The organism is Blautia sp. KLE_1732_HM_1032 (assembly GCF_025147905.1).
In the GTDB taxonomy this organism is placed as follows: Bacteria; Bacillota; Clostridia; order Lachnospirales; family Lachnospiraceae; genus Blautia_A; species Blautia_A fusiformis.
This window is the reverse complement of record NZ_CP102266.1, coordinates 1300873-1358543: the sequence shown is the minus strand read 5'-3', so window position 1 is coordinate 1358543 and position 57671 is coordinate 1300873. Positions and strand designations below refer to the sequence as shown.

The following is a 57671-nucleotide window of genomic DNA, read 5'->3' as shown; positions in this document are numbered from 1 at the left end:
CGTACAATCCCAGGACATAATCATACATTACACGTCCCTGATCCTTGGTCATTACGGAAAATACATCCATCAGGCTTCGATTCATGTCCCATTTAACGTACTCAATATTGGCATTATCCAATACCGCACTGATCTGTCCGAAGATTCCGTCTACAACTTCTTTTCTGGAAAAATCAAGTACCAGCTGATTTCTGGATCTCACTGGTTTTCTTCCCGGAATCGTAAGTGCCCAGTCCGGATGCTCACGGTAAAGATCACTGTCCTCAGAGATCATCTCAGGCTCGATCCAGATACCGAATTTCACTCCAAGGTCATTGACTCTTTTTACCAGTCCGCCGAGAGTCTCTCCAAGCTTCTTCTCATTGACATACCAGTCCCCAAGACCACTGTTGTCATCGTCACGTTTTCCAAACCAGCCGTCATCCAGAACCAGCATATCGATACCAAGGCTCCTTGCCTCTTTTGCCAGATTATATAAAGTCTCCCCTGTAAAATCAAAATATGCTGCCTCCCAGCTGTTTACCAGCACCGGACGGACCTCTGTCTTATATTTACCACGGCAGATATGATGACGGATGCAACTGTGCAGATTCTGGGAAAGACGGTTCATTCCCTGATCTGTGTAGCTTAAGATCACCTCAGGTGCATAGAAGGTCTCCCCGGCTTCCAGCGGATACCGGAAGCACTCCTCCTGTACACCAAGGAGCATTCTTGTCTGATTGTACTGATCTTTAAGAACCTCACCCTGGAAATTTCCACTATATACAAAGGACATAGCATAGCAGCCTCCATGATCCTCTGTTGTGTCCTTCTCTGCCAGGATCATCATCGGATTATACTGATGGCTGGATGTGCCACGGACACTGCCGATCATCTGACTTCCATGAGCCACCGGTACTCTCTGCAGATTCCGCTCCATGGCATGTCTTCCGTAAAAAGTAAGCAGGTCATAATCTCCGTAAAGAAAATCCAGTTCTGCGGACATCACCTTGTTCACATAGATCTTCTCACTGCTCTGATTGCGGATATAGACGCTTCTTGTAATGATATCCAGTTCCGGAAGTACACCGTAAAGAAGCATGGCCTCCACGCCGGTAGCCGGATCCTCCAGTACGATCTCCAGAGTCTGTGCCTCATCATTATCTGCATAAACCGCCGGAAGCCCCGGAAGGCTGTATTTGCCGTCACGGATAGTATAGTTCTTGTAACGCATATCACAGCTCATGCTTCCGTCACCGTTTTCCAGCATCAGTGATGCACTGCGGAAATCTCCGTTTCCGTAGCAGGAAAGCTCCTGCGGAAGAGAGTCCATGGAATAGGTTCTGTCTGTTCCCACATCATAGGGATTTCCGGAAAATCCTCTGTCATAGTAAGTCAGAAGATAATCCATGCAGCCTTCTGCCTTTTTACCATAATAGAGATGAAGAAGAAATCCGTACTGATCCACCTGCATCTGATATGTAGTTTCTTTTGTCTGCAGGGTAAACGTTCTGTCTTTCTCGCAGTAGATGATTCCCATATGTGAATCCTCCTTTTTCTTGTGTTTTTATTTTACGGCACCGTTTACAACACCATTTAAAATGTGCTTCTGGCAGATCAGATAAAACAGAAGGATCGGAAGCAGTGCCAGCAGATAAGAGGCAAACGCAAGGTTATAGTTTGTTCCGAACTGAGTCTGGAAATTCAGCTGTGCCAGAGGCAATGTGGTTCCACCCGTAGATCCGGACATGATAACCAATGGAGTCATAACATCATTCCAGGTTCCAAGTGCTGTCAGAACTGCCACTGTGGCATGCATCGGCTTCATGATCGGAAAGATGATCTTCCAATATGTTTTCCAGGTGCTGGCTCCATCCACACAGGCAGCCTCCTCAAGGGCCATTGGAATGTTTGTCAGATATCCGGAATAAAGAAGCACGTTCATAGGCATATAAAATACCGTATAAAGAATGATCACACCGACTTTGTTATCAAGGCCCATCTCAGCAGTCTGCTTTACAAGTGGCATCATCAGGATAGCAAACGGAACAAACATACCGCTCACTACATAGAGATAGATAAATTTATAAAATTTACTTCTCTTGTTTCTGGCTATAGCATAACCTAAAAGTGAATGAATTACAATAGCAAGAACCACTGTGATCACAGTGATCAATACACTGTTTCCAAGAGAATGCCAGAAGTCTGTTACCTCCATAGCTTCCCTGAAATTGGCAAGACTGAATTTCTCTGGCAGAGACAGGATCCCGGCTACACTGTTGGTCATCTCTGTCGGCTGCTTGAATGCGATCACAATTGTCATATAAAGCGGAAATACCACTGTGATAAGGCCAAGGATCAGAAGGATCGTTATCGGCCAGTTCGCTTTTTCTCTTACTTTCGTTTTCATTACAGCTGCTCCTCCTTTTTCCCTGTGATAGTCAACTGCATTGCAGAAATGATCACGATCACAATAAAGAATATAACCGCATTGGCACTCTGGAATCCAAACTGTCCTCCACTCATACCATTGTTATAGATCAGGTAAGAAATCGATTCTGTACTCTGTGCAGGACCACCCTTTGTCAAAGCCATGATCTGATCAAATACCATCAGGAAGTTTTTCACACAGAGAACCATGTTGATGCTGAAAAACGGAACGATCAGCGGGAATGTCAGGTAACGGAACTTACTGAATCCGGTAGCACCATCAATAGCGCCTGCCTCGTATACATCCTCCGGCACTGTCTGAAGACCGGAAATGTAGATGATCGTATTCATTGCAATGGACTGCCATGCACACACGATCACGATGGCAACCCATGCCAGGCTCGTACTGGAAAGCATGCTGGAAGACAATGTTTTATTTCCGACCATCTTTCCGAATGCAGGCAGGATATATGTAAAGAAATAATTGAAAATATATCCTACGACCAGTGCGCCAAGTACATTCGGAATAAAATAAGCTCCACGCAGTGCACTCTTGAAACGGATCTTGCTGTTCAGTCCAAGTGCCAGGATCAGACTGAGTACATTTGTTACGATAGTTGCCACGATGGCCAGCTTAAAGGTAAACAGATAGGAACCGCCAACACGGCTGTCTGTAAAAAGATCCTTATAGTTTCGAAGTCCTACCCAGTCATAGCTTCCATAGCCTTTAAAGTTTGTAAAGCTGTAGATCACACCCTTGATCAGAGGCAGTGTGTTAAAGCAGAAAAATAATGCCACGATCGGAATGGTGATCAGAAGAAAGGTCAGCTTTCTTCCACTCATAGATTTTTTTCCCATGATCAGTTCTCTCCTTCCCCGTTCTTCTCCTCATAGTCCTGTACTTTACGGATAATGTCACGGTTATATCTTGTCCAGTCTGTATCAAATTTTTTCAGGAATGCATCTTTATCCTTTTTCATCAGGAAGGTCTGGATCTGTGCATCCACAGCCATCTCTGTAGGATAATAATGATCCTGGTAGTCGGCCATCCTTCCCTCTTCTATGTATTCCTTCATACCATCCAGCGTAGAGGGAAGTGTGAAATCACCCTCTTTACAGGGAACTGCCTTCTGGTCATCCAGATATGTCTGTATATTCTCATCCTCAAGAAGGAAATCCAGCACTTCATATGCAGCTTCCTTATTCTCACAGTCATCCATCACACAGAACTGAAGGTCAACTCCAGAATTCAGTTTGTTTTCTGACGGATCATTGCTTGCCGGTGTTACAAAAGAATCAATATCCATATCCGGATTTACACTCTGGATCTGCGGGATCGCATAGCTTCCGATGGGATACATGGCAGCCTCCCCTTTTGCAAAAGCGGTGCAGGCTCCATTGTAATCATAGGCAAAGGGATCATCCGGTCCATACTGGATAAGCTCCAGCATACGGTCTGCTACTTCCTTATACTCTTTTGCAAAAGTAGTGTTTCCCTGGTTTACCTGGCGGCATACATCGGCTGGTGCAAGATCTACCGCAATAGAATTCCACGGTGCAAGACAGGTCCAGGTATCTTTAAATCCGAAATAAAGCGGCTGGATACCTGCATCCTGAATTTCCTGGCAAAGGCTCATAAATTCATCCCATGTAGTCGGGATCTGCCAGCCATGCTCCTTGAAAAGCTCACGATTGTAAAGGATTCCGGCGGCATTGGCCACGTAAGGAACCGCATAGACTCCGTCTTCCGGAACGAATTCCAGCGCTTTATCAATTTCTTTATATGCATCTTTGATCGAATCCAGTCCCTGATAATCGGAAATATCCATCAGCATATCAGAATCAATAAAATTGGAAAAGTTAACATCGCCTCCGATTCCAATGATATCCGGATTATCCTCACGGATAAATCTTGTCTTCAATACAGTCATAGCATCGTTTGGTGATTCGATGGTAAGATGGATATCATCATGAGTGGCATTGAATTTTTCTTCCAGTTTTTCAAATGCCTTAACCGCTTCCGGTTTATACTGCACAAGTTCGATCTCTGTCTTTCCGCTGTCCTTTTTACCTGTGCCGCATCCGCTCAATGTAACGGAAGCTGCCATGGTAAAGGCAAGTCCCATACAGAGGATCCATTTACTTCTGTTGCGCATCTTGTAATGCTCCTTCCTTTTCCTTTTATTTGATAAGTCGGATATCACCCATTTAACTGATATGGCTATCCGGGTTCTCCAATACTTATTCTCTGGTTTCTTTTTTCTGAAAGCTATTTTAACATAGCTTTATGCTTGCATAAATAGCAGTGTTTTTCTTGTTTTATGCCAAAATGCAATTTTTCTCTGTCTTCATTAAAGTCATCTAGCATTTTGATATATTTTACACCTATATCACTACTTTTATCTAAAATTAGTATATTCCGAATTTATCGAAAATCAACAAGTTTCTCGAGAAACTTAATTTTCTCACAAAGTTTTATCGATTATCCTTCTCTTTTTAGTATATTTTACAGGCTGTTTTTGTAATTGCATTTTTATACATATGTTGAAGTTCCCTGCTGTTTTAATATATAATGTTACTGAAACCAGACAAAATCATACGCCTAAAGGATAAAAATATGAATGACCTTCTCTTCTCCGTTTTTCCAAATGAAAACTTTGTTGATATCGGATTATACCAATACGGCTGGGAGCACTGCGCTCCGGCACATTCATTCGGCCCGGCAGCACGAAACCATTATATTTTTCATTATGTGATCTCCGGTACCGGAACTCTGATGGCAGACAATTCCGCAGGAGAGACCATCACCTATCAGGTAAAAAGCGGCCAGGGTTTCATGCTTTTTCCCGGTCAGATCAACACCTACATTGCAGATACCAACTTTCCATGGGAGTACACCTGGGTGGAATTTGACGGGCTCCGGGCAAAAGAGATCGTGGAAACTGCAGGTTTAAGTCCGGACCATCCGGTCTATCACAGCCACTCTGCAGATCTCCGCCAGAAAATGATGGAGGAAATGCTTTATATCAGCCATAATTCCCAGGAATCACCCTTTCATCTTATCGGACATACCTGGCTTTTTCTGGATTACTTTATGCGCTCTACTGAAACTGTCCGCATGAAACAGGATGGAAGTATCCGTGATTTTTATATCAAGGAGGCGCTCTCTTTTATTGAACAGAATTTCCAGAATGATATTTCCATTGAGGATATCGCAGCCTGCTGCGGCCTGAACCGAAGCTACTTCGGTAAGATCTTCCACGACACCATCGGACGTTCTCCCCAGGAATTCCTGATCAGCTATCGCATGACCAAAGCTGCAGAACTTCTTAAGATCACAGCCCTGTCTATCGCAGATATCGGAAATGCAGTCGGATATCCCAATCAGCTGCATTTTTCCCGGGCTTTCAAAAATGTATACGGAATGTCGCCAAGAAACTGGCGGATGAAAAACAGACTTATTGAAAAAAAGCCTCCGGCCAGAAAATAGCCGGAGGTTTTTTATTAAAAAATGTATTTACTTAAAATGTAAATTTATCAGCAAAGTATGCATCAAGCTCATCGATCTTCACACGTACCTGCTCCATAGTGTCACGGTCACGGACTGTAACTGCACCGTCATTCTCAGACTCGAAGTCATAAGTGATACAGAACGGAGTACCGATCTCATCCTGTCTGCGGTAACGTTTACCGATATTTCCACGGTCATCGTACTCACAGTTGTACTTCTTGGAAAGCTGCTGGTAGATTTTCTCAGCACCCTCGTTAAGCTTCTTGGAAAGCGGAAGCACACCGATCTTAACCGGTGCAAGTACCGGATGGAAATGAAGGACTGTACGGACATCGTTCTTCTCTTCATCCAGAACTTCCTCATCGTAAGCGCTGCAGAGGAAAGCAAGTACCATACGGTCTGCTCCAAGTGATGGCTCGATAACGTATGGGATATATTTCTGTTTCTTCTCATCATCAAAGTATGTGAGATCCTGGCCGGATATATTCTGATGCTGTGTCAGGTCATAATCTGTTCTGTCAGCGATTCCCCAGAGCTCGCCCCATCCGAATGGGAAAAGGAATTCCACATCTGTGGTAGCCTTGCTGTAGAAGCTCAGCTCTTCCTTATCATGATCACGGTAACGAACCTCATCATCCTTAAGTCCGAGAGCACTCAGCCAGTCAAGGCAAAACTTCTTCCAGTATGCAAACCACTCAAGATCTGTATCCGGCTCACAGAAGAACTCAAGCTCCATCTGCTCGAACTCACGGGTACGGAATGTGAAGTTACCCGGTGTGATCTCGTTACGGAAGGATTTACCGATCTGGCCGATACCAAACGGGATCTTTTTACGGGATGTTCTCTGTACGTTCTTGAAGTTTACGAAAATACCCTGTGCAGTCTCCGGTCTTAAATATACAGTATTCTTGGCATCCTCGGTAACACCCTGGAATGTCTTGAACATCAGGTTGAACTGACGGATATCTGTGAAGTTGTGTTTACCACAGCTCGGACATCCTACCTCGTGTTCTTTGATGAAGTCCATCATCTTCTCCTGGGACCATGCATCTACGCTTCCCTCAATGGCAATGTCATGCTCTGCACAAAAGTCCTCAATGAGTTTATCTGCACGGAAACGCTCGTGGCACTCTTTACAGTCCATAAGAGGATCAGAAAATCCGCCAAGATGTCCGGAAGCGATCCATGTCTGCGGGTTCATAAGGATCGCACAGTCAACACCTACATTGTACGGAGACTCCTGAATGAATTTCTGCCACCATGCACGTTTTACGTTATTTTTAAGCTCTACACCGAGATTTCCATAATCCCATGTGTTTGCCAGGCCGCCGTAGATCTCGGAACCCGGGTAAACAAATCCTCTGGCTTTTGCAAGAGCTACGATCTTTTCCATTGTCTTTTCCATGATTTCTCTCCTCTTGACTTGCAGCTGTTCCGCCAAATGCGTCCGGAAAGCTCCGGAAAAAGCTGCTTTTTTACATTTTTGGTCTTATTATACTAGTATCCTCATGATTTTTCAAGGATATTTCCATTTGCATTGCATCCTGTCCTGCTTTTGAAAAATAAATCGTTACGGTTATTCCGCAGCCGGCAGTGATCTATCTCATCAATTCCAGGATCTCCAGACTTTTAAACCGCTTGTCTGTATTCAGCTCCGTATACCGGTAAATGTGGCGTTCCAGTTCCCGCAGCACATCATCCCGTACTGTAAACGTATACAGCTTTGCCAGGGGGGACACGGCTATGTAGCGCATGGCATACAGGGCAGCCGCTGAGATCCGTTTCCTGTCCATGGCCATCCTGCTGCAGTCCGCACACAGGATCCCATGCTCGTCCTGGGAGAAAAAAAGTTCTCCGATTTCTTCCTCCGTAAGCTCTCTCCCGCAGCCCGCACACTGGAACAGCTGCGGCATCACGCCCTGGATCACCATAGTCCGCAGTTCATAGATACAGCGCACCAGCCGGTCTTCTATATGAGGATTCAAAATGGCTTTGATGGTCACATAGAGAAGATTCATCATCTCCTTCTCATCCGTTCCCTCTTTGCCAAAATAATCTGCCAGCTCCAGAAAATAATATCCATAGTAAACCCCCGGCTGCCGGGTGGCCAGCTCCACAAAATGATGCTGCACGCTGACCTGGTTCAGATTATAGCTTGTCCTTCCCTCATAAAGAGTAAAGCTTCCGAATACAAACGGGTTAGCTGCTGCCATGAACGGACTGTTCTGCCGTCTCGCTCCCTTGGCAAAAGCGGAGATCTTCCCCCTCTCTCTTGTGAGAAGGACGATCCGCTTGTCATAATCCCCTACCGGCATGGCAGAAAGTACCACTCCCTGTACGGTAATCAGATCACTCATTTTCAGATTTCTTTCTTATCATATCCAAAGTTCTTGATCAGGAAATCACTGTCTCTCCAGTTCTTAGTCACCTTGACCCAGAGCTTTAGGTTTACCTTTGCTTCCAGCATACGCTCCAGCTCATAGCGGGCATTGCTTCCGATCTTTTTCAGCATGGCACCCTGTTTTCCGATGATGATGCCTTTGTGGGAATTACGCTCGCAGATGATGGTCGCATCAATATCTATGATGTTGCTTCTTCCCGGACGTCTCTTCATCCGGTCGATGGCAACGGCGATTCCGTGAGGGATCTCCTCATCCAGTGCATGCAGAGCCTTCTCACGGATAATCTCTGCGGCGATCTGGCGCTGAGGCTGGTCGGTAACAGTATCTTCATCATAGAACATCGGTCCGTACGGAAGATATTTGAAAATACTTGGAATGATATCCTGTGTGTTTTTTCCGCGGAGGGCAGAGCAAGGAATGATCTCTGCAAAATCACAGATCTTACGGTAGGTATCGATCGCAGGAAGAAGCTCTTCTTTTTTTACCGTATCGATCTTGTTGATGATGAGAATCACAGGAACTCCAACCTTCTGCAGCTGCTCGGCAATGTGGCGCTCTCCCGCACCTACGAATGTGGATGGCTCCACCAGCCACATAATGGCATCTACTTCCTTCAGGGTTCTCTCCGCAACCTGTACCATGTATTCTCCAAGCTTGTTTTTTGCCTTGTGGATACCCGGTGTGTCCAAAAATACGATCTGTCCCTCATCACAGGTATACACGGTCTGTATCTTGTTTCTGGTTGTCTGTGGCTTGTTTGATGTGATGGCGATCTTCTGTCCGATAAGATGGTTCATCAGCGTGGATTTTCCAACATTCGGTCTTCCGATGATCGCAACAAAGCCTGATCTAAAATTGTTATCCATTCTTTATCCTCTCATAATCCTTTCACAGCCTGCTATCCCATTTAACGGACAGCAGGCTTTGTTTCTCCTCAGCCGATCAGTGGCTTCACTTCCATGAATACATCTTCCGCCTTCTCTATTGCAGTCTCACTTCCTACTACGCAGATCTGATCATCGGAAAGTACTGCTTCTACAAGAGCTGCCAGTTTCTGGATATCCTCCTTCTGCGCTCCGAGGATCTGATTTCTTTCCTTCTGGAGCATATCCTCTGTAACATTGGAGAAATATGCGGTTTTTGAGATACTTCCCTGCATCTGCGGAGTTCTCGGCACATCCTTGTTGCTGATCGTTCCGATGATATATTTTGTCATCTCACGCTCGTCTGCCTCAAAGGCACGGATATAATCCGGCACTCCCTGGTATACTTCCAGGGTTCTCTTTAGATGGGGATCACGGTAGGATACCAGGAAGCTCTCTCCGTTTCTCTTAAAGCCGCTCATGCAGCCATACGCTCCACCCTTTACACGAAGGTTGATCCAGAGATAATCGTAGCTTAAGATCACTTTCAGGATCTCCAGTGCACCGGTATACTCCAGGCCTTTTTTGCGGAAGTTTCCGTTCTGTGCCACATACTGGACCTGGCCGGAAGTCTTGAAGGCTTCGTTTTTCTTTATGCAGGGGGCCTGCTTCACAGACTCCGGCTTCTGTCCGTTAAACAAGACTTTTTTGATCCCGGCAGCCTGTGCTTTTACTACATCCAGAGATTCTCTCTCTCCAGTATAGCTTACACAGAAATTCTCCGGACGAAGGACCTCTTCCATCACCTTACGGAGATTTTTCACGATCTCATCCTTGCAGCTGTCAAAATCCTTCTCCAGTTTTTCGATAAACTGATAATATCCGATTCCTGCCATCTCATCCTGGAATGCCGCCATCGGAGATGCGTAGGAAGCACCACGGAGAACGGCGGTGGAATGGCCTGCACTTGCAAGGCTGGCCTGGGCTCTGGATCTCACTCTGGCAATGATCTCGTAGAGACGTTTGGTGTCATCCAGCTTCGAAGTTGTAAGAACCTCCCGGATCATGGAAAACATGAAATCCATCTCCGGATATAACGCTTTTCCTCTTACGGCAAACATGGCACGGAATGCATCGGTATCCTGGGCATCATCAAAAACCTCTATCCCATAGGCAATACCGCCGGTTCTCGCATTCACTTCATTAAACAGCTCGCCATAAGTGTAATTCTCCGTATCCACTGCACCAAGCACAGATTTCAGAAGTCCCAGATAATGGACTGTATCAACATCAAAGTCATGGATCTCAAAAAGAAGATCCGCATAACCGATACCATTGGTGCACACATCATGATACAGAAACAAGCTGTCCTCCACATGGTGCTCCTCGTTTGTCAGCCCTGTGATCTCTTTTTTGATGTCTTCTCTGGAGAGCATGGGGATGCAGGTCAGCGCTTCCGGAGCTTCCTCCGCTTCCTGATAAGCCTCCAGCGCTTTGGTGTGCTCTACCATCCGGGTAAGCTCTTCATCAGAAAGGCTCTTTCTGTAATTCTCCAGCTTTTCTTCCAGTTCCTTATCCCTCTTTGCTGCAAGGCCCTTCTCCGGTACCAAGGAAAGGATTGCACCATGAGTGTTGCCCAGAAGATATTTTCGGATCAGCTCCTCAAAATATCCCTCTTCCAGGGCTTTCTTAAGGAACTCAAAGCCCTCCAGAAGCTGCACCTCACAGAACGGCTTCGTATCATCATAAAGCCAGCTGCTTAAAATATCCAGGCCATACATCAGCCCCTTCGGATAGGAAGAAAAATCTGCTTCGCGGAAACGGAATTCATAGTAATTGATTCCGGCTGTTACCGCCTTTTTGTCGATGCCTTCCTCTGCGATCTTTGTGAGGGTGTCACGGATCACTTTGACAAATTCCTCTTTCTGGCTTAAGTTGGCTCCCTTTGCCACGATGGAGAAATAGGTCTGTTTGATGCCATCCTCAAAAGAACCATAGATATCTTTGCCGATCTTTGCATCCAGAAGTGCCTGCTTCAGCGGTGCACCCGGTGCGCTTAAGAGAGCATAATCCAAAACCTCGAAAGCAAGACTTAAGTTGATATCTGCCGCTTCACCCACAACCATATTGTAGGAAAGATAGGTGTTATCCTCTTCTCCCTCATCCTCTGATACCGGATAAGGCTTCTGAATGTCCTTTACCTGAGCAAAGGCTTCCTGATCCCGGATCTCGGAATCAATGACAAGAGAATCAAAGGCAGACAGATAATGGCTGTCAAGAAATTCCAGCTTCTCCTCCATATCCATGTTTCCGTAGAGATAGATAAAGCTGTTGGACGGATGATAGTACCGTCTGTGGAAATCCAGAAATTCCTCATAGCTGAGATCCGGAATATTTACAGGATCTCCGCCGGACTCACAGCCATAGGTTGTATCCGGGAACAGCGAATTCATGATCTCTCTCTCCAGAACATCATCCGGTGAGGAAAAAGCACCCTTCATTTCATTGTAAACGACACCGTTGTATTTCAGCGGGCCTTCTTTTTTCTCCAGATGGTAGTTCCAGCCTTCCTGACGGAAGATCTCTTCTTTTTTGTAAATATTCGGATAGAATACCGCATCCAGATATACATGCATCAGATTCTGGAAATCCCGGTCATTACAGCTTGCTACCGGGTAGCAAGTCTTATCCGGATAGGTCATGGCATTAAGGAAGGTATTAAGAGAACCTTTTACCAGCTCCACAAAAGGATCCTTAAGCGGAAATTCCCTGGAGCCGCACAGTACGCTGTGTTCCAATATATGAGCAACACCTGTGCTGTTTTTCGGCGGTGTACGGAATGCAATGTTAAAAACCTTATTCTCATCACTATTCTCGATGAGCATCACTCTGGCTCCTGTTTTTTTGTGTCTCAGAAGCCATCCTTTTGAATGAATATCCTGAAGCTCCTCTTCCTTCAGGACTTCATATGCGTTCAGATGATTGGGATTCATAAAATAGTAACCTCCTGAATGTTTCTCTTCACACCCGACATGGATCTTCGTTCAAAAAATCTCAGAATATTTTATCGGATGCATGGCAACAAAAGGCTGCCTGAGTAGTCAGACAGCCTGAAACGGAAGCTCTCCGGCCTCCTAAATGTTTCCTTCGTTGGGATAATACTGCCTGTAGATCTCTCTGGCAGCTCTTGTGATGATTCCAAGCTCAGCTTCCATTCCAAGATTAGCCGGAAGCTCCACAGCTGTTTCCCTGATGTCTCTCTGGACCTTGGCCTTCGCACTGTCCTCCTTGATGTGGATCAGGCCGAAAATCGTTGTGTTATAGGATTTATCTGTCTGACAGAGATCCATGTAGACCAGAACCAGATGACAGCATTCCCGGTAAAGAAGCTCCTCATAAAGGCCGCCCTTTTCCTGGAGCTCCTGAAATTTCAGCTTCTTAAGATACTTGCCTATCTCTTTCTTCGCACTTCTTGTACCAAAGAATCTGGAAGCGGAATTCCGGTTAAACTCCATGGTCATCCAGAGACCGAGATAACCGTCTGCCCTGGTATCACCAGTCTCAGCTTTATCGCTGTAACGGATCTCCCAGAGTTCCTTGCGGATCCTGTTTTCTTCTGGTTCTTCTCCTGCTGCAATGGACTGCTCCAGAAGCTTCAGACGCTCCATGGGATCTTTCTCTCTATAGTATTTCGCAATTGTTGGTGTATCCATTCATTCTTCCTCCTGATATCTGAATATTATATCAGACAACCTGCCAAAAATACACCCCTATCTGTGATTTCGAAGCTTTTTCCCAGGGCTTTTCACTTTTTTTCCGCGGTTATCACATAGATATACATTGCGGATATACCACAGGGTCTTATCCTCTCCGTATTTATCCAGGATCCGGAGAAGTCCCTCCAGCTCTTTCTTTGTCTGTGGGTGGATAAACCACAGCTTCTCCTTGCTTTTCAGAAAATACTGCAATGGTTCATGATAGGTATATTCCTCTCCCAGATAGTTTCTGGATGCACTGATCCGGTCCATGACCATTTCCGCCACATATTTTCTGGGCATTCTGGCTCCCATGATCACATGCTCACCGTCAAGGGAATAGTCTACCCAATGTTCAAAATGGTGCCGGTTTCTTCCCTTATGGTGCAGCCAGGACATGGATACGCCGGTTGCCTCACGTTCCGCGTTGTTGGGGCTTCTTGTCCCCTGATAATATTTACAGCCTACCAGAAACTCCGTCGGGGAATATTTGGACAGGTCATGAAGCAACCCCTGCTTATATAACCCGATACGAAAACAATATTTCATCACCAGAAGCTTATGCCTCGTGATGGTCCTGAAGTGCAGCCACGGGTGCCATGATCGCATCTTTCTCCGCCTCCTGTCTGCCCAGCAATACCACAATGGCGCGGGGGCCTATTTCGATTGATTTTTTATATTCTTCTTCCTCCTCCAGACAGAATCCTGTTCCGTGAAGAGAGGTATCTGCGATTTTTTTCCAGCACATGCCTTCCGGGAGATTGGGCAGAGCAAGGCTCCGGTTTTCCCAGTGGAAATTATAGCCGATGTAAATAAAATCATCCTCTGCAGCCTCCAGATCCTCTTTTTCCCTTGCATAGGCTCCATAGTACATCATACCAAGAAGCCTGCTGGTATTCTCATAGCTCAGATACCAGGCACGTTCCCCGTGAAGAGACACATCCGGGAACCCCTTGGTCAGATAATCTACCCCTTTCAGTTCCACCGGCATATGAAGAACAGGATGGGCCTTACGAAAAGCAATGGCATCCTTTACAAATTCCCTCAGTCCCTGGTTTCTGGAAAGGTCCTTCCAGTCTGTCCAGCCGGTAGCATTATCCTGACAGTAGGCATTATTGTTTCCGCTCTGGGAATTGCCGAATTCATCGCCGTGATAGATCATGGGAACACCCTGACTCAGCAGCATCATCAGAAAGGCATTTTTGATCTGGCGTTCCCTCATCTGACGGACGGAAACCTTACGGGTAGGGCCTTCCACGCCGCAGTTCCAGGAATAATTATAGCTGCTTCCGTCCTGATTGCCTTCGCCATTGGCCTCGTTATGTTTATAATTGTAGCTCACCAGGTCATTCATGGTAAATCCGTCCTGGCAGACCATGTAATTGATCACTCCATGATTCTCGCTGTTATGACGAATATGCCATGCTGCAGCCTCCACCATACCTTCATCGCTTTTCAGGAAACGGCGCATATCTTGGAGAAAATTCATATTGCTCTCCGCTCCGCAACGTCTGGCCGGGAGCTTTCCTCTGTAAAAATGATCAAAATCAAAGCCCTGGAAGATCAGTTTTGCTCCGGAAAGGATTCCATCCCGAAGAAGCATCTCCCGGTTAAAGCCCTCTCCCAGCACATGAAATCCATCTACATGGTAAAAATCTCTCCAGAACTGCAAAGCTCGAAGAGCCATCAGGCTGTCTGTTTCCTCCGGAAAATAGAATTCCATGATACAGGCAATGCCGTTCTTGTGCAGTTCCCGGATCAGATACCGAAATTCCTGCTCCGGTTCTCTGGTGCTGCAGTAAGCACTCTTCGGGCTGAAATAAAAGCCGGATGCATAGCCCCAGTAATTCACTACATTTTCCTTTCGACGGGTCTTGATGTGTTCACTGCCTTCCTTCGGTTTACTGATCGGAACCTCACAGAATTCATAGGCAGGCATCAGTTCAATGGCATTGATCCCAAGTTCTTTCCAGTAAGGGATCATCTCTGTCAGGCCAAGAAAAGTCCCCTTATGGGAAACCATCTTTCTGGCAAGCTTCGTATAACCACGGACATGAAGCTTGTACAGGATCATATTTTCATATTCGACTGCCGGTGCAGTTTCATTTTCCCAGCCGGAAACATTCTCATTAAGGAAGCGACAGCGGACCTCCTTTTCCGGATCGTAAGGTACTCCGAAATGCTCTCTCCCGTGAAGGCCGTATGCATACGGATCCTGCACGATCTCTCCGTCTATTTTATAATTATATTCAAAATCCCTCAGAGAAGCACTGCACAGCTTCAGTGCCCACACACGTCCTGTATGGAAATCCTTTGGAAAAACGATCTCCACCGGTGCGGCAGCTCCTCTTTTTTTATATAAAAGCAGGGATACTTCAGAATCCTCCGATGCCTCCACTGCAAAATTATAACCGCCCTCCATTTTGTTGGCTCCAAGTATCAGCGGCTGACCTTTCTCCACTCGACCTAATCTGCGGCTTGCCAAGGCAACTCCTCCTTTTCTCTTTTTATTATTCAAATCCATGGAAATCCGTTTCGCCGGATCCGTCACAGATCAATATCCAGCTCAACCGGGCAATGATCAGATCCCATGATCTCTCCGTGGATCTTCGCATCCTGAAGCTTTTCTTTCAGGGAAGGGGAAACAAGGAAATAGTCGATACGCCAGCCGGCGTTCTTCTCTCGTGCACGGAAACGGTAGGACCACCAGGAGTAAACGCCCTCTTTATCCGGATAAAAATAGCGGAATGTATCAATAAAGCCACTCTCAAGGGCTCTGGTAAAGCAGGCTCTCTCTTCATCCGTAAAGCCTGCATTTTTGCGGTTGGTCTTCGGATTCTTGAGATCGATCTCCTGATGTGCCACATTAAGGTCGCCACAGCAGATCACCGGTTTCTTCTCCTGCAGTTTCAGGAGATAAGCCAGGAAATCCTCTTCCCATTTCATACGATATTCCAGACGGCGGAGCTCGCTCTGGGAGTTGGGAGTATATACAGTCACAAAATAATACTCTTCGAATTCCAGTGTGATGACACGTCCTTCCTTATCATGCTCCTCTATCCCAATCCCGTAAACTGCAGACAATGGCTCCCTCTTTGTAAAAATGGCTGTACCTGAATAGCCTCTGCGGTTTGCGTAGTTCCAGTACTGATGATATCCGGGAAGTTCCAGTTTCACCTGTCCCTGCTGGCATTTCGTCTCCTGCAGACAGAAAATATCCGCATCCAGCTCATGAAAGCGTTCCTCAAAGCCCTTGGTGATACAGGCCCGGATCCCATTTACATTCCAGGAAATAAATTTCATATTTTTATATTTTCTCCTCATTTTTTCGTCATATTTTTATTATATCTCACATTGTCGGATTAAGCAAAAAATATTTTGAAAGTTTTCTCAGGCTCTCAAATATTTTGTTGCTGTTCTACGTCATATCTGTTAAAATGTTCTCTATATCATGCAGAGCTGCCCTCTTATTTACAGGCAGCAGCAGAACGGAGGATTTTTTTATGAGTGATGAATTTAACAAAAGCGGATGTGCACCAAGTGACTGCGCTTCCTGCACAGCTAACTGTGAAAGCAAGGTAGATGAAGCACATCATACCATCACCCTGACTATGGATGATGATACTGAGGTAGAATGTGCCATCCTTACTATTTTCCCTGTAGAGAACAAAGAATATATCGCACTTCTCCCACTGGATGAGAACGGCCAGAATGAGACCGGTGAGGTTTATCTCTACAGCTTCTCTCGCACAGCAGACGGCGATCCGATGCTGGCAAACATTGAAGATGATGAAGAGTACGACGCTGCCGCAAATGCCTTTAACGCAGTCGTGGAAAAAGCACGTGCAGACGAGGAGGCAGACGCACCTCTCAGCTAAACCGTGCATTTATCAGAAAGCAGTAACTACACAAAACAAGCCCGGAAAATCGGATGTATGTGGTCTTCACACCTCCGCCTTCCGGGCTTTTGTTTTATTTTGTGGTACTTCCGAAGCCGCCGTTTCTTACTGCATCTGCATCGTCATCCACGGTGATTCCGTATTCCACAAAGATCCCCTGCATAAAACCGGTTCCTGCCGGGATCTGGATCGTTTTATCTTCTCTTGTATCGTTAGTCAGCTTGGCAAAGATATGACCTTCGTTGTCGGAAAAGAAATAATCGCTGTCAATGATTCCCACTGTGTTATTCAACTGCAGCCGGAATTTAAATCCCAGTCCGCTTCTCGGATAACATTTCAGAACCCAGCCCTCTTCCATCTCTACACGGATACCGGTTGGTATCTTTACGATCTCACCTGGCTTCATGGTCGCATCCACAGGTGCATAAAAATCATATCCTGCACTTCCGGTCGTAGCTCTCTTCGGAAGCTTCAGACTGTCGTAGATATTCCGGATCTCCTCTTCTGAATACTGTTCAAAGGTATCCTTCCAGTCCTTTGCAAACTGTTCAAAACTTACCTTGTGAAATTTCGCAATTCTTTTCATTTTTCGTTCCACTCCCAATAGGTAATTTCAAAAAAACCTCTGATCACTCCGTGTACAGAACCACACGGTTCTCACGAAGTGACGCCTGTACATCGATCACCCTCTGATTTGAGGAGCCTTTCCATTTCAGACGAACCTCTTTCTTGTCCACCTGAAATTCCCCGTCCACGCATACATCCAGATAATGGATGATCTCGTACTGCTGGATTTCTTCCCAGAGAGAACCCGTATACAGCCAGATCGTCTTATCCGGATACTTCTCTCTGATCTCTCTTGCAAGAGCTGTTACCTCAGCGATATTGGAAGGATGCAAAGGATCGCCTCCCGAGAAGGTGATCCCGCTGATATAATCCTTGTCCAGCTCTGCAAATATCTCAGCTCGCTCGCTGTCCGTAAAGGGCAGACCTCCATTCGGATCCCAGGTAATGGGATTCTGGCACTCCCGGCAGCCGTGTGAACAGCCGGCTACCCAGAGCACTACACGAAGTCCGTCTCCGTTTAACATATCGTCCTTGGTAATATTGTGGTATCTCATCATTTATGCTTCTTCCGGTACATCCTTCATGCTGAAGCTGATTCTTCCCATCTTGTCCTTGCCAAGGCAGATAACCTTAACTTTGTCGCCAAGTGTAAGAACATCCTCAACACGGTTGATCCTCTGTTTGGAGATCTTGGAAATGTGTACCATTCCCTCCTTGCCCGGTGCAAACTCAAGGAATGCGCCAAACTCTTTGATGCTGACTACGCGTCCTGTAAAGATCTGTCCTGCCTCAAACTCGGTAGTGATGATCTCGATCATACGTTTTGCTTCATCCATACCCTTCTGGTCTGTTCCGCAAATAGAAACTGCGCCGTCGTCTGTGATGTCGATCTTCACACCTGTACGCTCGATGATCGTGTTGATAGTCTTTCCTCTCTGTCCGACTACATCACCGATCTTCTGCGGGTCGATCTGGATCTGGATGATCTTCGGAGCAAACTCACCAACGCTTGTACGAGGCTTGTCGATACATTTCTCCATAACCTCTGTCAGGATATATTCTCTTGCCTCTTTTGTTCTGCGGATCGCTTCCTCAACGATCGGTCTTGTAAGACCATGGATCTTGATATCCATCTGAATTGCTGTGATTCCGTCATGTGTTCCGGCTACCTTGAAGTCCATATCTCCGAAGAAGTCCTCAAGGCCCTGGATATCTGTAAGAACGATGTAATCATCGTCTGTTTCACCTGTAACAAGTCCGCAGGAAATACCTGCAACCGGTTTTCTGATCGGTACACCGGCAGCCATCAGTGACATAGTAGATGCACAGATACTTGCCTGGGATGTGGAGCCGTTGGACTCAAATGTCTCAGATACGGTACGGATTGCATATGGGAATTCTTCCTCTGTAGGAAGTACCGGTACCAGTGCTCTCTCAGCAAGTGCTCCGTGACCGATCTCACGACGTCCCGGTCCTCTGGAAGGCTTGGTCTCACCTACAGAGTAGGACGGGAAGTTGTAGTGGTGCATATATCTCTTGGATGTCTCAAACTCATCCAGTCCGTCAAGACGCTGTGCCTCTGTAAGAGGAGCAAGTGTAGTAACGGTACAGATCTGAGTCTGTCCTCTTGTGAACATGGCAGAACCATGAACTCTCGGGATGATATCTGTCTCTGCAGCCAGCGGACGGATCTGTCTGATCTCACGTCCATCCGGACGTTTATGATCTTTGAGGATCATCTTGCGGACAGTCTTCTTCTGGTACTGATATACAGCCTCACCGAGAACGGCAAGCCATTCCTCATTGTCTGCAAAAGCTTCTTTCAGCTTATCAGTGATCTCGCTGATGTTATTCTCACGTGTCTGCTTGTCATCAGAGAATACGGCAACCTCCATCTCTTCCGGAGGAACGATCTTCTTGATCTCATCAAAAAGCTCCTGAGGTACTGCACAGGACTCGTAGGAATGTTTCTCTTTTCCGCACTCTGCTACGATCTGATCGATGAATTTGATGATCTCCTGGTTCACTTCATGAGCCTTGTAGATAGCCTCGATCATCTTATCTTCCGGGATCTCATTAGCTCCGGCCTCGATCATGATAACCTTCTCTCTTGTAGAAGCAACCGTAAGCTGAAGATCAGAAACTGCCTTCTGTGCAAGTGTCGGATTGATGATAAACTCGCCGTCGATCATACCAACCTGTGTGGTTGCGCATGGACCGTCAAATGGGATATCAGAAATACAGGTTGCAATGGAAGAACCAAGCATAGCCGGGATCTCCGGATTGCATTCCGGATCAACAGACATAACCATATCTACCAGAGTTACGTCATTTCTGTAATCCTTTGGAAACAGCGGACGCATCGGACGGTCGATAACACGGGATGTAAGGATTGCATGCTCGCTTGCCTTACCCTCTCTCTTGTTGAAGCCTCCCGGGATCTTTCCTACTGCATACATCTTCTCCTCATACTCAACACTTAACGGGAAGAAATCGATTCCTTCTCTTGGCTCTTTGGATGCGGTAGCAGTAGCAAGGACTGTAGTATCACCATAGTGCATAAGAGCAGCACCATTGGCCTGTTTTGCTACACGTCCGATATCTACAGTCAGTGTTCTTCCTGCAAGTTCCATGGAATAACTTTTGTACATATTCGTTCTCCTTTTCTTATTATATTAATATCTGACAGGAGCCCGAAACAACTGAAAAGACCACTTCCTTTGAAAAAGATCTCGACCGGAAATGGGCTTTTCAGTAGTCTCGGAAATCACTCCTGCGGTAATTCCGTCTGTGTTTATCACACATGTTAAAATGGGGCGGATGGAATCATCCGCCCCTCCCGTAGCAATTATTTTCTTAAACCTAATTTCTCAATCAGTGCACGGTATCTTTCGATGTCTGTTTTCTTAAGATAAGCAAGAAGGCCACGTCTCTGACCTACCATTTTCAGAAGACCTCTTCTGGAATGATGATCTTTGTGGTGTGTTTTAAGGTGCTCTGTGAGCTCCTGGATTCTTGCTGTAAGAACTGCAACCTGAACCTCCGGTGAACCTGTGTCACCCTCTGTTCTTGCATACTCTTTCATGATCGCTGTTTTCTTCTCTTTAGAAATCATTGTTGTTTCCTCCTTGAAATTTTAATCAAACGCCGGGTATTAAGAAGTGGTCGGAGTCTCCGGCTTCTGAATACTGGCTTTTTTCACCTCGAACAGTATAGCACACGGTTTCTGACCTGTAAACTGTTTTTTTCGAAAAGTTTTTCCCGAAAGTTTTTATTTTTCGAGACTGCGGAAATAAGCCTTTCCCTTTTCTGCATCCTTCAGGAGCTGCTGCTTTAGTGCTTCTATGGACGAAAAGCGCTTCTCCGGTCTGGAATAATGAAAGAATTCCACTCTGCAGGGCTCTCCGTACAGATCCTCCTCGCAGTCAAAAAGATAGGTCTCAACACCCAGGAATTTCTCTCCGATGGTTGGTTTATATCCTACGTTTGTGATCCCGCAAAGGGTTCTGTCCTTAAAATGGGACACTGTATCATAAACGCCATTTGGCGGCATCAGCTTTTCTTTTGCAGGAACGATATTGGTAGTGGGAAGAAGGACCTTATGTCCCATTCCTCTTCCATGTTCGATCACACCGTCCACAAAAAAGGGGATTCCCAGCAGATCATTAACCTTTTCCATATTTCCCTTTTTCAGTTCCTCACGGATAAATGTACTGCTGATCTTTCTGCGGCCTTCCATTTCTTTCGGAACAACATCCACAGTAAAGCCAAGCTTCCTTCCCATAGTCTCCAGAAGCTGTGGTGTTCCCTTGCGTTCATACCCGAACCTGAAATCTTCTCCCACTGCAACATGCTCCGCCTGAAGATCTCCCACCAGGATCTCTTTAACAAAGGTTTCTGCCTTCATATGACGGATCCGGTTATCCAGCGGACATTCGATCAGCACATCCACGCCTGCTTTCTCAAGAAGCTGACATCGTTCCTCTTTTGTAAAGATCATCTGACTGCCGATGCCAAGAGAAAAAAGGACTGTCTGCAGACCTTTTTCTTTCTGTTCCAGGATCTTCTCCACCAGTTTCTGGTGTCCACGGTGTATGCCGTCAAATTTTCCAAGTGTCACCGCACTCTTTGAAAGGCGCGGAAATTCTCCGTCGATCTTCAAGTATTCCATATCTTCTGCTGCTCCTGCAAGTTTTTATAAAGTGTCATACAAAAAACATGCGGATGGGTACGTATTTCTGTTTTCTTTCATCCCAGCCGTATATTCCTGTGAAATTTCCGTTGCTTTTATACATCCGGACTTTTTCTTCCCTGCTGCCTCCCTGTACCAGTTCTTCCGGAAGCGGGTTTCCGTTATTGAGAAGTCTGTCTCCCTCCGGTGTACAGGTAAGGACCGGATACATGGAAAGTACATCCTCGATGGAAACAAGCTTTTCTCCGATGGTCCCATCGGCAAACGCCTCCTCCACCTGGGAAAGTGTCATGCTCTCTTCCAGAGTGAAATTTCCGGACCTAGTCCGAAGCAGCTCTTCCATGGCTCCGCCGCAGCCTAATTTTTCTCCGATGTCATTGCAAAGTGTACGGATATAGGTGCCCTTGCTACAGGTAACGCTTATGCGTACCAGCGGAAGCTCCATATCCAGTATCCTTATCTCATAAAAAACCACAGGGCGCGGCTTACGCTCTATGGTTTTTCCTTCTCTGGCCAGTTCGTAAAGCTTCTTTCCGTTTACCTTCAGAGCCGAATACATAGGAGGGATCTGCAGCTGTTCTCCCACAAAGGATCCCACTGCCTCACGGACTTCCTCTTCCGTGACGGTCACAGGTTTCTCAGAAAGAACAGCTCCGGTCATGTCCTGGGTATCTGTGGAAACTCCCAGCCTTAAAACCGCCTCATATGTTTTTTCTTTTTCTGTAAGAAGCTCCACCAGCCGGGTCCCCTTGCCCAGTGCAACAGGAAGTACTCCCTCTGCTGCCGGATCCAGAGTCCCGGTATGGCCGATCTTTTTCATGTGGAGAATCCCACGCAGCTTTGCAACAACATCATGAGAGGTATAACCTTTTTCCTTTCGGATCACAAGTATTCCGTCCATGATCTTATCTTTACTCCTCTGCAAGCTGTTTTTCAATTTCAGCGGTAAGGTTGTTGATCACATCGTACATGGAGCCCTGCATATCACAGCCGGCTGCACGCACATGTCCGCCGCCTCCGAAAAATACGGCAATCTTGCTTACATCCACCTTACCATTGGAACGGAGAGATACTTTAAAGAGTTGCGTCTGCATCTCATAGATAAAGATCGCAACCTCCACACCAGCAGTCAGACGGAGCTGGCTCACGATTCCCTCCAGATCCTTTCCTTCCACACTGTAGAAATCCATCTCCCGTTTTTTCAGATATCCGACCACACACTTACCGCCCTGAAGGAGAATACTCTCTGCCAGGACACGTCCCATGACCTGATTCTGAAGATATGTTTTCTGGTAAAAGGACTCATCGATGATCCTGCTGAAATCAAATCCTGTTTTCATCAGTTCTCCGGCGATCCTCATGGTTTCCGGTGTTGTGGAAGAATACTGGAACACGCCGGTATCATGTGCCATTCCGGTATAAATAGGAACCGCAATGGAACGATCGATCTTGTCTGAATCCAGAAGTCCGTAAAGAACTTCGCTGGCAGAGCTGATCTCGCCTCTTACATGATTGACATCCGCAAATCCGTTATTGCTCACATGATGATCAATGCAGGCTGTTTTTTTTGCTGCATCGAAATATTTCCGGGCAACAGCAAGCCTGTCCAGTGCGCTGACATCACAGGTGATAAAAAGATCATACACCTTATCTTCTTCTGCTTCTGTCTTAACCTCATCCATTCTGTCAATGTAATCAAATACAGGTTTCCGGTCTTCCAGATAAACATCTGCTTTTATATCAGGAAAATATTTCCGGATATAGAGATACAGAGCCATACAGGAACCAATGCAGTCCCCATCCGGACGGATGTGACCGCCAATGCCAACGGTTTTTACATTTTCCAGTATTTCTGAAATGTTTTTCATTTTTTCCACCTATTCCTCTGTTTCCATCCCACTCATTACGTCATTGATCTTCTTTGACATATTTACACCATATTCAATAGACTCATCCAGAACAAAACGGATCTCCGGTGTATTGCGGAGATTCAGTCTTCTGGCCAATTCTCTCCGAACATAGCCCTCTGCATTCTTTAAGCCCCGGAGGGTGGAATCCTTGGCCTGTTTCTCGCCCAGCACACTGATGTAAGCTTTGCAGGTCTTAAGATCTGGTGCCACCTCAACAGCTGTCACAGAAGTCATCGGATGAATTCTGGGGTCCTTGATCTCGCTGTGTATGATGGTGCTGAGTTCTTTTTGAACTGCACCATTCACACGTGTATTTTTAATGCTGTTTTTTCTCATTACGAATCACTCCTATCTTGGTACCTCTACCATGATATATGCTTCGACTTTATCTTCTTCTTTGACATCATTAAAGTCATTAAATACAAGACCGCACTCATATCCGGCACGAACTTCCTTGACATCATCCTTAAATCTCTTCAGAGATGCAAGCTCACCCTCGAAGATCTGGTCCTCACCTCGTGTGATACGAACCTTACAGTTACGCTGGAATGTACCATCCAGCACATAGCTTCCTGCGATGGTTCCGACACCGGATGCCTTGAACAGCTGACGAACCTCTGCGTGACCGATAACCTTCTCCTCGAATACAGGATCCAGCATACCCTTCATGGCTGCCTCTACATCCTCGATCGCCTGATAAATAACTTTATAAAGTCGAAGGTCAACGCCCTCCTGCTCAGCAAGCTGTTTTGCTGTAGTATCCGGACGTACGTTAAAGCCGATGATGATCGCATTGGATGTTGCAGCAAGGCTGACATCAGACTCATTGATGGCACCTACACCACCATGGATCACCTTAACGATAACTTCCTCGTTGGAAAGCTTGGTAAGACTCTGTTTTACAGCCTCAACAGATCCCTGTACATCGGCCTTGACGATGATCGGAAGCTCCTTAAGATCGCTGGCCTGGATCTGGTCAAACAGGTTATCCAGAGAAAGCTTGCCTTTGGTCTCCTCGAGAAGACGGCTCTTGTTCTCTGTAACGAATGCGCCTGCAAAGTTCTTGGCTTCTTTATCGCTCTCAAAGGACATCAGGATCTCACCTGCATTAGGAACATCACCAAGTCCGAGGATCTCAACCGGAGTAGACGGACCTGCCTCTTTTACACGACGTCCCTTATCATCCATCATTGCACGTACCTTACCATTGCATGCACCTGCGGCAATAAAGTCTCCCACATGAAGAGTACCCTTCTGAACAAGGATGGTAGCAACCGGTCCTTTACCTTTATCAAGCTGAGCCTCAATAACAAGACCTCTTGCCTCACGGTTCGGATTGGCTTTGAGCTCGGAAACCTCAGCAGTAAGAAGGATCATCTCAAGAAGATTCTCAATTCCTTCTCCTGTATGTGCGGATACCGGAACAAAGATGGTGCTTCCGCCCCAGTCCTCAGGAATCAGTTCATACTCGGAAAGCTCCTGTTTTACACGTTCTACATTTGCACTTGGTTTATCGATCTTATTGATGGCAACGATGATCTCAACACCGGCTGCCTTTGCATGGCTGATTGCCTCTACTGTCTGCGGCATTACACCATCGTCTGCGGCAACGACCAGAACTGCGATATCTGTAGCGTTGGCACCACGCATACGCATAGCTGTGAACGCCTCATGTCCCGGTGTATCCAGGAATGTGATCTTCTGACCTTTGATATTTACCACGTAAGCACCGATGTGCTGTGTGATTCCGCCGGCCTCGCCTCTGGTTACGTTTGTATTACGGATGGCATCCAGAAGAGATGTTTTACCATGGTCAACGTGACCCATAACACAGACTACCGGAGGTCTCGGAACCATATCATCCTCATCCTCTTCGTCCTCTTTGAGGAGCTCTGCGATCACATCCACCTTTTCTTCCTTCTCAGCAATGATATCAAAGCCAAGTGCGATCTCCTCTGCCTTTTCAAAGTCGATCTCCTGGTTTACGGTTACCATGACACCTTCCATGAAAAGCTTCTTAACGATCACTGACGGCTGCATCTTCATCGCGTCCGCAAGTTCACGGATAGTAAGCTTCTCCGGAATGGTGATCTCCTTGATCTCCGGTTTCTTCTCTTCCTGCTTCGGCTGTGGATTCGGTTTCTGAAGTGCTTTCGGGATTCTGGAATTCGGTCTGCGTCCGCCCTGATTTGGTCTGCGTCCGCCCTGCGTACCTTTCTCGAATTCTTTCTTCTTGTTCTTATTCTCTCTGTCACGCTCACGCTTGCTGTCCTTGGATGTCTTGGTCAGCTCCGGAGTGAATACAGCATCTGAAGAGCCACCGTTTCTTCTCTGTCCCGGACGCTGTCCGCCGCCCTGGCCACCACGGTTTGCTCCGCTGAAACGGTTGTCTCCGCCTCTTCCGCCTTCGGAACGTCCGCCCTGGCCTCCCTGGCCACGGTTTGCTCCACCGCCGAAACGATTTCCTCCGTCTCTTCTTCCTTCAAAGCTTCCACCCTGACCTCCCTGGCCACGGTTTGCTCCACCGCCGAAACGGCTTCCGCCTCTTCCGTCATTCTGACGTGGGCCTCTGTTTCCCTCGCCCTGTCTTGCCGGACGTCCCTCACCATTCTGGGAACGGTTTCCGCCAAAACGATTTCCGCCGTCTCTTCTTCCCTCGAAGGTTCTTCCGTCACGATTTCCGTCTCTTCTTCCTTCCGGACGGTTGCCCTGCGGTCTTCCGCCCTGAGTACGATTCTGGCCACTCTGACCGTTTCTCTGCTCACCAGACTCACCGTTTCTTGTGTTTGCTCCTGCGCTTCTCTGACCGCCGTTCTGTGGACGTGCCGGTCCCTTTCTCTCGCCTGCTGCCGGTTTTCTTCTTCCTTTACCGCCATCGCTGGCATTCTGTGCATGAAATACACGAATGATATTTTTTTTCTTTTTCGGTGCTTCAGATTTGTTACCCTCTGTATTCACCGTTGTTGTCTTTTCTTCTGTTTTTGGAGTATCCAATTGTCTATATTGCTCCTTTCCCGATCTGTTGAATTTATCTTTTATCATTTCTATCGTCAAACCTCCTTACAGACGCCTGTATCATGCAGGTTATCTGCCGGATTCTTTTTCCAGCGCCTTCATGATCGCCTTTGCAAAATTTTCGTCCTGCACGGCAAGGCTGGCACGGAATTCTTTGCCCATTGCTCTGCCCAGGCTCTCTTTGTCTGAAAGGAAATATAACGGAACTTCATAATAGGTACACATATTCCGAAATTTCTTTTTTGTGTTTTCGGAGGCATCATCTGCCACCAGTGCCAGGAAACCTTTTCCTGTTTTTACGGATTTCTCTGTGGAAAATTCTCCGCTCACTGTTTTTCCTGCTTTTGTCGCAAGTCCGATGAGTGATAAAACCTTATTGTTTTTCAATTGATCCAAACTCCTTTTTGAGGTTCTGATACACTTCATCCGGAACTGCCATTTTCAAGGAACGCTCCAGGCCATGGTTTTTGATAGCCTTTTCCAGGCATTCCTCTGAGAAACAAAGGTATGCGCCGCGTCCGTTTTTCTTACCTGTAGCGTCCAGGATGATCTCATTCTCTGATGTCCTGAGAACTCGTATCATTTCCTTTTTGCTTTTCATTTCCCTGCAGCCGGTACACTGACGCATGGGAATCTTGGTTCTCGTTTTCATTATTCTTCGGCATCTCCATCTGCTGTTTCTTCAGCTTCTGTATCTTCCTCTGCTTCTTCAATCTCTTCGGAAACAGCCTCTTCTGTCATTTCTTCCTCTGCTTCCTCGTGTTCCTCATCGTAATCATCGTAGAAGTCACCGGACTCTCTTGCCTGTGTCTCGCTCTTGATGTCGATCTTGAAGCCTGTAAGTCTTGCAGCAAGACGTGCGTTCTGTCCTTCCTTACCGATAGCAAGGGAAAGCTGGTAATCCGGAACTACGACCAGTGCGGTCTTCTCATCCGGGTCAGCCATAACTGCGATAACCTTTGCAGGGCTTAATGCATTCTCGATAAGGATCGCCGGGTTCTCATCCCAGTTGATGATATCGATCTTCTCACCGTGAAGCTCGTTAACAACTGCACCTACACGTGCACCGTTCATACCAACGCATGCTCCCACAGCATCTACATCCGGATCGTTGCTCCATACAGCGATCTTGGTACGGGAGCCTGCCTCACGGGCAATGCTCTTGATCTCAACGGTACCGTCTCTTACCTCTGCAACCTCGGACTCGAAAAGTCTCTTTACAAGACCGGGATGTGTTCTGGAAACCAGGATACGCGGCCCCTTCGGTGTATCCTTAACTTCAAGAATGTAAACTTTTACTCTCTCAGTTGGCTGGAAGGTCTCACCCTTTACCTGTTCGTTCTCTGTAAGTACTGCGTCTGCCTTACCAAGGTTGATGCTGACATTTTTGCCCATTACTCTCTGAACAATACCGGTTACCACTTCTTTTTCGATTCCATAGTACTGATCGTAAAGAACTTTACGCTCTTCCTCACGGATTTTCTGAAGAATGACATTCTTTGCATTCTGGGTTGCGATACGTCCGAATTCCTTGGACTGGATCTCAACCTTCATAACATCACCGATCTCTGCGTTCGTGTTTGTTTTCTGTGCATCCACCAGAGAAATCTCCAGCGCCGGATCCTCCACATGCTCTACAACAGTTCTGTCAGCGTAAACACTGAAGTCACAGGTCTCCGGATCGATCATAACGTGAACGTTATCTGCCTTTCCGAAATGGTTCTTACATGCCTGGATCAGTGACTGCTCAATTGCCTCCAGCAGTGTATCCTTACTGATGTTTTTCTCTTTTTCGAGAACGTCCAGCGCATCTCTTAAATCTCTGCTCATTTTTCTTTTTTCCTCCTGAATTTTACAGATTCGATTCTCTTTTAGAATTCGATTGCGAGACGAATCAGGGCAATATCTTTTTTATCAAAGGTACGTTCTGTGCCGTCTTCATCAATTGTCACACTGTTACTATCATATGCATTTAAAATACCGCAGAATTCTTTCTGTTTCTCAATGGGCCGGTAGGTACGGATCTCCACCAGCTTGCCAAGGCTTCTCTTAAAGTCTTTTTCTTTTTTAAGAGGCCGGTCAAGTCCTGGAGAACTGATCTCCATAATGTAGCTGTCCTCGATGAAATCCTGCTCATCCAGTATATCGCTGAATGCACGGCTTACGTCCTCGCAGTCATTGACTGTGATTCCGCCCGGCTTGTCGATATAGCCTCTGAGATACCAGGTTCCGGCTTCCTTGACATACTCCACGTCTACCAGCTCAAAGCCCCTGGACTCCACGATTGGTGTAAGGATCGCCTCTGTCTTCTGTTCATATTCTTCCCGTCTGCTCATGCTTCCCACCTGCCTTTCCTATTTCTGCCTATTTCTGAACAAATTCCTTCTCAGCAAATAGGAGCGGGCTCTCGCCCACTCCTATGCCAACAAGTTCTTAGTTTCGTTCATTGTAACACCAATGTCTGTTAAATGCAAGTATTAATTGCGATTTGAATTTCTGTTTATCTTTTACAGGATTTCTCCCGCTTTATAGCATGCTGCTATATAATCTCTCGGCTGATAATAAAAATCTGTATTATAGTCCGAAATATGTGCATCAATCCAGGAATGATAAATATCCCATATTCCTTTTTCAATTTCCGCATCATCATATATGTCTTCTATTAATCGCTCATATACTTCTCCAATATCCCAGTAATCCGGAACCGTATATCTGCACATGGATACATTGTCAAATTTTCCTTCTGGAATATTGCATTGCTCCATAAACTCTGCTGCAACTTTTTGTATTGGCTCACAGTGAAATACATCCGCATAATCGTATATTCTCTTTATGTTTTCTCTGCCAAGATAATCTGTGATTTCCCGCCGATGTTGTTTTCTGTTTCGTCCTATATACTCAATCAGGCTACAGGTAAAAAATAAATTGTTATTATTTTTTTTCGCCATATACGACCTCACTTCCTGCAAATTCCAAAGTATCCAATGCCGAAACTGTATGAAAACTGATCTGATGTGTGGGGTACTTAAATTTTACCAGTTCCCAGAAAGCAGATCTTGAGATCTTACCATCCAGATAGTTTTGCAGGTAATTGTAGATCGTATCATCTGCCATCGGTCCTTCCACAATATCATACTGATGTGCTTGTCCACTTCGACAGGAAATAATAAAGTCCAGCCATTCTTCTGTCATTTTCTCAAATCTAAGAATTTTTAATTCTGTATTTTCTATATACTCGTACCTGTTAATGTATCCCTTTTCTCCATACCTTGTCGCCCACCGTTCTGCCTGTTTTTCGATGTTCGTACAATAGAAGCCAAAGTAGAAATCTTTGTTAAATCGAGCTTTTCTGATTTCCGGATACTCTACTATATCTTTACTTCCATGATATAAAGTCATATGCACTCCTTTTCAGATTGGACTTAACACAATAGTTTCCTGGAGCTATTATAACAAATGTGTATCGAAAATCGCAATATATTTTACTCTCACAAGAGCATCTATATCACGACACTCTCCCATTCTCCATCTCATACACCACATCCGCTACTTTCATCGTAGAAGTTCTGTGTGACACCAGCACGACGGTACGGTTGGCTTTATCTTCCTTCAGGGATTTCAGGATGATGCCTTCGTTCAGGGAATCCAGATTGGAGGTTGGCTCGTCCAGAAGAAGGCTACCAGCGCGGTTCCTTCCACTACGGGGTCCTGATGCCGGATAAAGTATTCAAAAACGCCGGTTGGGATCCGGGGATTTCCGTTTTCTTCTTCGGCTTTTACTCAGCCGGTTTCTGGGTCCACATACCAAAGAACAGTTTTTTTCCTCCGGTGCTGTGCAGAACAGTTCAAAATAGCTGTCCTCTTTTTTTACATGAAGGCGGATCTGTTCTTTATAATTCTTAAATTCACCGGCCAGTCTTCTTGGACAGGTTTTTTCCATGTAGTAGATTCCCATGAGAAAGGAGTATTCCCTCGGCTCATAGCGGTATCTGAGGTCTGTGTTCCGAAGAGCATGCTCAAAGGTGCTTCCGTAATTTACGAAATTGCAGATCTGCTGCACGGTCTCATCGCTTACCACGTGCTCCATGCGGCAGGCATCTTCTTCTGCAATGCGGCTTTCTACTCCTACATATTCCAGAAGCTGGGTGAAGTTTTCATGGCGGTGGCGGCATTCCTCGCCCCGGATCCGTCCCAGCTCTGTGAGGCAGACGCAGATGTTTTTTTCTTCGATTTTTACGTAGCCCTGGGCTGTCAACTGTTTCAGACAGGCCAGAACCTCCCGTCTGCTCATCTTCATCCGCCCGCAAATCTCGGAGATTCCGATCAGGGCGTCCTTTTTTGCAAGAGAGCAAAGCTCCTCCAGCATGTCTTCCTCGATTTCTCTTTTGGATAAGGGTATGCTGTGGCCCAGCTCTTCTGTGGATTCATATGTTATTTTTGTCATTGTTTTTTTCTGAACCTGTTTTATATTTGCGGCTGTGTTAGTTCAGTCTAATTTATTATAAAAGATGGCTCATATTTCTGTCAAGAGGGCAAAAAAATCCCCACCGGTCGGGTTAATTGTACCTGATCGGTGGGAAGTATATATTCTGTAAAATTGTATTCTCTTTATTTACGTCCAGTCGCTCTCCGCTTCTGCCAGCTTCTCCCTCAATGTTTTCTCAAGAGCCACAAAAGCCGGAATAAAGCTGTCGCGGATGAGCAGGATCATCTCATCTACTTCCTGCTCATTATATATATGGACAGATGTGTTACGCTTTTTCAGCATGAGCAGCCACACTGCTGAGTCGTTTACGAAGCCCAGCTTATAGCCAAGCTGCAGGATTTCTCTCGGTGAACCGGTGTCTACTCCTTCTGCCCCGTGGAGTCGCAGGATCTCCTGAAGAGCTTTCCAGGCAAGCTCGAAAGTCAGGTTGAACTGTCCGATCACGCCGGTTCTGTAAATATCGTTGTTATCCGCAAGTTTGAAATCTGCATTTCTTAATATAGTAAGACAATTAGAAAAATTATCAAGCTTTTTCATAGATCACAACTCCATCCTTTTTAATTTCTTTTTTGAGTTCTTCGGAAATTGAAGCATCTGCATTAATTACATCAAACATCAGAAGTGAATGGATATTTTCTTTGATATCCCAGTAAAAGGAATCAAAATCTCCTCCATATACAGCAATATCTACATCACTTCTTTCTGTATTGTTTCCTCTTGCACGGGACCCAAAGAGGATGATCTTTCTGACAGAATGTTTTGTGGCAAATGAAAATAGTTCTCTTATAACTCTTTCCGGAAGATCATATCGCATTTTTAACGCCTCCCATTTTCATATAACCCTATCATATCCTATCTGCCAGTTATCCGCAATCCTCTTCGCGTCTTTTATACCCTCGGCTTCACACCCTTCGTATCTCTCTTAGCCAGCTTAACTTTATTCAGCACATACGGCTTATCATGATATTCAATGGCATATTCCTGGCGGCTTTCCAGGAGATAGGCGTGGTGGATGCGGTCTTCGCCGGTAAGCTTCATGCCTCGGACACCCAGGGCGTTTTTCTTGGTGACGGAGATCTCGGTTTTCATGATACGGAGGAAGTAACCTTTCTCAGACTGGAACACAACCTGATCCATCTCATCCGCTGCTCCTACGAATACAAGGCGGTCATCCTCTGCAAGCTTGGTGGAAACAATGGTGCGTTTGGAAGCACGGAACTCGTCACCTTTTACCAGCTTGCACATACCGTTCTCTGTAACAAAAAGTACTGTGGAGGCTGCTACCTGACTCAGCGGTGCCACATAGAGGATCTGCTCGGAAGTACTGTCATAATTACCCAGATTATCTGCAGGAACACCCTTGTCACGAAAACGTACCAGCGGGATATCCTCTGCCTTCACGGTGTGGAGCTTGCCGGTATCTGTAAAGATACAGATCTTGTCCGTATTCATGCAGGTAAAGACATAGCGGCTCTCTGCATGAGCGGCATCCTTATTACGCTCGTAGGCATTCTTGTCAATGAGACGCATATATCCGAAACGATCCATCAGGAAGCAGACTTCGGTCTCTTCCATCTTCTTCTCCTCATAAACAGCTTCCTCGGCGTTTTCAATGGAAGTCTTACGCTTACTGCCGTATTCCTTCTTGATCTGATCCAGTTCACCCATGATCACTGCTGCCATGGAGTCATAATTATTCAGGATATCCTCATAAGCAGCAATGTTCTTCATGGTTTCCTCATGCTCCTTCATCAGAGCATCGATTTCCAGACCGATCAGCTTGTAAAGACGCATGTCCAGGATAGCTGTGGCCTGTTTCTCTGTGAATTTCAAGGATTTTGCCGCTTTTTCGGATGTCTTGGTCTTGAATTTAATCCCTTCTGTGATACCATCGGTCAAGCATTTCTTTACCTGGTCACGGCTCTTGCTGCCACGGAGGATCTCGATGATCAGATCAATGACATCGCAGGCTTTGATAAGACCTTCCTGGATCTCCCGTTTCTCCTGTTCCTTGGCAAGAAGGGTTGTATATTTTCTGGAATTTACTTCAAATACAAAGTCCACATGGTGAGCAATGATCTGCTTCAGTCCCAGTGTTTCCGGTCTTCCGTCTGCAACTGCCAGCATGTTGACACCGAAGGTATCCTCCAGTCGGGTCTTCTTATAGAGCATGTTGGTAAGGTTCTCCACGTCTGCATCGCGCTTCAGTTCCAGAACGATACGGATTCCCTCCTTGGAAGACTGGTTGGAAATATCCACGATATCTGTGGTCTTCTTGGTCTCTACCAGGGTTGCGATATCATTAAGGAATTTTCCGATGTTTGCACCGATCATGGTGTAAGGAATCTCTGTGATCACCAACTGCTGGCGGCCGCCCTTCAGCTTCTCTATTTCCACCCGTCCACGGATACGGAGCTTGCCTGTTCCGGATTCATAGATCTTTACAAGGTCGTCCTTATTTACTACGATACCACCTGTCGGAAAATCCGGGCCCTTGAGATAACGCATCAGCCCACGGGTGCTGATATCATTATTCTTCATGTATGCCTTCACAGCATCCACCACTTCGCCCAGGTTATGCGGCGGGATGCTGGTAGCCATACCAACGGCTATTCCATCTGCTCCGTTTACAAGGAGGTTTGGAATACGCACCGGAAGCACTACTGGCTCCTTCTCTGTTTCATCGAAGTTCGGCATAAAGTCCACAACGTTCTTATCCAGATCTTCCAGAAAAACCTCCTGGGTCAGCTTCTCAAGACGTGCCTCTGTGTATCGCATGGCTGCGGCTCCGTCTCCCTCAATGGAACCAAAGTTTCCATGTCCGTCAACCAGTGTACGACCTTTCTTAAATTCCTGCGCCATGACTACAAGAGCATCATAAATAGAACTGTCACCGTGAGGATGATATTTACCCATGGTATCTCCTACGATACGGGCACATTTACGGTACGGGCGGTCGTAACGGATGCCCAGCTCATACATATCGTAAAGGGTCCGGCGCTGTACCGGCTTCAGTCCGTCACGTACATCCGGCAGCGCTCTGGAAATGATAACGCTCATGGCGTAATCGATATATGATTTCTGCATGATCTCCGCATAATCGGTGCGGATGATATTGTCCTGTTTCGTATTCATAGTTTATTCTCCCAATCAAATATCCAGCTCTGCATCTGTTGCATGCTCATAGATAAAGGCCTTACGTGGCGGAACATCGCTTCCCATCAGGATCTCTGTCACATCGGAGGCCATGCGGGCATCTTCGATCTCCACACGCTTCATCATTCTTGTCTCAGGGTTCAGGGTAGTCTCCCAGAGCTGCTGGGCGTCCATCTCACCGAGACCTTTGTATCTCTGGAGCGTGAAGCTTCCCGGTTTATGGCTCTTACGGTATTTCTCAAGAGCCTTGTCATCGTAGAGATATTCCTCCTGCCCCTTCTTCGGCATTACCTTATAAAGAGGTGGCATGGCAATATACACATGTCCCTCATAGATAAGCTCCGGCATAAAACGGTAAAACAAGGTCAGAAGCAGAGTAGAGATATGAGCACCATCCACATCCGCATCGGCCATGATCACGATCTTGTCATAACGAAGCTTCGTGATATCAAAATCATTTCCGTAGCCTTCGGAAAAGCCGCAGCCAAAGGCATTGATCATAGTCTTGATCTCTGCGTTGGCCAGCACCTTGTCGATGGTAGCCTTCTCTACGTTGAGGATCTTACCGCGGATCGGAAGGATTGCCTGATAGTTACGATCTCTGGCTGTCTTGGCCGAACCGCCGGCGGAATCTCCCTCTACGATAAAGATCTCACACAGTGACGGATCCTTTTTCTCACAGTTGGCCAGCTTGCCGTTGGAATCAAAAGAGTATTTCTGTTTGGTGAGAAGGTTTGTCTTGGCACGCTCCTCGGTCTTACGGATCTTGGCCGCCTTTTCCGCACAGGAAAGGACGATCTTCAGTGTTTCCAGATTTCGGTCAAAAAACAGTACCAGCTGTTCTCCTGCTACCTTGCCGGTGGCTCTGGATGCGTCCTGGTTATCCAGCTTGGTCTTGGTCTGTCCCTCAAAGCGGGGTGCCGGATGTTTGATGGAGACTACAGCAGTCATTCCGTTTCGGATATCTGCACCTGTAAAATTGGGGTCTTTATCCTTCAGTACACCGATCTCACGTGCGTAGGTGTTCATTACCGTTGTGAAGGTAGTCTTAAATCCGGTCAGATGAGTTCCTCCCTCTGCATTGTAGATATTATTGCAGAATCCGAGAACGTTCTCACGGAACTCATTGGTAAACTGAAAAGCAACCTCCACCTGGATCCCGTCTGCCTCTCCTTTAAAATAAACCGGATCATGGAGAGGCTGTGCATTCTTGTTAAGGTCACGGATAAAGCCTACGATCCCCTCCGGCTCATGATACTCGATATCCTCAGGAGCGTCCCCTCTTCGATCCTCAAAATGGATGGTAAGCTCCGGATTCAGATAGGCAGTCTCATGAAGACGGCTCTTTACATCCGCTGCTCCAAATCTTGTTTTCTCAAAAATCTCCGGATCCGGAAGGAAATTCACACAGGTTCCGGTACCTCTGGTCTTCCCTAATTTGGGGAGCAGTCCTGCTTCCAGTTCAATGGTAGGGATTCCTCTCTCATAGTGGTCATGATGTATATAACCATCACGACTGATCTTAATATCCAAATACGTAGATAATGCGTTCACTACGGAAGACCCTACACCATGAAGTCCGCCGCTTGTCTTATATGCGGAATTGTCAAACTTACCGCCTGCATGAAGGGTTGTAAAAACAAGACGCTCCGCAGATATTCCCTTGGCATGCATATCCACCGGGATCCCTCGTCCATTATCCTCTACTGTACAGGAACCGTCCTTCTCAAGAACTACATGGATACGGCTGCAGTACCCTGCAAGGTGCTCATCCACCGCATTGTCTACGATCTCATATATCAGATGGTTCAGTCCCTTTCTGGATACGCTTCCGATGTACATACCGGGGCGCTTTCGCACGGCCTCGAGGCCCTCCAGGACAGAGATACTGCCCGCATCATAAGTGTCTTTTTTTGCCATTCCACTGATTCCTTTCTTTTTTATACTCGAACATTTGTTTGTATTATACTCAAAATATATGTACTTGTAAAGTCCACATGATCATCTTTTCTCTGCAATTTTTCCAAAAGATACGCGTGGCAGTTCAAGGAACCGATCTTCCGAAAAATCGCTTTCTTCAGCCGCCACAGCCTATCTATTCTATCAAAAGTATCTGTAAACTTCAAGCAATTTGTGTCTGCCAGAATACAATAGGCGGAAAACCCTGCTTTTTATAAAAGCATGTTTTCCGCCTGTTTCTGATCATTTCAGGAAATTTTTTCCAGAATCTTTTCCTCGCACAGGGGCCTGGAAAAATAATATCCCTGTATCATATCTACACCCCATTTTTCCAGAAGCTTTACCTCCTTTTCGGTCTCAGCGCCTTCTGCGATCACCTTATATCCCATATGCTGCAGGATCATGACAATGCTGCGATAAAAGGTCGCCGTCTGAGGATCGCTGCTGACCCCGGACAAAAGAGAACGGTCCATTTTTACTGCTGAAAACGGAATTCGAAGAACTGCGTTCAGATTTGCATAACCGGAACCAAAATCATCCAGGCACATGTGGATCCCCACTTCTGCAAAATCATCAATGGCTGTGCAGAAGCTTTCGCTGTATTCGGTTGCCACGTTTTCCGTGATCTCAAACTGAAAATATCCCGGATCTAATCCATACCCCTGTATGATCCCGATAAGCACATGGCTGTATCCGGGTTTCATCAGTTCGGAAGGAGAAAGATTGAATTTCACATTCCGGATCTTCTTCATGATATATTCATGTTCTTTTATAAAACGGCAGACCTTGTGAAGCTGAAGACATCCCACTGCAGAGATCATTCCCTGTTTTTCCGCAATCCCGATAAACACATCCGGCGGGATCATTCCCAGAACAGGATGTTTCAGCCGACTCAGTGCCTCCAGAGTAATAAAATCCTGGTTTTTTATAGAATATACCGGCTGATAATATACTTCAAACAGATCCTCTTTCACAGCCTTCTGAAGAAAATGCTCCACTTCCTGCTCATAGCGGAAGCCCTCCAGGATCTTGCTGTCCGACTGGATCAGGACCGTATCCTGACGGTTCTGTATCAGAGAGATCATATATTCAATATAAGAAAGAATACTATCCTCTTTTTCCAGTTTTTCCGCATTCATGATCCCGCAGATCGCAGCATGGAACGACACCTTTTCGTTTTCGATAAAAAACGGCTTTTTCAGAAATTCTTCTATGCCATCTCTGGCTTTTTCATAATCTGTCAGCGAGTCCAGCACTGCCAGAAAGCAATTGCCTGTGATACGAAAGATCTGCACTGAATCCGTGATCTCCCGAAATCCCTTCGCCGCCCGGATCAGCAGCTGATCTCCCACTCTGGTACCGTAGATCCGGTTGATCTGCTTCATATTGCGGGCATCCACAGCAAGCAGATGAAAGCTTTCTTTTCGATAGAGCTTTTCTCCGATCCATTTGTCAAAATACTGTTTGTCAAATAAACCTGTCATACTGTCCGTATATTCACCTGGATTGTTCATAGTAAGATAGATCAGCCAAAGTCCTACAGAAAGTCCGAAGCCGGTAAGCAGTATTCTTTCCGCAGCAATCTGGAGAAACAGGCAGGCTGCTTCGATAAACCAAAATCTCCATATGGTGCGCCGTATTTCTTTTTCTGCTGTTTTTCCATAAAGTAACATAAATGCAACGATCACCAGCATAAAAAAGAATACATATCCATAGAGCAGAAAATGAAAACTTCCCCGGATAAATCTACCTTCCTGGTCAAAATAAAAAAGCCATCCCGTCCGTAAGTTTGCTGTAACTGCCAGCAGCATTGCAGCCGGCAGGACCACCCAGCCGGTTTTCAGCCATTTATATTTCTCCTTCTGTCTTCCGGTGATGATCCGAATGTAGCAGAAAAGCCCGTAGGTAAGTATGACATCACAGAAATAATAGAGCGTCAGGACCAGCGCTGACATTCTGCAACCTTCGCTGCTGCCGCCTCCCGCGATCACCGCACTCAGCATATCCAGCAGCACGTAAACGCCGCTGAAAGCCAGAAAACATACAAAATTCCTGTTTTCCGCATTGTTCAGTCTTTTATGAGAAAAATAATGTATCGCGATCATCGTCACCAAAACAAGGGATGTGATCTGAAAACAGTTAATATACTCCATTTTTCAAATCCCCCTTCTTTTTGTTCTCATAAAGCTTCCTGTCTGCCTCATATTTCCATTCTCCCATGGATTTCAGAGAGCCATCCTTATTTCGCAGATGGCTGCATCCCAGGGACAACGAAAAACGATGTCTGCATCCTCTCCCGATATTCCGGAGTTCTTCTTTCAGGCGTTCCGACCAGAATTCGTCCGGTACTTCCGGATCATAGACCAGAACCGCAAATTCATCCCCGCCGATGCGGTAGCAGGTTCCTTTTTCCTGGAAAACGTTCTCCACACATCTGGCCGAGATCACCACCATCTCGTCTCCTGCAGCCCGTCCGTATTCTTCGTTGATCACGCGAAGCTGATCGATATCGATATACATAAGAAGGATATCCCGGTATCTGCCCATATCTGCGGAAATACTTTCCAGTTTTTTCTCAAAATTGGCTCTCGTCTCAAGTCCTGTCATCCCATCCTCTCTGGACAGTCGTTCGTAAGCCTGGGATTCCAGACGGTAACGGACGTTGTCTGCCATCATCATGACTGCGTCTGCAATGACCAGCACAAGAAACACAAGATTTCCCAATTCAAAAATGGATCCATAGTAGGAAATCTCGAACAGCCAGTACAGGATCAGCGCTATGATACCGCTTGCTCCCACGATGATATATGCAATGAGAAGCAGATGTATCTCACGCTGTTTATGCTTCCGGTACTCCCGGATCAGAAGTACCGCTGATATCAGAACCCACACAAACAGCAGGATATGTGTTACAAACAGCATATCCTTAAATTCAAAGGCTCCCAGGATCACCAGAACTCCCTGTAAAACAGCATTCAGATAAAATGTAAAGATTCCAAGATCCAGGAGCCTGTATTTTTTCATGTTTCCGATATTCTGCAAAAAACGCAGCATCGGAACTGCCAGCAGCATGAACATATAAAAAGAAATGAGACATAATACTTCGGGGCATCTGCTGTAACTTTGTGCCAGTGATGAGTCCGTCACCAGCCAGATACTGCACATCATAAGGAACAGTGCCACATCCCGGAACCGTCTGTCCGGCATCTGCCTTATTCTCATATAGATGCAGATGCACAGGGCGATCATACTTAATACGATCATGATCGTTGCCGCCCCTAAAGGAATGGCTGCTTTTCTGATCTGATACCAGGCTATTGCACTTCCGGTTCCTATGCATACCGGCTCTATAACATATTTTCCTCTCTGAGGCGCAGAATAGCTGAACGTCAGGACTTTTCCCTCTGTGTCATTACCCAGAGCGGCGATGCACTGCACCTTGGAACGCATCTGCACATTTTTGGAAAACATGGCCTCCTTATATTCATACAGGATCTTTCCATTCAGGCGTATCACCAGATCGTACTGGGCTCCTGTAGAAACCACGGTCATTCCTCTGCTTTCCGCTCCCAGACTTTCATTGTACAGGATCAGCTTTTCACCTGTTTTTGCCGGAATTTCCGCAGGCAGGGTGATCTCCTGTTTTTTTCCGTCCTTTATGTAGTACCATCCTTTGTTAAGAAGCTGTACACTGTCCTGCTTCTGGATCAGCCCCCCTGTGTGGATCGCCGCAAAGATCGCGCCAAAAACCAGCAGTACCACAAAAAAAAGAAAGGATTCTCCCTTCCATATCAAATTTTTCTTTTTTCTGTAATCCATACTCTTCCTCTTTATATTTTTTTATTCCATTTCGTTTTGTATCTATCATATCATCAATCGATTTTTCCGTCAAAAAAATTGTCAAAAAACAGGGTGAAAATTTTTTTCAAAAAAAGAAAAAAAGTGCTTGCATTTTGTAAGAAAGTATTATATACTAACGAAGTCGGTTGCGGGAAACAACAGAAATCAAGAGCAAACGACACAAATGAATATGGCCAGTTGGTCAAGGGGTTAAGACGCCGCCCTCTCACGGCGGAAACACGGGTTCGATTCCCGTACTGGCTATCAACTAAAAGCAGTTAGGATTTTTATTCTGACTGCTTTTTTGTGATTGTTATACTTCACTTTTTCCTGTTATCGCTATCAAACGTTGCTCTGAACATTGCATATAAAAATTTCGTTCTTCCTGTTTATCTGTTTTCTGTATTTTCACATATATTATTTTGCATTTCTTTCTCTTCTGTTTTATAATTTCCCCTGAAAATACTTAAGATAAGGGGTGACTTCTCATGCATCACAAACATTCTTTTCGCAGAAAGCTGCAGACATTTTTTCTTTCTCTGCTGCTTGTTCTGCTAACAGTCGCAGGAGTTCCCTCTGCTGCTTACACAGCCGAGGCTGCTTCTGCTGACACAACAATGGCTGTACACTTTCTGGATGTAGGGCAGGGGCTTTCAATCCTGGTCCAGTCACAGGGGCAGAATCTCCTGTATGACGGCGGTGACCGAGGACATTCCAGTTTCGTGGTTTCCTATCTGCAGAAACAGAATATTTCCATCATTGACTATATGATCTCCTCCCATTATGACGAGGACCATGTGGCTGGTCTTGTAGGATGCCTGGACAGCTTTTCCGTAAAAAATGTGATCGGTGCAGATTATGTACAGGATACAAAGATCTATCAATCTTTTGAAAACAGTGTTGCCGCTCAGGGATTAACTGTGCAGCATCCGGAGCCCGGAACGGATTTTACTTTCGGAAGCGGGAAATTTACGGTGCTTTCTCCTCAATCGATCAGCAGCAACGATAACGACAATTCTGTTGCGATCCGGCTGGAAAACGGAAATAACCATTTTCTTTTTACTGGGGATGCAGAATCTGCCGGGGAGGAAGCGATCTGCAATCTGGGACTTGATCTTTCCTGCGATGTGATCGTTCCGGGACATCACGGTTCTGCCACTGCCACCACCTGGGATCTGCTCCAGCAGACTGTTCCGGAATATGCAGTGATCAGCTGCGGCGCCGGTAATTCCTACGGACATCCTCATAAGGATACCATGGATAAGCTTGCGGATATGGGAATACAGGTATTTCGTACTGATGAGCAGGGTACGGTGATCGCAGTCAGCGACGGAAGCAATATCCAGTGGAACCAGAGTCCCTGTAATGATTATTCTGCTGGAGATGAATCGGATACCGGCACACAGCCTTCCTCCGCTTATAAGGATTCCGGTGCGTCCGGCTATGGATCTTCTGATTCGGCTGCTGCAGATCCTCAGACCGGAGTGCAGGCCGATCCGGAGCCAGTGGGTGATATGGTCTGGATCTCCGCTACCGGAAGCAAGTACCACCGGATCCCTAACTGTGGAAATATGAATCCGGATAATGCCACAGAAATGACACGCTCCCAGGCTGAAGCTGCAGGGTATAAAGCCTGCAAGAAGTGTTATTAGAAACGCCCGCATGCTGTCAGGTTTTCTGAATATCATGCAGTATTAACATAATATGGATAATCTTTGAGAACATTATTTAAGGACAGCTGTATCATAAATTGATATGACAGGCTGTCCTTTTCTTTTACTATTTTATAATATCCTCCGCCGGTTCAGCCGGTACGAAAACTCTCTTCTTTTCTTTTTTCTCCTTTTTTGCTGCCTTTGCCCGCTCGGTAGCCTCCCTGCAGAATTCCATCTGGGAATTTATCAGCGTTTTGCCACGTTTGTCCTGCTTCTCATACAAACCGGAGGGCTGCAGGATATGTGCTTTTACATTGTCACGGAATTCCAGATCCAGCACATGCATGATCTCTTCCTTGATCCGCTCATCTTCCACAGGGAAAACAATCTCCACACGACGGTCAAGGTTACGTGGCATCCAGTCCGCACTTCCCATATAGATTTCATCGGAACCGCCATTGCGGAAATAGAAAATACGGCTGTGCTCCAGGAAATTACCGACGATCGAACGCACGTGGATATTTTCGCTGATACCCGGAATGCCCACCCTCAGGCAGCAGATGCCGCGGATCAGAAGATCGATCCTGACACCACAGGAAGAAGCATAATACAGCGCTGCAATGATCTCAGGGTCACACAGAGAATTCATCTTTGCCGCAATGTGAGCCTCTTCTCCCTTTTTCGCATGCTCCGCTTCTCTTTCGATCATTTTTACAAAACGGTCCTTCATCCAGATCGGTGCAACGATCAGGCGATTCCAGCGCTTCGGCTCGGAATATCCGGAAAGCATGTTGAACACAGCAGTTGCATCCTCTCCAAACCGTTCGTCACAGGTAAATATACCACAGTCTGTATAAAGCTTGGCTGTGGAATCGTTATAGTTTCCGGTTGCCAGATGCACATATCTGCGGATCCCGTTTTCTTCTCTTCTCACAACAAGAGTGATCTTACTGTGTGTTTTCAGACCCACCAGACCATAGATTACATGACAGCCTGCCTTTTCCAGCATTTTTGCCCAGACGATATTGTTTTCCTCATCAAAACGCGCTTTCAGCTCTACAAGAACAGAAACCTGCTTGCCGTTTTCTGCGGCTTGAGCAAGTGCCGCAATGATGGGTGAATTGCCGCTGACGCGATACAGGGTCTGCTTGATCGCCAGTACATCCGGGTCCTTTGCCGCCTGACGCACGAAATCCACCACCGGATCAAAGCTCATATACGGATGATGCAGGAACACATCACCCTCCCTGATCACCTGAAAAATATCTTTATCATTCTGAAATGCAGGCACTGCTGCCGGTTTGTATTTCGGTTCCTTGAACTGATCGTATCCGTCAATACCATAAACCTTCATCAGCATGGTCAGATCCAGAGGTCCGTTGATAAAAAAGATATCATCTCCATGAACCTGAAACTCCATTTTCAGAATATCCAGAAGCCGCGGATCCATCTTATCTTCCACTTCCAGGCGGATCACCTCTCCCCACTGGCGCTTTTTCAGCTGTTTCTGGATCTCAACCAGAAGATCCTCTGCCTCATCCTCGTCAATAGGAAGATCCGCATTACGCATGATCCTGTACGGATGGGCACAGATCACATCATAGCTTAAGAACAGCTTGTCGATGTTGCGCTCAATGATCTGTTCCAGAAGTGTTACGGTTGTATGGCCTTTTTTCTCAGATGGAATGATCACTACTCTCGGAAGTACAGAAGGCACCTGTACAGTGGCAAAATCAATCTCTTCTTTTCCTTTTTTGGTATCTTTTTTGGAAAGAAGTGCTCCGATATTCAACGTTTTATTACGGATCAGAGGAAACGGTCTGGAAGAATCCATTGCCATTGGTGTCAGGACCGGATATACATTATCTTCAAAATACTGATCCACAAATTCTTTCTGCTTCTCGGAAAATGCCTCGTGCTCAAAGATCACATGAAGTCCTGCTTTTTCAAGTGCAGGGACCAGAGACCGGTTTAATGTACTGTACTGTACGTGAACAAGATCATGTGTCTGCCGGCTGATGGCTTTCAGCTGTTCCTTGGCTGTCATTCCTGCAATATCTGTTTTTTTGTACCCTGCATGAACCTGATCCTTCAGGGATGCAACACGGACCATATAAAATTCATCCAGATTGGATGAGGTGATACTCAAAAATTTCAGTCTCTCAAACAGAGGTAGATTTTTGTCTCTGGCTTCACTGAGCACACGATCATCAAATTTGATCCAGCTCAGCTCTCTGTTTACAAAATATTCCGGTTTGTCAAATTCCTTAAATTTCATACAAAAACCTCCTCCGTTATCTTCTTCCCTTCCGTCTCATTACAAGCCGGATTCCAAACACCTCTTCAAAAAATTCTTTTTTATCTTTCAGAAGCCCCAGCTCCAGAGAAACATCCCTTGCGGAATCCACCACCAGGTAAAGGATCCTGTCTTTTAAGGTTACATTAAGCGCTTTTACCTTCTGGTAATGGCTTCTGTCCATAGCATTGGCCAAGCGGAGAATTGCGGTCAGCTTCGCAGTCAGGAGATAATTTTCCCTGCTCATGGATGTTTCACGGTTGATCTCTTTGTAGCAGCCGAATTCTCTGGTATTGTACCTCACCGCACTAGCGATCACCTGCCGCTCCTCTGTGGAAAGACCTATGATCTCCGTAGCCATGATGATCCGGTAAGAGCATTCTGCCACCTCACTCATACTGATATATTTTCCGCAGTCATGAAGAAGAACTGCGATCTGCAGAAGAAGCCGTTCACGTTTTCCCATGCCGTGGATCTTCCTTGTACTGTCAAAAATATCCAGTGCCACATCGGTAGTTCCTGCAATGTGGTTCTTTCCACTGGAATACCTTTTGGCAATGTTCCTGGATGCCACCAGGATATCATTTTCAAAATTGTGTACACTTTTCAGATATTTGTTTTTTTCCGCATAGTCATAGGCAATCCCGTCCAGAAGAGAAACACCCGGGATCCAGAGTGCTTCTGCCTGAAAGATTTCTATAAAATTTCGGATGATAACCATGTTCGGCACGATCAGAGACGCATATTCCGGTTCCAACTCCATGGATTCGGCAAGGTCATGATCGGACATGTTTACAATGGTCTCGTATTTCTTCAGGAATTCCTCCTTTGTGATGATATTCTCTCCGGATCTGTCCTGAAAGATCGTATCTGTGAGAAAATCTCCCATCAGGATCAGATTGGAGATTTCCTTGTCCTTAAGATAAAGACGTTGAAAGCTTATCAGATCATTTCGGATAAATTCCTCTATCAGCCGGTCATAATGTGGAGTTGTTTTCTCCAGTTCTTTCAGACGTTCGCGGATACGAAGACTTCCCATACGGATACTCTGGGTCAGCACCAGAGCATCTTTGTCAAAGAGAGAGATCTGCAGATTTCCTCCTCCGATATCCAGGATCGCCGTCCCCTTCTGAATAGCCTTTTTGAAGCCGGATTCAATGGCAGCAATGGATTTATATCCCAGAAAATGCTGTTCCGCATTACTCAGGATCTCTACCCGGATACCAGTTCTCTGATAGATCTGCTCCAGGATGATCACCGGATTTTCCAGCTCACGGAGAGAGCTTGTTGCACACGCACGCCAGCTTTCTACCCCAAATTCAGCCATCATGCGTTTAAAATCATTAAGGATCTCGCAGAGCTCATCCACAGTCTCCATCTCTAGCCGTCCTGCAGCATAAGTTCCACGGCCCAGCTCCAGCTGGTAACGGACATCATTGATCTCCCGGAAGCCGATCCGCTTTGACATTTCAAAGATCTTCATACTGACTTCATAGGAGCCTATATCAATTGCTGCAAAGGTTGTCACCGCCATAGTTTTTCATCCTTTCCCCCAATACACAGGTAAACTATTTCTTTTTTTCTTCCTCTGTTCCCACAATGTAATCAATAAACTGCTGCGCTGCACGTCCGGTCAGTCCGCCGTGAGAGATCTCCCACTGGTTAGCTTTCAGAAGCAGTTCCTCCTCCGGCATGGTAACTCCATAACGGGCTGCCAGTGTGCGGACGATCTCCTGGAACTGTTTTTTGTCCGGTTTGCCAAAGTAGATACGGACGCCAAAACGATATACTAGGGAAAGCTTCTCCTGCACGGTGTCGGAGGAATGCAGATCATTGTCATCTGCGATCTCCAGCTTATCTGTGGCACGCTCACGGACAAGATTACGCCGGTTGCTTGTGGCATAGATCAGGACATTGTCCGGTTTTTTCTCAAGACCGCCCTCGATCACGGCTTTCAGGTATTTATATTCGATCTCAAATTCCTCAAAGGAAAGATCATCCATATAAATGATAAAACGATAGTTACGGTTTTTGATCTGGGCGATGACTTCATTAAGATCCTGGAACTGATGCTTATAGGCCTCAATGATACGAAGTCCCTGATCATAATACTGGTTCAGGATTCCCTTGATACTGGAAGATTTACCGGTTCCCGCATCACCAAAGAGCAGACAGTTGTTCGCCTTTCTCCCCTGTACAAATGCCTCTGTATTATCAATGAGCTTTTTCTTGGCGATCTCATATCCTACCAGATCATCGATCTTCACATGTGCGATCCTTGTGATAGGCTGGATCTCCACCTTTCCCTCCTCATCGTGGCCGATACGGAATGCCTTATGGAGACCAAGCTTGCCAACACCGAAATCTTTATAGAAGGATACCATATCATCCATAAATTCTTCGGTTGTGGTGGCTGCTGCCAGGGTTTTGCTCATCTGACAGATACGGTCACGGATCCTGGTATTAAAGAGCTTGCTGTTCTCATCCGGTGTCTGGTAATCACAGATCACCCTGCAGCATACAGTTCCGAACACTTTATCAAAGACCGTGATGTCAAAATCATACAATTCCTTGAAAATCTGGAAATCATTTTTTGCCAGGTCGTTAATGCTGCCCTTGATCGCTCCTCGTATCTCGCTTGCCATACTGAAAGCGTTCTCATGATTTACCAGAAGGAAGGTAAGATATGTATGCCAGATATTTCCGGAAAAACCGTACATTCCTGCCAGCTCCACCAGCCCGTTGACACTTTTGAAAAACTGGTCTTCTCTTGCCTTGAGTGCTTCTTCATCTGCTTCATAAAGATTAATAAGTTCTGTCATATCGTCCAGTATCTCACCGTTTGAAAATCCACGGTAAAGGATACATTCCTGAATTCTTGCCAACATAATAATTTAGCTCCTCTGTCTCTTAATAATTTCCAAGAACACGGAGAACATTCGCCTCCGCCTCGATTCCTCTTAACGCATTCTCCACAGCGCTTTCGCCAAGTTTCCCTGTGAAATCCACGAAAAAACGGTATTCCCAGGATTTTCCCGGAATCGGACGGGATTCAATTTTGGTCATGTTCAGTCCGTTGTAGATAATATGTGAAAGCATGTTGTAAAGAGTTCCGCTTTCATGAGGCAGCTCAAAACAGATGCTGATCTTCCCGGCCTTTTCCTCGTATTCCGGTTTCCTGCTTACAATAATAAAACGTGTAGAGTTTGCTTTTTCTCTGCAGATATTTTCTGCAAGGACCTTCAGACCGAATACCTCACCAGCCTCACGGCTTGCGATAGCTGCCACGCCTTTGTCCCCCACCTCACTGACCTTTTTGGCCGCGCCTGCGGTGTTTTCCACTTCCTTCTTTTTCCAGGAAGGGTTTTCCTCCAGAAATGCCTTGCACTGGGCAAGCCCCTGAGGATGAGAGCAGACTTCCCTGATATCCCCTATCTGTGCATCCGGCATGCCCAGAAGCACATGATCCACACGGATGATCTGCTCGCCTACGATATACAGCTTGTACTCCATAAGAAGGTCATAGATATCAGCCACGATACCTGCAGTAGAATTCTCAATAGGAAGTACCGCATAATCGGCCTTGCCATGGGTTACATCCTCCATAGCTGTCCTCCATGTTTTTACATGGTAGCTTTCGATATTTTTCCCAAAGTACTGCCGCATAGCCGCATAGCTGTAGGCTCCCTCTACACCCTGAAACACAACCGTTGCGTTTTCAAGGGGAACATGCTTCACAGTTGTGAAATTGCGCTCTCCGTAAATCCCATGCTCTGTCAACAGCTGGTACTGTCTCTTACGGCTGATGGCCATGATCTGACGGAAAAGCTCCTGCACGCCGAGGCTGTTAAAGTCCCCGTGGGCCTTGTTTTTCAGCGTATGGATCTTCTGGCTCTCACGTGCCGGATCCAGTACCTGCTTACCAGTTTTTATTTTATATTCAGCGACTTCCTCACTCACCTTCATTCGTTTTTCAAAGAGACGTACGATCTCACTGTCGATCTCATCGATCTCGTCTCTGTATCTTTCCAAATCCGTCATTGGTTTCCTCCGTTATGTTTCCTGATAATTTCTGTAAGATCCCCCAGGAACGCCAGGGAACCAAAAGCAATGATCACATCCTCTTTTCCTGCCAGCTGATAGGCCTCTGCCACTGCGGCTTCGATGTTGTCAAAGGGCCTTACATCAGAATGAAATTCCCGCACCGCATCTGCCAGCTCCTGCGGGGTCAGAGCCCTGGGGTTATCCGGTGCCGCAATCGTCAGGATGGTATCTGCGTATTTTTCTGTTTTCCGGATGACCTTGCGGTAATCCTTGTCACGGAACATTCCCATGATGTAGATGATCCTTTTTCCCTTAAAATACCGTTCAATGGATGCAGCCAGCATGTCTGCCGCTGCAGGGTTATGAGCTCCATCAACCACAAAATCCGGTTCTGTCCCGAGAAGTGCAAATCTTCCCGGCCAGGTGGTACGTTTCAATCCATCCTGTCTCTGGACCAGTGTTGTGGGATATCCCTGTTCATTCAGGATTTCCAGTGCCCGGAGCGCTGCCACCGCATTTTCCTTCTGATAGGCACCTGCCAGGGATATTGTATATTTTTCTCCTTTATAAAGAAAGGTCTGGCCAGTTATGGATGCTTCCAGTACCTCTGCGCTGTCCCGGTCTGCTGCCTCGTATGGCACATTCTGTTCTGCGCATATTCTTCGTATGACCGCCTCTGCCTCCGGCTGCTGCTTTACAGTTACCATATGACTGTTCGGTTTAATGATGCCGGCCTTTTTTTCTGCTATCTCGCCCAGGGTATTTCCAAGAAATGCCGTATGATCCATACTGATGGATACCAGAATGGAAAGAACTGTAGTACTTATAATGTTGGTGGCATCCAGATCACCGCCCATACCAACTTCCATTAATACCAGATCGCATTTCTCATCCCGAAAATAAAGAAATGCGGCTGCAGTTTCAATTTCAAATACTGACGGATGCGGTTTTCCCTCTTTTACGATCTCATCGATCACCTCCGCGATCCTTGTCACATATGCTGCAAATTTCTCTCTGCTGACAGGTTCTCCGTTAACCTCCATCCTCTCTCTGTAGGAATAGACCGCCGGGGAAATATATCTTCCGACCCGGTAACCTGCACCTGATAAAGCGGAATACAGATATGCGATCACAGAACCCTTTCCGTTAGTTCCCGCTACATGAACATACTTCAGTTCATCCTGGGGATCTCCAAGCCGCCTCATCAGTTCTCTCATATTTTCCAGTCCCAGAACAATTCCCTTTTTCAATTCCGCAGCTCTGATGTAGGCACGACTTTCTTCATAATTCATCGTCTGTTTTCTCCTTCCGCATGTGTTGATGATCCATTACTGCTTTTTCACTTTGCAGTAATAATTTTGTTCATTATAACCCACGTGTATATTTTTTTCAAGGCAGGGAAGGCTATTAAAGACGCTTTTCCACGTTAAATATATTTAAAGTCCAGGCGGATATTCGCAGCCCCGCAGGGGACTTTCTTAATTCAGTTAAACTGACATTTTTCCGGAAAGCGCAGGATTTCTGCTGATGAGAAGGAGCTTTAAAATGCAAAAGAAGGATTTTTTTCTGTGCGGTTTTACAGGCTGGTGTCTGGAGATCTTATGGACAGGACTGCACTCTCTTGTCACCGGACATTTTACTATGATGGGCAAAACCTCTCTTCTGATGTTCCCTATTTACGGACTTGCAGCACTGATCCGTCCGGCTTACTACAAGCTTGCCCGCTTTCCGGTTATGGTACGGGGGATCATTTACAGCTGCGGGATTTTTTTCGTGGAATTTTTAAGCGGATCTTTTTTTCAGAAGCTTCACATCTGTCCCTGGGATTATTCTCATGTTCCGCTTCAGTATAAAGGAGTGATCCGGCTGGACTATGCTCCTCTGTGGTTTTTTACCGGTCTCTTTTTCGAATGGCTTCTTCGACAAAATCCTCGGAAAGTCTCTTGAAAATCTCACAGTTATATTATATGATAACTAGAAGGAATCTTATTTCCAGTAAATAATTGGAGGTACAACATGAGACATTTAATGAGTCCTTTGGATTTCTCGGTTGAAGAGCTTGATAAGCTTCTGAATCTCGCCGACGACATCGGGAAAAATCCAAAAAAGTATGCGCATACCTGTGATGATAAAAGGCTTGCGACATTGTTTTACGAACCAAGTACACGTACACGTTTAAGTTTCGAAGCAGCCATGATGAATCTTGGAGGAAAGGTTCTCGGTTTTTCTTCTGCTGATTCCAGCTCCGCATCCAAAGGCGAAAGCGTTGCCGATACTATTCGCGTTGTTTCCTGTTATGCAGATATCTGTGCTATGCGTCATCCGAAAGAGGGTGCTCCGCTTGTAGCTTCTATGTCATCCAACATTCCGGTGATCAATGCCGGTGATGGCGGCCACCAGCATCCTACCCAGACATTAACCGATCTTTTAACTATCCGCTCCCTGAAGGGCAGACTCGACAATATTACCATCGGCCTCTGCGGTGACCTGAAATTCGGCCGTACCGTTCACTCTCTGATCGAGGCTCTGGTCCGTTATGAAAATGTGAAATTTGTTCTGATCTCTCCGGAGGAGCTTCGTATTCCAAGCTATATCCGTGAGGATGTTCTGAAACGCAACAATGTCGAGTTTGTCGAGGAGGAACGTCTGGAGGATGCACTTCCGGATCTGGATATCCTGTACATGACCCGTGTTCAGAAGGAACGTTTCTTCAACGAAGAAGATTATGTCCGCATGAAAGATTTCTATGTTCTGGACAAACAGAAAATGGAGCTTGCACCGAAGGATATGTATGTCCTCCACCCACTCCCACGTGTTAACGAGATTTCTGTTGAAGTGGATTCTGATCCACGTGCCGCTTATTTCAAACAGGTCCAGTATGGTGTGTATGTCCGTATGGCCCTGATTCTTACATTACTGGAGGTGGAACTGCCATGTTAAACGTAGGTGCTCTTCGTGAGGGTTATGTTCTGGATCATATCAAAGCCGGCAAGGCAATGACGATCTATCATGACCTGAAGCTGGATAAGCTGGACTGTACGGTTGCTATCATCAAAAATGCCCGCAGCCAGAAAATGGGAAAAAAGGATATCATCAAGGTTGAATGCCCCATCGAGGATCTGGATCTGGATATCCTTGGTTTTATCGATCATAATATTACCGTAAATATCATCAAGGACGAAAAGATCGTTGCAAAGAAAGAGCTGAAGCTGCCGAAGCAGGTTGTGAACGTGATCAAATGCAAGAATCCTCGCTGCATTACTTCCATCGAGCAGGGACTGGATCAGATTTTTGTTCTTGCAGATGAAGAGAATGAGGTTTACCGGTGTAAGTATTGCGAGGAGAAATATAGAGGTAAACGGAATAAATAGGGATTCAAGGATTCCTGCGAGAATTATTGACAACCGGACGCGTCCGGCTCCTGCGAAGGCCTGAATATCGAAGCGGGAACTGGGCGCTGTGTTTTCATAGAAAAGTTTTTTACAAAAAAGCAACTGATATTTTACAGAACATATCTGCAAAATACAGTTGCTTTTATTATGTGCTTATTATCATACACAGTCAGACCGATAAGCCGGGTTATGTCGTTGGGTGATCATCTATCTAGGCCTTCCGTTGCCAGAAGGCTCCAGCGACCTACCTGAAAGCACGACGGGCCGCCGTATGGCTTTCTTCTCGGTCTTGCTTCGAATGGAGTTTACATGTGCCCGCTCTGTTACCACAGCGGCGGTAGTCTCTTACACTGCCTTTCCACCCTTACCCCGCAAAACGGGGCGGTTTATTTCTGTTGCACTGGTCTGGGAGTTACCTCCACCGGACGTTATCCGGCATCCTGCCCTGTGAAGCCCGGACTTTCCTCGTCTGGACCCTTTCGTCTGTCCAGCCGCGATCACCTGGCCTGGCTGCGCACCTGCTATTTTAACACAGGTGTATAGACTTGTAAAGTTGGAATTTTCTTGGTCTCCTATGTCTTTTACATGGAAATCCATCCAAATGCATTTGCCACAGAACTGAAAAGAATGATCGCCGCAAAGATTGGACAAAGATACTGGATCATAAAATTAAAGATTCTTTTTCTGCGGAAAGTACCACCTTCCTGCAGTACTTCCTCTTCAATCTTCTTTGTACCAACTACTCTGGATATCAGAAGACAGGTAGCAATCGCTGCGATCGGCATCATGACAGAGTTCGTCAGGAAATCAAAGAAATCAAGGAACTGCATTCCAATGATCTTAACACACGCCAGAGGACCATAGCCAAGAGAAGAAAGACTTCCGAGAACAACCATGATAATTCCGACAAATACTGTCGCCTTCTTGCGTCCCCATTTCAGTTCATCCTGAAAAGTAGATACTGCACTCTCAGTCAGTGCAATAGAACTGGTCAAGGCTGCACAGAGAACCAATACAAAAAACAGGATTCCAACCAGAGTTCCAAATCCCATGCTTGCGAATACCTTCGGAATCGTAATAAACATCAGTGCCGGTCCCGCCTGTAACGTATCCGGATTTCCACCGGAGAATGCAAACACAGCCGGAATGATCATCAGACCTGCCATCATTGCGATCGCTGTGTCAAAAATTTCTACATTTTGTGTAGACCCTTCAATAGATACATCCTTTTTCATATAAGAACCAAAAGTTACCAGAATACCCATTGCGATCGACAGAGAATAAAACATCTGTCCCATTGCCGCAACCACTGTCATCCAGGAGAAGTTTTTGATATTTGGTATCAGAAAATATTTCACACCTTCCAGTGCTCCTGGCCTCGTTACCGAATAAATGACAATGACCACAGACAAGAATACCAGTATCGGCATCATTAATTTGGAAACTCGTTCCACGCCATTCTGCACACCTGCATAAATGATCACCAGCGTAAGCAGTGTAAAAAACAGGAAACAGGTTTCTGTAGAAAACCCATCCGCTATAAAAGCAGAAAAATATCCGTCTTCAGCAAGAGTCTGACTGCCTCCCTTTACATATTCCACCAGGTATTTAATTACCCAGCCACCGATCACGGAATAATACGGCACGATCAGAACCGGTATGATCGCATTGATCCAACCGCCCAAAGACAGCCACTTTGATTTACCAAAAGTTCCAAACGCACCTACCGGACTTTTCTTTGTCATACGTCCCAGAGCTGTCTCTGCCACGATCATAGAATATCCGAAGGTCAATGCCAGAATGATATAGATCAGTAAAAAAATTCCACCGCCGTACTTTGCCGCCAGATAAGGGAATCTCCATATATTCCCAAGCCCTACCGAAGCACCAGCTGCAGACAGTACAAATCCAATCTTCCCGGAAAATGTACTCCTCTCATGTTTATGTTTCTCCATAATTCTTCCTTTCCCGTCACATATTTGTTTTTCATATTCTTTATGTCTTCTCAATTTCCGCTCATATGATAATACCATGCTTTTATCCCTCAGGCAAACAATATATTAAAAAAATGCAGAGCCTATATTTCCTGAATTACTGTTCACTCCATTCTCAATAACACGCTTCGCGATGCTCAGAATTTATGCTAATCACATAAATTCGCACAGTATGGCTCGGGTTTTCTGTGACCTTCGCTCACAAAAAACACCTCGCGGAATATTACCAGTGAGCAGTAACTTTCCTTCTCTGCATCTCACAACCATACTCTCCGCACATTTTATGTTTTTCCTACCAGTTGGATGCACCAGCCTGGGGGAGAGGATATCGGTTTGGGCTGCTGCGGAGGAGGGGTGATAACTACTTGGGCTGCGGGAGTCGGCGTTATTGCGGCAGGGTCAGCTGTCTGAGCCAACGGCGAGTTCTGGCCCTGCCACAATGCTTTTAGCCGACTCACGGAGTCCTAGTAGTATCCCCCGACGGAGTCCCTGCCCGGACCGATATCCTCTCCCCCAGGCGTCCGTCGTCCGCCATCCACCATCCGTCATTCTGCTACCACCACTTTCCCCAGCAGTATCCCCCTACGCAACCATCCACTCTGACGTTATCGTCCAAACATTTGTTCGTAAATTAATTTCCTACCGGAGCACCAACGTCCACTCCTGCCGATCCACAACCTCACCGATCACCCCAGCCTGCAAACCTGCCGCATCCAGCCGCTTCATGATCTCCGGCACATCCCTCTCCGGAACCGCCGCCAGCAATCCCCCAGAAGTCTGCGGATCAAACACCAGATCCTCCCGCCAGAGTACCGCCGAACTCTTCACTCCGGTTTTCTCAGCAAACTCCCGGTTCCTGTAAGCCCCACCCGGAATCAATCCCATAGAAGCAAACTCCTTCACATCCGGAAGCACCGGCAGCTTCTCCGTATCAATCACAACCGTCCGGTCACTGGCCACAGCCATCTCCGTAGCATGTCCCCCAAGGCCAAACCCCGTCACATCCGTACAGGCATGAACCTCAAACTCTTTAAAAACCTCACAGGCGTCCCGGTTCAGTTTCTTCATGGAAGCCAAAACCGCCTTACGTGCACCTTCCGTCACCAGATCCGCCTTGATCGCCGTATTCACGATCCCCGCACCCAGCGCCTTCGTCAGGATCAGCTTATCCCCGGTCTGCGCTCCAAAATTCTTCCAGAACTTCCTCGGATCTACAAAACCCGTCACACTGAGCCCATACTTTGGTGTATCATCCTGGATCGTATGGCCACCGGCAAGAACCGCACCAGCCTCCATCACCTTATCTGCACCACCACGCAGGATCTCCCCGAGGATTTCCACATCCATATCCTTCGGAAACGCCACAATATTCAAAGCCGTCTTTGGAGTTCCACCCATAGCATATACATCACTCAATGCATTTGCCGCCGCGATCTGCCCGAAATCATAAGGATCATCTGCCACCGGAGTAAAAAAATCCAGTGTCTGGATCAGTGCCAGATCTTCGGAAACCTTATAAACGGCCGCATCGTCCGAAGTGTCCGTTCCAACCAGAAGATCCGGATCGCAGAACTTTGGCAGCCCTCCAAGAACTCCCGCCAGAGTCCCCGGTCCTACCTTAGCTGCACAGCCACAGTTTGGAGCCAGTTTTGTCAGTTGTACTTTTTCTTTCATGATCATTTTCCCTTTCCTGTAAATCCCGTTATCCATCCGCAGCACCACAGAAGACTTTAACTTTTCCGATTCACACTCAAAAGGCTCCACACACCACAGATCCTATGCACAGAGAAATCCTAATCTTCTCATCTTTGCGCCAACCGATATCTGCACTGCATAGAGCCTTATATCTACACATAGCTTTTTTTATTCATACAATTAATTTATACATTAAAACAACTACCGCCAATAAACTCCCTCAGAAGCGAATTAAACGGAACACCCTCACTGGGCACCGGCACAAAATAATCCAGGAACTTCAAAAGCCGCTTCGCCTCCTGATACTCCGGTTCACTCTTGTCAATTCCAAAAAGCAGCGGTTCCGCATAAACCTTCAGGCAGGCAAGCTCATACACAAGAGCTGAATTAAACATCACATCTGCTTCCTCCTGGAACGGAAAAATATTCTGCTCCTCGCCTCTCCGTACAGAAGGCCACCTTGCAATGGTATCCTTTGCGGAAGTTCCACGTGTACGTGCATCACGGACAATCCGACGGATCAGCCTTCCATCCGTTGTGGGGATCCGGTTATGCTCATCAATGTTCAGCTGTGTCAACGCACTGATATAGATCTTAAACTTACTCTCTTTTGGAAGGGCATAACTCAGCTTGTCATTAAGCCCGTGAATGCCTTCGATGACCAGGATATCATCTTTTCCAAGCTGAAGCTGGTCTCCCCGGTATTCCCTGCATCCGGTCCTGAAATTAAATGTAGGAAGATCCACGATTTTTCCCGAAAGAAGATTCAGCATATCTTCATTAAACTGCTTCGTGTCAATGGCTTCCAGACACTCATAATTCTTTTCTCCGAATTCATCCAGCGGCGTATGTTCACGATCCACAAAATAGTTATCCACAGCAATGGGATGCGGCTTCAGACCATGAGCAGAAAGCTGAATAGATAATCTGTGAGAAAAACTGGTCTTTCCGGAAGAAGACGGACCTGCGATCATTACGAACTTTACATTGCCCCTTCTCCGGATCTCCTCGGCAATCGAAGAAATCTTGGCCTCATGGAGTGCCTCCTGAATCAGCATCAGGCTCTGCACACCTTCTCTTGTGATCCGGTCATTGAGATCTCCTACAGTGGCAACATCCAGCTTATCGCCCCACTCTTCCGATTCCTTCTGCACATGGAAGATCTTAGCCTGGGGTTCAAAAGGCTCCAGCACATCCGGGTTCTTCTGCCTCGGAAGGATCAGCACAAAGCCTTCATCATAAAGCTGCAGATCAAAATACTTCACATAGCCGGTATCCGGTGCCATAAATCCGTAAAAATAATCCTCGAAATTTTCCAGGCTGTAAATATTCACTCTGGAAACCCGTCGATAACGGAACAGCTTTTCTTTATCATACATATGATGCCTGTGGAACATGGAAACGGCATCATCCGTGCTGACACTGCGTTTGCAAATCGGAAGCTTCCGGTCTACCAGTTCCCGCATCCGCACTTTTACCCGGTCAAGAAGCTCCTGATCCAGGGTAGCACTGCCTTTCATGGTAAAATAAAGAGCATTTCCAATAGAATAATGGATCACAACATGATCCACATTCTCTTTTCCAGCTACATCAAAAATTGCCTTCAAAAGAATAAAGATCGCACTTCTCCGATAGGTTTTTCGACCGGCACTGTCCTTTGCGGTTATAAATCCCAGTGTACAGTCATGCTGAAGCTTCTTGTGAAGCTCACGGAGCTTTCCGTTCTCAGTCACAAGGATCACCGGATACTCTGTTTTGCCCTCATAATCCCTTATGATCTCAGAATACGGTGTCATTTTGGGGTATTCCCTTGTTTCTCCGTTTATGGTCACTTTAATCATTGTCTGTTCCATAACGATCCCCTCCACAGGCTTATATATTTATACAGCTGCCCGATTTTTCGGACAGCCATGTGTTTCACAATTCATTTTTCCGAAACGGATAATCGTATTCCGTCCCACTACATATTCATGAATACAAGCACTTTTTTGCAATCCGCTTTTACAAAACAGTATATGGATTTTTCACACTGGCGCAGGTTGTCTTAAGCGCAGAGAATGCCTCATTCAGTTCCTTCTCCATAGCTTCCGCAAAAATATACTCCGTACCGTAATGTCCGGCATCTACGATCGCCAGACCATCTGCCATAGTATCGATGGCAGTATGATAATCAATATCTCCGGTCACATATACATCCGCACCGGCGGCCATTACATCACCGATCATACTCTTTCCGCTTCCTGTACAGATCGCCACCGTCTCGATCTTCCGATCCAGATCACCGTAAACCCGCACATCCGGAAGATGATTGCATTCTTTTACATATTTTCCAAACTCACCAAGAGTCATAACATGGGGAAGCTTTCCTACTCTTCCGAACCCCTCCGGCTGCTCCCCGGATTCATCGGTAACTGTAAGCACCCTTGTATCCTGAAGCTTCAGATGCTCTGCACTTAAATCTGCCATTCCGATCACATCATAATTGGTATGCATGGCAAAATACGGGATATCCTCCTTTATCAGACGGAGGATCTTTCTTCCGGTAAAGGTATGATTGTTGATCTTTTTGATTCCGGAAAAGATCATTGGGTGATGGGTAAGGATCATATCCGCACCAGCAGCCACCGCCTC

At 46.2% G+C, this 57671-nt stretch carries 49 protein-coding genes, 1 tRNA gene, 1 other RNA gene and 1 pseudogene (2 of these 52 only partly in view); 7 read left to right on the top strand and 45 right to left on the bottom strand.

Features of this window, described 5'->3' with window-relative positions; translation table 11 throughout:
• The 4 genes in view from NQ489_RS06455 to NQ489_RS06440 are tightly spaced (at most 27 nt apart) and all read right to left on the bottom strand, a layout consistent with a single transcriptional unit that may run on beyond the window.
• Positions 1-1519, bottom strand: the 5' portion of a protein-coding gene (locus tag NQ489_RS06455; protein WP_021651003.1) for an alpha-galactosidase. 662 nt of this gene lie to the left of the window's left edge; the window shows 1519 of its 2181 coding nt (coding positions 1-1519); it begins with the start codon at positions 1517-1519; the stop codon falls past the left edge of the window.
• A gap of 27 nt (positions 1520-1546) precedes the next feature.
• Positions 1547-2389: a carbohydrate ABC transporter permease gene (locus NQ489_RS06450; RefSeq protein ID WP_021651004.1), complete on the bottom strand. Its 843-nt coding sequence runs from the start codon at positions 2387-2389 to the stop codon at positions 1547-1549.
• A complete protein-coding gene (locus NQ489_RS06445) occupies positions 2389-3267 on the bottom strand; it encodes a carbohydrate ABC transporter permease (protein WP_021651005.1) in 879 nt (292 codons plus the stop codon). Before NQ489_RS06445 ends, NQ489_RS06450 begins: the two co-directional genes overlap by 1 nt.
• Before the next feature lie 2 nt (positions 3268-3269).
• Positions 3270-4565 carry an ABC transporter substrate-binding protein gene (locus NQ489_RS06440; RefSeq protein WP_015525814.1) on the bottom strand — a complete coding sequence of 432 codons (1296 nt, stop codon included), beginning with the start codon at positions 4563-4565 and terminating at the stop codon, positions 3270-3272.
• Between the two features lie 461 nt (positions 4566-5026).
• On the opposite strand from NQ489_RS06440, the gene NQ489_RS06435 reads away from it, so the two are divergent.
• Positions 5027-5899, top strand: coding sequence for an AraC family transcriptional regulator (locus NQ489_RS06435; RefSeq protein ID WP_044961192.1), 873 nt, complete (start codon positions 5027-5029; stop codon positions 5897-5899).
• 31 nt (positions 5900-5930) lie between these two features.
• On the opposite strand, the gene NQ489_RS06430 is transcribed toward NQ489_RS06435, so the two are convergent.
• The 8 genes from NQ489_RS06430 to NQ489_RS06395 all read right to left on the bottom strand — a co-directional run bounded on the left by NQ489_RS06430 (position 5931) and on the right by NQ489_RS06395 (position 16243).
• Positions 5931-7325: a glycine--tRNA ligase gene (locus NQ489_RS06430; protein WP_044961194.1), complete on the bottom strand. Its 1395-nt coding sequence runs from the start codon at positions 7323-7325 to the stop codon at positions 5931-5933.
• A gap of 193 nt (positions 7326-7518) precedes the next feature.
• Positions 7519-8277, bottom strand: coding sequence for a DNA repair protein RecO (recO, locus tag NQ489_RS06425; protein WP_021651010.1), 759 nt, complete (start codon positions 8275-8277; stop codon positions 7519-7521).
• 2 nt (positions 8278-8279) lie between these two features.
• Positions 8280-9188 (bottom strand): GTPase Era, encoded by a 909-nt coding sequence (gene era / locus NQ489_RS06420; protein ID WP_021651011.1) that lies wholly within the window; start codon positions 9186-9188, stop codon positions 8280-8282.
• Between the two features lie 68 nt (positions 9189-9256).
• Positions 9257-12178 (bottom strand): insulinase family protein, encoded by a 2922-nt coding sequence (locus NQ489_RS06415; RefSeq protein ID WP_021651012.1) that lies wholly within the window; start codon positions 12176-12178, stop codon positions 9257-9259.
• Between the two features lie 141 nt (positions 12179-12319).
• Positions 12320-12898: a DUF6553 family protein gene (locus NQ489_RS06410; protein ID WP_021651013.1), complete on the bottom strand. Its 579-nt coding sequence runs from the start codon at positions 12896-12898 to the stop codon at positions 12320-12322.
• A gap of 57 nt (positions 12899-12955) precedes the next feature.
• The gene (locus NQ489_RS06405) at positions 12956-13549 is read right to left on the bottom strand and encodes a DUF5662 family protein (protein WP_021977109.1); all 594 of its coding nucleotides are present in this window, start codon (positions 13547-13549) and stop codon (positions 12956-12958) included.
• On the bottom strand, positions 13500-15425 hold the full coding sequence (locus tag NQ489_RS06400; protein WP_044961220.1) for a type II secretion pathway, pullulanase PulA and related glycosidase: 1926 nt from the start codon (positions 15423-15425) through the stop codon (positions 13500-13502). The genes NQ489_RS06405 and NQ489_RS06400 overlap by 50 nt, the downstream gene beginning before the upstream one ends.
• Before the next feature lie 62 nt (positions 15426-15487).
• Positions 15488-16243 (bottom strand): exodeoxyribonuclease III, encoded by a 756-nt coding sequence (locus tag NQ489_RS06395; RefSeq protein WP_021977111.1) that lies wholly within the window; start codon positions 16241-16243, stop codon positions 15488-15490.
• Between the two features lie 200 nt (positions 16244-16443).
• Here NQ489_RS06395 and NQ489_RS06390 point away from each other — a divergent pair, with 200 nt between their 5' ends.
• The gene (locus NQ489_RS06390) at positions 16444-16818 is read left to right on the top strand and encodes a DUF1292 domain-containing protein (protein ID WP_015525805.1); all 375 of its coding nucleotides are present in this window, start codon (positions 16444-16446) and stop codon (positions 16816-16818) included.
• A gap of 94 nt (positions 16819-16912) precedes the next feature.
• Here NQ489_RS06390 and NQ489_RS06385 read toward each other — a convergent pair whose 3' ends face one another.
• From NQ489_RS06385 to NQ489_RS06275, 23 genes and pseudogenes are all read right to left on the bottom strand, one after another.
• Positions 16913-17425 (bottom strand): dUTP diphosphatase, encoded by a 513-nt coding sequence (locus tag NQ489_RS06385; RefSeq protein ID WP_021651018.1) that lies wholly within the window; start codon positions 17423-17425, stop codon positions 16913-16915.
• A 43-nt stretch (positions 17426-17468) separates the two neighbouring features.
• Positions 17469-17960 carry an anaerobic ribonucleoside-triphosphate reductase activating protein gene (nrdG, locus tag NQ489_RS06380; RefSeq protein ID WP_044961222.1) on the bottom strand — a complete coding sequence of 164 codons (492 nt, stop codon included), beginning with the start codon at positions 17958-17960 and terminating at the stop codon, positions 17469-17471.
• 3 nt (positions 17961-17963) lie between these two features.
• On the bottom strand, positions 17964-20057 hold the full coding sequence (locus NQ489_RS06375; protein ID WP_044961197.1) for a polyribonucleotide nucleotidyltransferase: 2094 nt from the start codon (positions 20055-20057) through the stop codon (positions 17964-17966).
• Between the two features lie 197 nt (positions 20058-20254).
• Complete coding sequence (rpsO, locus tag NQ489_RS06370; RefSeq protein ID WP_015525801.1) at positions 20255-20521, bottom strand: 30S ribosomal protein S15; 267 nt, start codon at positions 20519-20521, stop codon at positions 20255-20257.
• 156 nt (positions 20522-20677) lie between these two features.
• On the bottom strand, positions 20678-21577 hold the full coding sequence (locus tag NQ489_RS06365; RefSeq protein WP_015525800.1) for a bifunctional riboflavin kinase/FAD synthetase: 900 nt from the start codon (positions 21575-21577) through the stop codon (positions 20678-20680).
• Positions 21578-21611: 34 nt separating this feature from the next.
• Positions 21612-22502, bottom strand: a complete 891-nt coding sequence (truB, locus tag NQ489_RS06360; protein WP_044961224.1) for a tRNA pseudouridine(55) synthase TruB — start codon at positions 22500-22502, stop codon at positions 21612-21614.
• Positions 22503-22509: 7 nt separating this feature from the next.
• Positions 22510-23466 carry a DHH family phosphoesterase gene (locus NQ489_RS06355; protein WP_044961226.1) on the bottom strand — a complete coding sequence of 319 codons (957 nt, stop codon included), beginning with the start codon at positions 23464-23466 and terminating at the stop codon, positions 22510-22512.
• A gap of 9 nt (positions 23467-23475) precedes the next feature.
• Positions 23476-23844 carry a 30S ribosome-binding factor RbfA gene (gene rbfA, locus NQ489_RS06350; protein ID WP_015525797.1) on the bottom strand — a complete coding sequence of 123 codons (369 nt, stop codon included), beginning with the start codon at positions 23842-23844 and terminating at the stop codon, positions 23476-23478.
• Between the two features lie 12 nt (positions 23845-23856).
• Positions 23857-26550, bottom strand: coding sequence for a translation initiation factor IF-2 (infB, locus tag NQ489_RS06345; protein ID WP_173745921.1), 2694 nt, complete (start codon positions 26548-26550; stop codon positions 23857-23859).
• 42 nt (positions 26551-26592) lie between these two features.
• Entirely contained in the window at positions 26593-26910 is a 318-nt protein-coding gene (locus NQ489_RS06340; protein WP_021650310.1) for a L7Ae/L30e/S12e/Gadd45 family ribosomal protein, read from the bottom strand.
• On the bottom strand, positions 26897-27175 hold the full coding sequence (gene rnpM / locus NQ489_RS06335; protein ID WP_015525795.1) for an RNase P modulator RnpM: 279 nt from the start codon (positions 27173-27175) through the stop codon (positions 26897-26899). Before rnpM ends, NQ489_RS06340 begins: the two co-directional genes overlap by 14 nt.
• Positions 27175-28353, bottom strand: coding sequence for a transcription termination factor NusA (gene nusA / locus NQ489_RS06330; RefSeq protein ID WP_021650311.1), 1179 nt, complete (start codon positions 28351-28353; stop codon positions 27175-27177). Before nusA ends, rnpM begins: the two co-directional genes overlap by 1 nt.
• A gap of 41 nt (positions 28354-28394) precedes the next feature.
• Positions 28395-28859, bottom strand: coding sequence for a ribosome maturation factor RimP (gene rimP / locus NQ489_RS06325; RefSeq protein ID WP_021650312.1), 465 nt, complete (start codon positions 28857-28859; stop codon positions 28395-28397).
• A gap of 171 nt (positions 28860-29030) precedes the next feature.
• A complete protein-coding gene (locus NQ489_RS06320) occupies positions 29031-29471 on the bottom strand; it encodes a hypothetical protein (protein ID WP_021650313.1) in 441 nt (146 codons plus the stop codon).
• Positions 29455-29922 (bottom strand): DUF3990 domain-containing protein, encoded by a 468-nt coding sequence (locus tag NQ489_RS06315; protein ID WP_021650314.1) that lies wholly within the window; start codon positions 29920-29922, stop codon positions 29455-29457. The genes NQ489_RS06320 and NQ489_RS06315 overlap by 17 nt, the downstream gene beginning before the upstream one ends.
• A 106-nt stretch (positions 29923-30028) precedes the next feature.
• A pseudogene (locus NQ489_RS17810) lies at positions 30029-30199 on the bottom strand (ABC transporter ATP-binding protein); the annotation flags it as partial.
• 51 nt (positions 30200-30250) lie between these two features.
• Positions 30251-30967, bottom strand: a complete 717-nt coding sequence (locus NQ489_RS06305) for a metal-dependent transcriptional regulator (RefSeq protein ID WP_021650316.1) — start codon at positions 30965-30967, stop codon at positions 30251-30253.
• 168 nt (positions 30968-31135) lie between these two features.
• A complete protein-coding gene (locus tag NQ489_RS06300; protein ID WP_021650317.1) occupies positions 31136-31546 on the bottom strand; it encodes an HI0074 family nucleotidyltransferase substrate-binding subunit in 411 nt (136 codons plus the stop codon).
• A complete protein-coding gene (locus NQ489_RS06295; protein WP_021650318.1) occupies positions 31533-31823 on the bottom strand; it encodes a nucleotidyltransferase family protein in 291 nt (96 codons plus the stop codon). Before NQ489_RS06295 ends, NQ489_RS06300 begins: the two co-directional genes overlap by 14 nt.
• Before the next feature lie 74 nt (positions 31824-31897).
• Positions 31898-34144 (bottom strand): DNA gyrase/topoisomerase IV subunit A, encoded by a 2247-nt coding sequence (locus NQ489_RS06290; protein WP_227945599.1) that lies wholly within the window; start codon positions 34142-34144, stop codon positions 31898-31900.
• Positions 34145-34159: 15 nt separating this feature from the next.
• Positions 34160-36085 carry a DNA gyrase/topoisomerase IV subunit B gene (locus NQ489_RS06285; protein ID WP_021650321.1) on the bottom strand — a complete coding sequence of 642 codons (1926 nt, stop codon included), beginning with the start codon at positions 36083-36085 and terminating at the stop codon, positions 34160-34162.
• Between the two features lie 287 nt (positions 36086-36372).
• Positions 36373-38277: a GGDEF domain-containing phosphodiesterase gene (locus NQ489_RS06280; protein WP_021650323.1), complete on the bottom strand. Its 1905-nt coding sequence runs from the start codon at positions 38275-38277 to the stop codon at positions 36373-36375.
• On the bottom strand, positions 38264-39943 hold the full coding sequence (locus NQ489_RS06275; RefSeq protein WP_021650324.1) for a GGDEF domain-containing protein: 1680 nt from the start codon (positions 39941-39943) through the stop codon (positions 38264-38266). Before NQ489_RS06275 ends, NQ489_RS06280 begins: the two co-directional genes overlap by 14 nt.
• Before the next feature lie 213 nt (positions 39944-40156).
• Between NQ489_RS06275 and NQ489_RS06270 the strand changes: the two genes are divergently transcribed.
• Both NQ489_RS06270 and NQ489_RS06265 read left to right on the top strand, forming a co-directional pair.
• Positions 40157-40228 (top strand) — tRNA-Glu (locus NQ489_RS06270).
• 224 nt (positions 40229-40452) lie between these two features.
• The gene (locus NQ489_RS06265) at positions 40453-41616 is read left to right on the top strand and encodes a ComEC/Rec2 family competence protein (protein ID WP_021650325.1); all 1164 of its coding nucleotides are present in this window, start codon (positions 40453-40455) and stop codon (positions 41614-41616) included.
• A 127-nt stretch (positions 41617-41743) separates the two neighbouring features.
• Here NQ489_RS06265 and NQ489_RS06260 read toward each other — a convergent pair whose 3' ends face one another.
• The 5 genes from NQ489_RS06260 to NQ489_RS06240 are packed head-to-tail and all read right to left on the bottom strand — an operon-like array spanning position 41744 to position 49251.
• Positions 41744-43897, bottom strand: coding sequence for an RNA degradosome polyphosphate kinase (locus tag NQ489_RS06260; protein ID WP_021650326.1), 2154 nt, complete (start codon positions 43895-43897; stop codon positions 41744-41746).
• A gap of 16 nt (positions 43898-43913) precedes the next feature.
• On the bottom strand, positions 43914-45449 hold the full coding sequence (locus NQ489_RS06255; RefSeq protein ID WP_021650327.1) for a Ppx/GppA phosphatase family protein: 1536 nt from the start codon (positions 45447-45449) through the stop codon (positions 43914-43916).
• A gap of 34 nt (positions 45450-45483) precedes the next feature.
• A complete protein-coding gene (locus tag NQ489_RS06250; protein WP_044960616.1) occupies positions 45484-46800 on the bottom strand; it encodes an ATP-binding protein in 1317 nt (438 codons plus the stop codon).
• A gap of 25 nt (positions 46801-46825) precedes the next feature.
• Entirely contained in the window at positions 46826-47956 is a 1131-nt protein-coding gene (gene pheA, locus NQ489_RS06245) for a prephenate dehydratase (protein ID WP_021650329.1), read from the bottom strand.
• Complete coding sequence (locus NQ489_RS06240; RefSeq protein WP_021650330.1) at positions 47953-49251, bottom strand: bifunctional folylpolyglutamate synthase/dihydrofolate synthase; 1299 nt, start codon at positions 49249-49251, stop codon at positions 47953-47955. Before NQ489_RS06240 ends, pheA begins: the two co-directional genes overlap by 4 nt.
• Before the next feature lie 253 nt (positions 49252-49504).
• Between NQ489_RS06240 and NQ489_RS06235 the strand changes: the two genes are divergently transcribed.
• The 3 genes from NQ489_RS06235 to NQ489_RS06225 all read left to right on the top strand — a co-directional run bounded on the left by NQ489_RS06235 (position 49505) and on the right by NQ489_RS06225 (position 51330).
• Complete coding sequence (locus tag NQ489_RS06235) at positions 49505-49906, top strand: putative ABC transporter permease (RefSeq protein WP_044960605.1); 402 nt, start codon at positions 49505-49507, stop codon at positions 49904-49906.
• Positions 49907-49975: 69 nt separating this feature from the next.
• Positions 49976-50899, top strand: a complete 924-nt coding sequence (gene pyrB, locus NQ489_RS06230) for an aspartate carbamoyltransferase (protein ID WP_022426605.1) — start codon at positions 49976-49978, stop codon at positions 50897-50899.
• Positions 50893-51330, top strand: coding sequence for an aspartate carbamoyltransferase regulatory subunit (locus tag NQ489_RS06225; RefSeq protein ID WP_015525765.1), 438 nt, complete (start codon positions 50893-50895; stop codon positions 51328-51330). Before pyrB ends, NQ489_RS06225 begins: the two co-directional genes overlap by 7 nt.
• Positions 51331-51513: 183 nt before the next feature.
• On the opposite strand, the gene rnpB is transcribed toward NQ489_RS06225, so the two are convergent.
• From rnpB to NQ489_RS06200, 5 genes are all read right to left on the bottom strand, one after another.
• Positions 51514-51864: RNase P RNA component class A (gene rnpB / locus NQ489_RS06220), an RNA gene on the bottom strand.
• Between the two features lie 68 nt (positions 51865-51932).
• Entirely contained in the window at positions 51933-53306 is a 1374-nt protein-coding gene (locus NQ489_RS06215; RefSeq protein WP_044960611.1) for a sodium-dependent transporter, read from the bottom strand.
• Positions 53307-53984: 678 nt separating this feature from the next.
• Positions 53985-55019, bottom strand: a complete 1035-nt coding sequence (gene selD / locus NQ489_RS06210) for a selenide, water dikinase SelD (protein WP_330671018.1) — start codon at positions 55017-55019, stop codon at positions 53985-53987.
• A gap of 206 nt (positions 55020-55225) precedes the next feature.
• Complete coding sequence (locus NQ489_RS06205; RefSeq protein ID WP_198013386.1) at positions 55226-56893, bottom strand: nucleoside kinase; 1668 nt, start codon at positions 56891-56893, stop codon at positions 55226-55228.
• A 148-nt stretch (positions 56894-57041) separates the two neighbouring features.
• Positions 57042-57671, bottom strand: partial view of a Nif3-like dinuclear metal center hexameric protein gene (locus tag NQ489_RS06200; protein WP_021651148.1) — the 3' portion only. The gene runs 153 nt beyond the window's last position; 630 of the gene's 783 nt are visible here — the last part of the coding sequence; its start codon lies off the right edge, out of view; it ends in the stop codon at positions 57042-57044.

Coding starts and splice junctions, on each gene's coding strand:
- NQ489_RS06450 (WP_021651004.1), bottom strand. CDS start 2,389: ATGAAAACGAAAGTAAGAGAAAAAGCGAACTGGCCGATAACGATCCTT.
- NQ489_RS06445 (WP_021651005.1), bottom strand. CDS start 3,267: ATGGGAAAAAAATCTATGAGTGGAAGAAAGCTGACCTTTCTTCTGATC.
- NQ489_RS06440 (WP_015525814.1), bottom strand. CDS start 4,565: ATGCGCAACAGAAGTAAATGGATCCTCTGTATGGGACTTGCCTTTACC.
- NQ489_RS06435 (WP_044961192.1), top strand. CDS start 5,027: ATGAATGACCTTCTCTTCTCCGTTTTTCCAAATGAAAACTTTGTTGAT.
- NQ489_RS06430 (WP_044961194.1), bottom strand. CDS start 7,325: ATGGAAAAGACAATGGAAAAGATCGTAGCTCTTGCAAAAGCCAGAGGA.
- recO (WP_021651010.1), bottom strand. CDS start 8,277: ATGAGTGATCTGATTACCGTACAGGGAGTGGTACTTTCTGCCATGCCG.
- era (WP_021651011.1), bottom strand. CDS start 9,188: ATGGATAACAATTTTAGATCAGGCTTTGTTGCGATCATCGGAAGACCG.
- NQ489_RS06415 (WP_021651012.1), bottom strand. CDS start 12,178: ATGAATCCCAATCATCTGAACGCATATGAAGTCCTGAAGGAAGAGGAG.
- NQ489_RS06410 (WP_021651013.1), bottom strand. CDS start 12,898: ATGGATACACCAACAATTGCGAAATACTATAGAGAGAAAGATCCCATG.
- NQ489_RS06405 (WP_021977109.1), bottom strand. CDS start 13,549: ATGCGATCATGGCACCCGTGGCTGCACTTCAGGACCATCACGAGGCAT.
- NQ489_RS06395 (WP_021977111.1), bottom strand. CDS start 16,243: ATGAAATTTATTTCCTGGAATGTAAATGGGATCCGGGCCTGTATCACC.
- NQ489_RS06390 (WP_015525805.1), top strand. CDS start 16,444: ATGAGTGATGAATTTAACAAAAGCGGATGTGCACCAAGTGACTGCGCT.
- NQ489_RS06385 (WP_021651018.1), bottom strand. CDS start 17,425: ATGAAAAGAATTGCGAAATTTCACAAGGTAAGTTTTGAACAGTTTGCA.
- nrdG (WP_044961222.1), bottom strand. CDS start 17,960: ATGAGATACCACAATATTACCAAGGACGATATGTTAAACGGAGACGGA.
- NQ489_RS06375 (WP_044961197.1), bottom strand. CDS start 20,057: ATGTACAAAAGTTATTCCATGGAACTTGCAGGAAGAACACTGACTGTA.
- rpsO (WP_015525801.1), bottom strand. CDS start 20,521: ATGATTTCTAAAGAGAAGAAAACAGCGATCATGAAAGAGTATGCAAGA.
- NQ489_RS06365 (WP_015525800.1), bottom strand. CDS start 21,577: ATGGAATACTTGAAGATCGACGGAGAATTTCCGCGCCTTTCAAAGAGT.
- NQ489_RS06355 (WP_044961226.1), bottom strand. CDS start 23,466: ATGAAAAACATTTCAGAAATACTGGAAAATGTAAAAACCGTTGGCATT.
- rbfA (WP_015525797.1), bottom strand. CDS start 23,844: ATGAGAAAAAACAGCATTAAAAATACACGTGTGAATGGTGCAGTTCAA.
- infB (WP_173745921.1), bottom strand. CDS start 26,550: ATGATAAAAGATAAATTCAACAGATCGGGAAAGGAGCAATATAGACAA.
- rnpM (WP_015525795.1), bottom strand. CDS start 27,175: ATGAAAACGAGAACCAAGATTCCCATGCGTCAGTGTACCGGCTGCAGG.
- nusA (WP_021650311.1), bottom strand. CDS start 28,353: ATGAGCAGAGATTTAAGAGATGCGCTGGACGTTCTCGAAAAAGAGAAA.
- rimP (WP_021650312.1), bottom strand. CDS start 28,859: ATGAGCAGACGGGAAGAATATGAACAGAAGACAGAGGCGATCCTTACA.
- NQ489_RS06320 (WP_021650313.1), bottom strand. CDS start 29,471: ATGGCGAAAAAAAATAATAACAATTTATTTTTTACCTGTAGCCTGATT.
- NQ489_RS06315 (WP_021650314.1), bottom strand. CDS start 29,922: ATGACTTTATATCATGGAAGTAAAGATATAGTAGAGTATCCGGAAATC.
- NQ489_RS06305 (WP_021650316.1), bottom strand. CDS start 30,967: ATGACAAAAATAACATATGAATCCACAGAAGAGCTGGGCCACAGCATA.
- NQ489_RS06300 (WP_021650317.1), bottom strand. CDS start 31,546: ATGAAAAAGCTTGATAATTTTTCTAATTGTCTTACTATATTAAGAAAT.
- NQ489_RS06295 (WP_021650318.1), bottom strand. CDS start 31,823: ATGCGATATGATCTTCCGGAAAGAGTTATAAGAGAACTATTTTCATTT.
- NQ489_RS06290 (WP_227945599.1), bottom strand. CDS start 34,144: ATGAATACGAAACAGGACAATATCATCCGCACCGATTATGCGGAGATC.
- NQ489_RS06285 (WP_021650321.1), bottom strand. CDS start 36,085: ATGGCAAAAAAAGACACTTATGATGCGGGCAGTATCTCTGTCCTGGAG.
- NQ489_RS06280 (WP_021650323.1), bottom strand. CDS start 38,277: ATGGAGTATATTAACTGTTTTCAGATCACATCCCTTGTTTTGGTGACG.
- NQ489_RS06275 (WP_021650324.1), bottom strand. CDS start 39,943: ATGGATTACAGAAAAAAGAAAAATTTGATATGGAAGGGAGAATCCTTT.
- NQ489_RS06265 (WP_021650325.1), top strand. CDS start 40,453: ATGCATCACAAACATTCTTTTCGCAGAAAGCTGCAGACATTTTTTCTT.
- NQ489_RS06260 (WP_021650326.1), bottom strand. CDS start 43,897: ATGAAATTTAAGGAATTTGACAAACCGGAATATTTTGTAAACAGAGAG.
- NQ489_RS06255 (WP_021650327.1), bottom strand. CDS start 45,449: ATGGCGGTGACAACCTTTGCAGCAATTGATATAGGCTCCTATGAAGTC.
- pheA (WP_021650329.1), bottom strand. CDS start 47,956: ATGACGGATTTGGAAAGATACAGAGACGAGATCGATGAGATCGACAGT.
- NQ489_RS06240 (WP_021650330.1), bottom strand. CDS start 49,251: ATGAATTATGAAGAAAGTCGTGCCTACATCAGAGCTGCGGAATTGAAA.
- NQ489_RS06235 (WP_044960605.1), top strand. CDS start 49,505: ATGCAAAAGAAGGATTTTTTTCTGTGCGGTTTTACAGGCTGGTGTCTG.
- pyrB (WP_022426605.1), top strand. CDS start 49,976: ATGAGACATTTAATGAGTCCTTTGGATTTCTCGGTTGAAGAGCTTGAT.
- NQ489_RS06225 (WP_015525765.1), top strand. CDS start 50,893: ATGTTAAACGTAGGTGCTCTTCGTGAGGGTTATGTTCTGGATCATATC.
- NQ489_RS06215 (WP_044960611.1), bottom strand. CDS start 53,306: ATGGAGAAACATAAACATGAGAGGAGTACATTTTCCGGGAAGATTGGA.
- selD (WP_330671018.1), bottom strand. CDS start 55,019: ATGAAAGAAAAAGTACAACTGACAAAACTGGCTCCAAACTGTGGCTGT.
- NQ489_RS06205 (WP_198013386.1), bottom strand. CDS start 56,893: ATGGAACAGACAATGATTAAAGTGACCATAAACGGAGAAACAAGGGAA.